This is a genomic window from Kitasatospora sp. NPDC097691 (genome assembly GCF_040302665.1).
Classification (GTDB): Bacteria; Actinomycetota; Actinomycetes; order Streptomycetales; family Streptomycetaceae; genus Kitasatospora.
Genome location: NZ_JBEORY010000055.1, coordinates 1 through 57,671, shown reverse-complemented (window position 1 = coordinate 57,671; position 57,671 = coordinate 1). Strand labels below are relative to the sequence as shown.

Below are 57,671 nucleotides of genomic sequence, written 5' to 3'. Positions count from 1 at the left end.
CCGGTCGCGACGCTCCTCACGGAAGGCGCCCCCCGGCCCACCCACCAGGTGTCCGTCTTCCTGGAGGTCGAGGGCGCCGCACACTACCTGCCGGCCTACGCCGGCAACCTCGACATCATGACCTCCGCCGCCATCCAGGTCGCGGAGCGCATCGCAGCCGGGAAGGCGAACCAGTAATGGGAACCCCGATCTTCGTCCAGGACGTCACCCTGCGCGACGGCATGCACGCCGTCCGCCACCGGATCACGCCGCAGGACGTCAAGCGCATCGTCACCGCACTCGACCGGGCCGGCGTCGACGCGATCGAGGTGGCGCACGGCGACGGCCTCGCCGGAGGGTCGCTCAACTACGGCCCAGGGTCGCACACCGACTGGGAGTGGATCGAGGCGGCGGCCTCGGTACTGGAGAACGCCCGCCTCACCACGCTGCTACTGCCAGGCGTCGGCACCCTCCACGAACTGAAGCGCGCCCACCAACTCGGAGTCCGCTCCGTGCGCGTCGCCACGCACTGCACCGAGGCCGACATCTCCGCGCAACACATCTCCGCGGCGCGGGAACTCGGCATGGACGTGTCCGGGTTCCTGATGCTCTCCCACATGGCCGCGCCCGAGGAACTCGCCCGGCAGGCAAAGCTGATGGAGTCCTACGGCGCGCACTGCGTCTACGTCACCGACTCCGGTGGCCGGCTCACGATGCGGGACGTGGCCGCGCGGGTGCGGGCCTACCGCGAAGTCCTCGACGCCGGGACGGAGATCGGCATCCACGCCCACGAGAACCTCTCGCTCTCGGTCGCGAACTCCGTCGTCGCGGTCGAGAACGGTGTCCGCCGCGTCGACGCCTCGCTGGCCGGCCACGGCGCGGGCGCGGGCAACTGCCCGCTGGAGGCGTTCATCGCGGTCGCGGACCTCTCGGACTTCGAGCACGGCTGCGACCTGTTCCACCTCCAGGACGCCGCCGACGACCTCGTCCGCCCGCTCCAGGACCGCCCGGTGCGCGTCGACCGGGAAACCCTCACCTTGGGCTACGCGGGCGTCTACTCCTCCTTCCTCCGCCACGCGGAGGCCGCCGCCGCGCGCTACGGCGTCGATGTCCGCGACATCCTCATGGAGTGCGGACGCCGCCGCCTGGTGGGCGGGCAGGAGGACATGATCGTCGACATCGCGCTCACGCTGGCCGCCGAGCAGGACACGCGGGCAGCCTGAACGTTCCACACCGGTGCTCCCCTCTCAACGGCGGGCGGTCGACGCCTCGCGAGCGCCTCCTGGCGCAGCCGTACCCAGATGGGCGAGGGCGTCCGCGACCGTGTTCGCGATGCCCTCGCCCCCGGCGATGTCCCTGCCCGACGCGCCGGGCTAGAAGAACTCGTCGAGCAACCGGTAGAAGGCCAACGTGTCCTCGTCCACACCGGGGCCGCCGTACCGCGCGAGGAAGCGCTGGGCGTGCTCGGGACCGAACCAGGGGTCCTCCTCGATCTCCAGCTCGCGGGTGGCCAGGGCGAGGTCGGCGTGGCGGTCGGCGAGGCCGAGGCGGCCCACGTCGATGACTCCGGTGACCTCGCACGTCCGGGGATCCAGCAGGACGTTGTTCGGGCAGAGGTCCCCGTGGCAGACGACGATGTCCTCCGTCTCCGGCCGGGTGCGGTCGAGTTCGGCCAGGAGCTGTGCGCCGGACCAGCCCCGGCGTGCCTCGTCCAGATCCTCGAGGTCCACCAGCCCCACGCGCACGTTGTGGCGGGCCTCGTCCACCGCCACGGACAGGGAACGGTCGAAGGGACATTCCGCGACGGGCAGACTGTGCAGGGCACGGGCGATGTGAGCCATCGCCTCCGCGACGGCGAGCCGCTGGTGCTCCGGCCACTCCTCGGCGGCCGAGACGCCCGGTACGGCCTCGGTCACGATCCAGACGGAGGTGTCGTCGCCCCCGCGCTCGACGACACGGGGAACCGGGATGCCGTGCCGGGCCAGCCATTCGAGCCGATCGGCCTCGCCGACCAGATCGAAGGCCGAGCCGCCCGGAGCGCGCGGGGCGATCTTCGCGTAGAGCTCGGACTGCGGCCCGTTGAGGCGGTAGACGAAGGCGCCCGAGTCCCCTTCGGTGACGGGGCTCCACTCATGGTGCGGGTATGTCCGGCGCAGTGAGCTCTTCATGAGGTGCATGGTCCCCCGACATTCAGTCTGATCCAATGGGATTACGGAGCTGAAGGCCCTCCCGCGATCGCGGCGGGCCACGGGGCCACACGGGGCCCGCGCTGCGGACCGGAACGCACGCACTTCGCCCGCTTCCCCAACACGATTCGGGAGTAACCGTCATAGCCCGGCACCCCACCAGCACGCCGGGGACGCCGAGTTCACCCACCCGCTCGACCGCGTCCACCGACCCGGGCGTCAGGGTTCGAGCACGATCCCGGCTTCCCGTGCAAGGCTGAGGGCGAGCTCCATCGCCCCGGGGCCTTGCACACTCGCGCCTTTAAGGCTCGCCGCACCACCGACATCCAGCAGTGTGCACCCCTCGAACCGGACGTTCCGCATGTCCGCGTGGGCAAACTGGGCGCCTTCGAGATCGCAGTCCTCGAACCGCACGTCCCGCAGCTCGGCTCGCTGGAAGTCGGCCTGTCGCAGATTGCAGCCCCTGAAGACCACCTTCTTGAACTTCGAGTACCGGAACAGCGCCGAGTCGCTGCGGCAGTTGTCGAAGGTGACGTCCCGGAAGAAGCCGTTGCTCCATGACATCCCGGTGAACCTGCTGGACCTGGCCGTGCTCCTCAAGAGCGAGACGTCCTGAGTACGAACGCTCGCGAAGTCGGTGGTCTCGAACTCGACGTCCGACAGGACACACCGGCGAAGATCCGAACCGGTAAACCGTGTACCGGTGAACCGGCAATGTTCGATCTCGACCGCCTCTGCAGCTCGCCCGGTGAAGTCCACTGTCGAATACTCGACTCCCTTGATCATCGCGTCGTCCTCAAGATCGTGCTGAGGCATCGCAGCGGATCGCAGGGAGGTAAGCAGTCGCGGGGGCTGAGGAACCCAACGGGCCGAGGTCCGGGCCTTTGTCACACTAGCCATCCGATCAGGCGTGATCTGCACCAAGTGGTAATGCAACCTACTGGGAAGAGGGAGGCCGGAGATACCACAAGGCGGTCCCGCCGCCCTGGACATCCACCTGAACTCCCCGGGATCCGCGCGCGGCTGGAGCGGCATCCGCGCTTCCACCTCCGGCGCTGTCCCTCGCACGCAGCACGCGAGTCCGCCCGTCCCGGCCCCTCCGTGACAGCCGGACGAAGAGATTCCCTTCGCCGCTTGCAGGGCCCCGGTCAGCACGGCGAGCGCGCTGCGCGCGAGCGGGGCGTCGACCTCAGACTGCTGCGCGATGCGATCGCCGCAGCGCCGCCGCCAGCGCGCTGCGGTGGCGGCGGCGTCGACGAACCGGACGCGGCCGGGGCCGGGGCCGGGCGACTTCAGTCGAGGCCGACCATCACGTGCTTGACACGGGTGTAGGCGTCGAGCGCGTACGTCGACAGGTCCTTGCCGTAGCCGGACTGCTTGAAGCCGCCGTGCGGCATCTCCGTGGCGTACACCCCGTGGCAGTTGAGCCAGACCGTGCCCGCGTCGATGCGGCCGGCCAGGCGAGCGCCGGCCGCTCCGTTGCGCGTCCACACCGAGGCCGCCAGGCCGTAGGGGACGTCGTTGGCGAGCCGGACGGCGTCGTCCTCGTCCGTGAAGGGCTGGACGGTGAGCACCGGGCCGAACACCTCCTCCTGCACGATCGCGTCGTCCTGCCTCACCCCGGCCACCACGGTGGGCTGGAAGAAGAAGCCCGGCCCGTCCGCCGGGCCGCCGCCCGCGACGACCGTGGCGTGCGAGGGCAGACCGGTCAGGTACGCGTTCACGCGGTCGAGGTGGGCGCGGCTGTTGAGCGGGCCGATCTCGGCCTTGGCCGCCCGGTCGGCGAGCAGCAGGACCATCCGGTCGTACGCCTCCTCGGCGACGAGCACCCGGCAGGCCGCGGTGCAGTCCTGGCCGGCGTTGTAGAACGCGGCCTCGGCGATGACGTCGGCCGCCCGTGCCAGGTCGGCGTCGGCGAGCACGACGGCGGGCGCGTCGCCGCCCAGCTCCAGATGGAGCCGCTTGACGCCGGCGGCGGCCGTGACCTCCAGGCCGGCCCTGGTGCTTCCGGTGAGCGAGACCAGGGCGGGTACGGGGTGGGCGACCAGTGCCCGGCCCGTGTCGCGGTCTCCGCAGACCACGGTGACGACGCCCGGCGGCAGTACCTCGGCGCAGATCTCGCCGAGGATGCGGGCCGTCATCGGGGTCGTCTCGGCGGGCTTGAGGACGACGGTGTTGCCCGTCGCCAGCGCCGGGGCGAGCTTGTCCACCGCCGAGGCCAGCGGGTGGTTCCACGGAGCGATCAGCACGCAGACGCCCACCGGCTCCCGGAGCAGCGACGAGCTGTGCCCCTCGACGTACTCCCCCGCCACGGGCCCGTGGGCCCCGCGCGCGGCACCGGCCATGAACCGGAAGGTGTCGATCGCGGTCGAGATCTCGTCCTCGAACACCTCGGTGAAGTCCTTGCCCGTGTTGCGGCACTCGGCCTCGGCGAGTTCCATCGCCCGCTCGCCGATCGCGTCAGCGAGGGCGAGCAGGGCGTCCTGCCGTCGGGCCGGGGTGAGGCGCCGCCAACCGTCGAAGGCCTCCGCGGCGGTGCGGACCGCGATGTCCACCTCCTCGGCCGTGGCGACAGGTACGCGGTCGTAGACCTCGCCGGTGCGCGGGTCGGTGATGTCGGTGCAGAACCGGGTGGTGCCGATGTGGGTCACAGCTTCTCCAGGAGGAAGGCGGCGATCCGCTCGCCGACGACGGTGGTCGGCAGGGCGGGGGTCGCGCGGGGGACATCGGGGAAGATCGAGGCGTCCGCGAGGTACAGGCCGTCGAGACCGTGCACCTTGCCGGTGTGGTCGACGACCGCGCCCGGGTCGCCGTCCGGGCCCATCCGGCAGCTGCCGGCGGGGTGCCAGTAGTGCTGGTGGTGGGCCTCGATCCAGGCGGGCAGCTCCTCGTCGGGGGTGAGCAACGGGGTGCCCAGGTAGTGGGAGAGGTCCAGCTGCTGCACCCATCGCATGCCGTGGGCGAGCGCCGCGAGGTCGTCCGGGTGGCTCAGGTACGCGTGGTCGACGGCGGCCAGGGCGTCCGGGTCGGCCGAGCGCAGCCGCACGGTGCCCCGGGAGCGGGGGTTCAGCAGGCCCACTGGGAGGAAGCAGCGCCAGCCCGTGGGAAGCGTGTCATCGCGTTCGACCCACGGGTAGACGTGCAGGTCGTAGGGTGCGGGTCCGGCGTACGGCGAGCGGAGCTTGGCGATCGCCTGCTCGTCCGGCAGCATCCTGGCGCGGGCGAACTCGGTCAGGTCTGCGGCAAGTTGCCCGGTGGCGGCGAACTCCAGGTGGACCGAGGGGTGGTCGTGCAGGTTCTCGCCGACACCGGGCAGGTGGTGCCGCAGGGTCACGCCGACCTCGGCCAGGTGCTCGGCCGGACCGATCCCGGAGCGCAGCAGCACCTCGGGGCTGCCGTAGGCGCCGGCGCTCAGCACCACCAGTCCGGCGTCGATCCGGTGCCGTGCGCCGTCCTCGGTGCGGACCTCCACCCCGACCGCCCGGCCGCGGTCGAGGATCACGCGGTCGGCTTTGACGCCGCCGACGATGGTCAGGTTGCCGTTGTCCCGGACCGGATCCAGGTAGCCGAAGGCGGTGTTGAAGCGGACGCCGCCGGGGGTGATGTTCACCGGGGCACAGCCGATGCCGAGTCCTCCGTCGAGCCGGTCGAAGTCGTGCCGCACGGGGAGGCCGAGCGCGGCGCCCGCGGCGATGAACGCCCGCTGGAACGGCTGGACCTCGTCCTCACGGTAGGTACGGAAGCGCAGCGTCTTGGCCGCCTGGTCGAACAGCGGGGAGAGGGTGACGGAGTCCCACCCGGTCAGGCCGGCGGCCGCCCAGGCGTCGTAGTCGCCCGCCCAGCCGGCGCTCTGCGTACAGCCGTTGTGGGTGGAGCAGCCGCCGATCACCCGGCAGCGTTCGAAGGTGAGGCCCGCGCCCTGGTAGCCCCAGTCGTGGGAGGCGGGGAGGGTGCTGGCGTCCAGCAGGTCGGCGGGCCAGGTGCTGAAGTCGGGCCCGTAGTCGGGCCCTGCCTCCAGCAGCAGGACCTGGTGGTGCTCGGCGAGGCGGCCGGCGACGACGCAGCCGGCCGTGCCGCCTCCCAGGACGACGATCTCGGCGTGCTCCGGCAGCCTGGGGGCGCGGGCGGCCGTGGTCCGGGCGGGGTCAGGACGGGACATCGGCGGTGACTCCTCGGTCGGGGTGTTCGGGGGCAGGGGTGGTGACGGAAGGGGCCAGCAGTCCGCGGCGGTGGCGGGTGCCGAGGGCGTAGAAGACGCAGCCGAGCGTGAAGATCAGGGCGATCGGGACGAGTTGGCTGGCCGTGTAGGCGGCGCGCCGCCCCTCGAAGCCGGCGGGCAGGTAGGCGGCCGGGTCGCCCGCCGTCCCGAACCAGCCGACGCCCAGGCCGGGCCAGATCAGGGCGAGCACGGTGAAGGCCATGGTCCCGACGGTCAGCACGGTCGCCGTCCACGCGCCGGGGCTGCCGAACGGCACCCGGTAGGGCCGCTCGACGTGCGGGAACTTGCGGCGCAGAGCGATGAAAGAGGAAAAGGTGAGCAGATAGGAGATGGCGGTGGCGGAGATCGCCAGACTGATCCCGGCGGTGAAGTACGCCTGGACGTCACCGCCGCTGAGGCTGAGCGCGACGACCATCACCAGGGCGGCGATCGCGGTGGAGACCAGGTTGACCCGCGCCGGAGTGCCACGCCGGGCGTCGATGACGCCCAGCCAGCGCGGCCCGGCGCCGTCGGCGCAGGCCACCGCCTGTGCCCGGCTGAGCCCCATCGCCCAGGCCGTCCCGCTGGTGAGCAGGCCGATGATCAGGCCGGCCGCCGCGACCTTGGCGAGCAGGGCGCCGGCCCCGGTCAGCACGACCGTGCCGTCCGCGGCGACGTATCCGCCGTAGACGGTGAAGACCGCGCGGCAGGCGTCGATGAACCCGGTCAGCGAACCGAGTTGGTCGCGCGGCAGGACGAGCAGGGTGCCGAGGATCGGTACGCCGTACAGCACGGCGGAGCCCAGGCCGCCACGGAGCAGCGCGGCGGGCACGTCCCGCCGGGGGTCGGCCATCTCCCCCGCCGCCGTGCTCGGGACCTCGAAGCCCATGTAGTTGAAGACGATGACCGGCGTGAGGGCGACCAGTCCGAGATACGTGGGGGTGTAGTCGCCGAACGAGAGTGGCTGGAGGCCGTTGCGCACGGCGTAGACGACCAGTGAGACGACGAAGAAGCCGAGCAGGGCCACCCGGGCGAGGGCGCCTGCGATCGGCACCCAGCGGCCGATCACCACCGAGGAGTGGACGGCGAGTCCGGCCGCTCCGACGAAGACCGCGCCGGCGAGGTACTTCCAGGCGCCGGGCAGGGGGTGGAAGAAGGTCTCGAACGTCGTGATGGCCACCACGCAGAGGGAGCCGCCGAGCCAGATCGGGTTGTTGATCCAGTAGAAGACCTGGTTGATGCCGGCGGCGAAGCGGCCGAAGGCCAGTTTGGTCCATACGTAGGGCCCGCCCTCGGCGGGGAAGGCGGACCCGAGTTCGGCGGCCATCAGGCCGTACGGCACGAAGAAGAGGAGGCCGAGCACGGCCATCCAGGTCAGGCCCTCGGGGCCGTTCGCGGCGACCGAGCCGAGCGTGTCGAGGCCCACGATCGCGCACAGCAGCATGGCCAGCACATCGAGGCGCCGCAGCCCGTGAGCGGGCGCGGTGGAGTCGACCGATGTCATATCGGTTCCTTGGGGTGGGGGTGTCGGTGGGGGCGGGACCCGGCTGGGTGGGGGGCCGGCCGGGGTGGTGAGCCCGGTGCGGGCGTGGACCGATGGGGCCGGGGATGGCGCCCAGAGCCGGTGTGTTCGCCATGATGGCCATCGACGTTCATAATCGTCAACAGTTGATGCGCAAATTGATCGCGTTAAGCTGTACGTCATGACCTCGACCTTCGACAGGGGCCTGGATCTGCTCGACGCGGTCCTGGCGGCAGAGGTGGGCGCGACCGGCTACCCCGGCAACGCCCAGCTCGCCGAACAGCTCGGCCTCGACCAGGCACAGATCTCCCGCATGCTCAAGGACCTCGGTGCGCTCGGCCTGGTCGAGCGGGACGGCCAGGGGCGCGGCTGGCGCGTCGGCCCGGGCTACTTCACACTCGCCGCGGCCGCGGGTGACGCCGGGCTGCTGGAGGCGGCGCGCCCGTTGCTGCGCGGGCTGGTGTCGCGCTGGCACGAGCCGGCCTGGCTCTCGGTGCGTTCAGGGGAGGTGGCGCTCACCGTCGAGGCGCAGCCCAGCCACTGGTCGTCCTCGGTGGCTGCGGCACCCGGCGCGGTGACGCCGGTCTGGTGCACCGGGCCCGGGCGGGCGCTCCTGCTCGACCACTCCGAACAGGAACTCGCCGAGCTGCTCGGCGAGGTGGAGTTCATCGGCGGCGGCCCGCTGGCCGTCCGCGACGTGTCGGCGCTCGCGGCCCGCAACGCCGCCGACCGGGCCGCCGGAATGGTCATCGCCGACCGGGAGTTCGAGCACGACGTGGTCGACTTCTCGGCCCCCGTCCGGGGCGGATCCGGCGCCGTCGTCGCGGCGCTCAGCATCGCTGTACCCCGGTTCCGGCTGAGCGGGCGCTCGGCGGACATCGCGGCTTCGGTCCGAGGTGCTGCTCAGGCCCTGGAGGTCAGGGCTTCCAGCCGAGCAGAGCGGACAGCCGGTCGGCCGACTCCCTGATGATCTCGCCGTGTTGCCCGGCCAGCGGCGCGAGGCGGTCGGACGGCCCCTGGGTGTGCAGGGCGCAGAGGATCTGGCCGGAGAAGTCCATCACCGGGGCGGCCACCGCGAACACCCCGGGCTGCGACTCGCTGTCCACGACCGCGTAGCCGCGCAGCCGCGCCTCACGCAGCCGCGCCTCGAACTCGGCCACCCCTCTGGGTGCCTGCGGGCCGTGAGCGATGAACTCGGTGCCCGCGAACACCGTCTCCAGCTCCTCGCGGGTGCAGTCCCAGAGCAGCGCCTGACCCGCGTCGTCGCAGTACAGCGGATACGAACGCCCCACCCAGGACAGCCCCGAGGGTACGTCCTCCAGAATGGCCACCGCTCCGTCCCCGCGCACCTCGGCGAGGAAGGCGCTGACACCCGTCGCCTCCACCACCTCGCGCAGGATCCGCGGCCCCTCCACCATCAGCCGCGAGCGCGCCGCGAGCGTCGCCCTGGTGCGCAGCCGCCAGCTGAGCCCGTACGTGCGGCTCCGGGAGTGGCGGGCGAGCAGGCCGGCAGCCTCCAGGCTGTGCAGGCTCCGGGCCACCTGCACCCGGTTCCGTCCGAGCCGCTCGGCGATCTCCGTCGAGGTCGCCGCCTCATCAAGGACGGCGACTTCGAGCAGCACGTCCAACCCTCGGCTCAGACTCTTCACGGTTCCAGCGCTCACCGGGAGAGCATAGTGGCACCCGGTTCGTCCGGTCCGCCAGGCGCTCGCCCGAGACCTAGACCCTCACGAAAGTGCCGCGCAAAGGGCGTCCGCACACGCGAGGCCGAGCTCGCCCTTATGAAGACCCCTAGGGGCTCGCGTCTGATCAACCAGGCCATCGCCTGCCGCACTTACGAGGTATAGCTCCTCAACAGACCGTCACCGGGCCAGCGTCGGCCCCGCACATGCCGGGATGGTTCCTCGTACTCGCGCCTCAAGTTCCGCAGGCAGGTACCAGCCTTCGGTGGTGGGTGTCATGTAGAGGCGGGCCTTGAGGCCGAGGAGGAGTTGGCGGCGGTGTTCCTGGCTAGCCTGGGCCCAGACATCCGCGAGGGTTTCGCCAGTTTCGACGTCGACCCAGGTGGAGGGGCGTTGCGGGAGGGCGGCGAGGCGGCGGCGTTCGTCGACGAGAACATGGAGCGCTTCGGAGTACTCGTCGTCGCCGCCGGGGTAGTCGAACAGGTTGCGGCGCTTCTCCTCGCGCAGGTCGCGCATGGCCTGGGTGACGTGGTTGAGCTGTTCGGTGTGGTCCTCACCTGGGATGAACCTGCGCACCGTCATCGCCAGCCCAGCCAGGCGCTCCACCAGGGCGGTGATCGCGGCGGTGACGCGCTCGCCCTTGACGGACTGGCCCTTGCAGGCGGGTTTGCCGGCCGTCTTCGCGCACCGGTAGTACTCGTAGATCTTGCCGTTCTTGGCGAGGTTCACCTGCCGGTAGAACCGGTCCCCGCAGCGGTCGCAGTGCGGCACGCCCAGCCAGGGCGAGGCACCGTTCGAGCGCTCCTTCGTGACCGAGCGCTCGTCCATCGCAGCCTGGACCGCGGCCCACTCCTCCTCCGTGAACAGCGGCTTGGCCATCCGGATCGGCAGACCCTTCGCGTCGCGGGCGATCTTGCGCGCCTTCACGGAGCGGCCGGTCAGCTTCAGGCCCATCGTCGCCGGCGAACGCAGGATCTTGCCCACGCTGGTCGGGTTCCAATGGTTCGACGGCGGTGTCTTGCGCTTGCTCGTGTAGGTGTCGCCCTGGTTCTTGTACGCGTGCATCGACGGGGTGTCGAAGCCGGCGGCCTCCAGGGCCGTCGCGATCATCCACTGGCTCTGCCCCTCCAGCAGGAGCTGGCCCATGTACCGGACCGCCTCGGAGGTGACCGGGTCCGGCTCCAGCGTTCGCCCGCCGCCCGGCCGGTCCACGATCCGGTACCCGTACGGCGGCTGACCGCCGGCCCAGCGGTCCGTGTTGCGCAGGTGCTTGTGGGCGGCGGTGACGCGGGCCTTGATCCGCTTGAGTTCCATCTCCGCGAAGATCGACGCCAGCATCAGGAAGGTCTTGGCCAGCTCGTTCCCGAACGACGACTCACGGCCCTCCCGATAGTCGAGGGTGATGCCGTCGTCGGTGAAGACCAGGACCTTGTGGTTCTCCTCCGCCCAGTGCGCCACGTCCGCGCAGTCCTTGGCCGAGCGGAACGCCCGGTCGACCTTGGCCCACACCAGCGCGTCCCAGTCGCCCTGGCGCTCGGTGAGCCACGGCCCCAGGTCGGGACGCTCCCACGGCGTGATCTGGGCCGAGACATCCAGGTCCTCGAACGACCCGACGATCTCCCACTCCTTCGAGAGCGCGTGCCGAGACGCGGACTCCGCCTGTACCAGATGCGAGACCTTGCCCTCGTCCCCGTGCGTGTCCGACACACGCGAACCCACCACTGCCCGAACCGGCGCCAAAGCCGTCATGATGCTCACAGGAGGTCCCCTACCACCCAGGCCAGCAGGCACCCTCGAACAGGCCATGCTCGAACAGGTGGACTCTTTTAGAAAAGGCGTCCATCCGCTGGAGGATCGACTATCTGATGGCTAGTCAGGGACTCGCAGACACCTGCATCGCAGCCTACGTCGAACGCGCAGCCTCCCATGCTGAGCGGTGGAGCGACCACGCACCCGTCACCGCCGAGTTCGATTTCGACGTTAACTGCCCTGCACATTCACATAGTTGACGAACGAGCAAATTCGATCCCTGGGCTGACCGCATCACATCAGTCCAGGGCCCGCGAGCTTCGACTCACGTGGCCTGTGCTCGCGCCTGATCGACTCCACGGGTGCGAATCGACCTGCTTTGTAGAACTTTCGGCACCGCCACCAGGCTGGCAGGCCTACGCCGGGCGGCCGTACATGCCCCTGCTACTGCGCGGCCTCGGTGTCGCGCAGATGCTCAAGGGCAAGCGTCCGCTCGCCAGGAACCAGCCCCAGTGACGACGGCCGTCGTCTGGCCTGCGCGGCGATGCCGGACCAATCAGGCAGTCGGCCAGCACCGGCAAGCCCTCTCCGGATACCCGCACTGCGTCGAGGTGCCCAGCATTGATGAGGGCGTCCCGGAGATCCGAGACGTGCTGGTCGTAGCGGGTGGCGGTGGGGTTCATCTGGACTGCCCGGGCCAGCATGAACAAGCTGTTGGGGGAGTACGGAGAATGACTCTGCTCCACGGCGCTCTGCCAGCGATCCCGAATCACCTTTCGCCAAGGTCACGATACGTACGAGACCAGACGGATCGTCAGACGGTCCGGGTAGCCTGTCGGCTGTGCACGAGATGACGGACCCGGTCGCCACCCGGCTAGCGGCGAAGGCCGTGGAACGAGAGCGCCTGACACGGGCGAATGAACGCCGGGAGGGGCAGAGTCCCTCGGGTGTGAGCGGTTTCGTCCTGCGCAAGTGGCGTTGGCTCGGTGTCGGGGGCAGCGACGCCGTCGAAGCCGTGCTGGCCATGCTTTCGGAGATGGTGGCGCTCGCCGGCATACCCGAAACGGAGAGGGCAGTACTCAAGCGAGCGCTCGGAGGGGATCCGGACCGCGAGGTCTTGTTGCCCACGGTCCAGACCGGGCTGAGCCACCTGTCGGCAGCGTCGGTCCTCGGCCACATGCGCAACCTTTGGGGCACCGGAGTGCGCTGGATCAACGAGGCGGGCATGGAACGGTGCCGCTTGCTGTGTTCGACGGCGCCCGGCCTGGAACTCGTCGGCAAGCGCGCCCTCTCAGTGACAGGCGGTCCCGCATACTCCCTCTTTGCGACCGCAGCCACCCGCGGCGCGATCCCCATCCCCAACCGCTTCCTGGACGGGCTTCTCGCCTGGGCTCCGCTGACCGTCATCGACGATCTGATAGACCGTGGTGGTCTCCTGGCCGAGGACGTGCCCTGGCAAGCACGCGATGACCAGGAGAGTCTCTATCTGCGTGCGCGCCTCGTACCGGAGAAGACTACCGATGAGGAGGCGCGACGGCTCGGCTGGCAGGCCTATCTACGCCGCCAGGCCTTCATGAGCGGCGAGACGCTCATCCGGCAGGAACCGGAAGATCTGTGGGACGTCCTGTACGACGTCGTACTGGACGGAGACACAACCGCTCTCGATGCGCTTGACGCGGCGCTGCCCCGAGCCCAGCAGATCGAATTGCGCGATCTCAAGTCGGGCGCTGTGTCCGGTCAATGGCCGCTGAGCATGGTTGAGGACCGCGGGATCTGGCGCCTGATGGCAACTCTGTGGAAGCCACAGGAGCTCATCGACGCCGGACGCAGTCCCTTCTACGCACTCGTCGCCGCGAACCGGGCTTACAACCTGGTCATGGCTGGCGAGACGGAGGCGGCGGCACTTCAGGCGCATTCCCTCACCCGCGGCGGTAGCGGACGGAAGGTCCCCGCAGAGCTGGTTCAGGAGGGGCATGCCATCGCCGCGTACGCGGCCATGCAACAGAGCGAGACGCTCGAATCGGCTGTAGCACGGAAGAAACTGCTCGACTCCGCCGAAGAACACGCCGAGAAGGCTGCGGCGCAGCGCGGTGCCGCAGCCGAACGGAACCTCCGACTCCTGCGCGCGTGGAGGGGGACGAAGCGGAACGACCGCAGCCCGTTCAGCAATCCGTTCCTTGAAATCGGTCTGGATCACGGTGCCGACGGTTGGGAGGAACGTTGCCGGGAGATATTCCGTCACCACGAGGGAGATGCCAAGGCCCAGTCCGCTCTGAACTTGGCCGAGGACCGTATTCGTGGCGCGCTGCGCGCAGAGGCGGGCTGGGATGTCTTCTACCAGTTGCCACTTGACCCGCCGCGGTACGTCATGCCCTCTCTGGTGCCGCGACATCTTGTGCCTCCGGTGGAAGCCCTGTCCCGCCGGACCCCGATGACAAGTGCCGACGAGTTGGAGGCCATACGTGCCCGCGCCGCCGTCGAACTCCTCGACGATTTCCGGACTACTGCCCCCCATCTCGACCGTCACAGTTCCCCGCGATGACCGCTGCGACGCCCGCTTCCTGGTTCACCGCCCCTACCCGAACGAAGCAGAGCCGAGTCTGATGTCTGCAAAGAATGAGAAGTCTCCCAGGAGCGAGCGCCCCCGCCTTCGCTGCCCAGCCTGCGGCCGGGTACCGACCGGTGCAAGGAGTTCGGAGCCACCCCATAAACCTGGGGGCCTGAGGCGTCACAGGAAACGGAGCTCCCAGCCCTCGGCCGAGTCGGTGCGGACGAGCGCTGGTGATTCTCCTGTCCGTCCCGACCCGATCGACGCGATCACGGTGATCAAGGGAGTTGTGGAACGCGTCCCGGAGGCGCTGGAGGCTGCCGGGTCCGACGAGGTTCCGCCGTCTGGGGTGCTTGCCGCGGCCCTGCGCAAGGCGGTGCTGGACGAATTCCATACGCGCGCCCAGTTTGCCGGACGCCTCGCCGAAATCGACGCGCTGCTTCGGTCCCGCGCCGGAGACAGCCCCGAGGTGGTCGAGAGTGCGATGAGCGCACATCTGCGAGAACTGCGGCTGCTGCGAGTCACGGAACCAGAAGCAAGCGACCGGTTCGTAGTGACAGAGGGCGCGGGAGACGCCCTCGAGTTGCTGAGTCCGGCATACGTCGACGAGTTGACAGGGAAAGTCATTCTTGCGGGACAACTCCGGCGCGTCGGCGGCCCCGCTGCTACGGGGTCGGGGGAGGAAGCATGACAGCAGCCGGAATTGACTTCGGGACCACCAACTCTGTCGCCGCACAGTGGAACGGCGAGTACGTCGAATTGCTGGAGATCGGCGGGCAAGGCCTGGACGCCAACTGGAGGCGCAGGGGCTTCGAGCTGCTCTACCCGTCGGTTGTCGGCACGAGTTCCCTGCGGCCGGGCACGCTATTCGGTTGGGAAGCGAAACTCCGTTCTGAGCAGGCCGTCGAGGCGTGCAAGCGGATGCTGCGGGAAGAACCGTTCGTCAAGCTGAGCGGTGAACGGTTCGCTGCGACCACCGCCGCGGCCGGCGTCTTCCACGCCATCGCCAGGGCCGCCGAGGAGGAAGCCGCCACCGAGATCCGCGAGGCCGTCGTCACAGTGCCCGCCAACGCGACCGGCGCGGCCCGGTTCCGTACGCGCGAGGCAGCCCGTGCCGCCGGAATCACGGTCCGCACGCTGCTGAACGAACCGACGGCAGCTGCGATCGCTTACGCCCACGAGATGGAGGTCGACGGCGAATTCCTGGTCTTCGACTGGGGCGGCGGCACGATGGACGCCACCCTGCTCCTGCACGACGACGGTTTCTTCGACGAAAAGGCGAGCCGAGGAGTGAGCCGCCTCGGCGGCCTGGAGATCGACGCTCGGCTGCGCAGCATGGTCCTCGACCGGGCGCCCGCTCGCGGGCGCTGGAGCGATTCAGAGAAGCGGATGTTCGCCCTTGAAATTGAGCGGGCCAAGATCCTACTTTCCCATCAAGAGTCGGTCGGCGTCCAGACGCCTGACGGGGCCCTCGTCGAGATCGGACAGGACGAGTTCTCCGAGGCCATCCAGGACCTCATCAGCCGTGCGCTCGATCCCGTGGAAGAATGCCTGGAGCAGGCCCGGATCGACCCCCGGGATCTCACTGCCGTACTGATGATCGGTGGCAGCAGCCAGATCCCAGCGGTACGCTCCGCGGTCTCCGAAGCACTCGACTGCGAACTCGTCGACACCGCGCTGTGCGACCCCATGACCGCAGTGGCCGAAGGAGCCGCGATCAGCGCGGCGGCCATGGACGGCGAGCTGAACAGCATCATCCGTGTGGTCAACACACACGCCCTCGGCACGATCACCAAGGACCGCGAGGGCCGGCGAGGATTCAGCGCCCTCATCGACCGGAACATGCGTCTGCCCCAGCAGCGCATGAAGTCATACGAACCGCACAAGGACAACGTCTCCCGCCTGACCGTGGAGGTCTGGGAGGGAGACCCGGACCGCGATGTAGACCACCCGGATAACGTCAAACTGGCTGACCTCGTCCTCACGTACCCCCGGCCGTGCACAGGCGAGGATAGGGTCTTCGATCTGGAGTACACCTACAGCAAGGAAGGACTGCTGACCGTCAAAGCGACTCTTCAGAAGACCGGAGAGGTTGTCCTCGACGGAGAAGTGAAGGTGTTCGGCGACGGGAACGTCCTGCCGGAGGTAAAGAAGGAACTAGACCGCCTACTCACCCTCGCCCCGGCCGCCCGGCCCGCCGCCACGCCGGCCTACCCGAAGCAAGCCCGGCCCAACGATCAGGGGGGCGGGGCACCCAAGCCCGCCCCGCCGCGTTCCTCACCTCGTACAACCCACGCGAGCACCGAAGCTCCGCCGCTCATCGTGGACGGCTCCAACCTTGCTTGGAACGGCCGGCCCCCGCGCACAGTGGGCGGCAAACCGAGCTTCGCGGCGCTGGAGGCGGCGATCCGGTCACTGCGGTTCAAGCATCCCGACCGCGACATTCACATTGTGGTCGATGCCACACTGCGCCACGACGTGTCCGCCGACGAGCGCCTCCAGGTTGAGGCTGCCATCGCCAACGGGGAGGTTGTGCAGCCCCCGGCCGGGACCGAGGGTCGGGGCGACGCACTGGTGATCAGCATCGCTGACGAGGTCAATGGGGTCATCATCTCCAACGACAACTTCGCCCCGTTCCAGAAGGCCAACCCTTGGCTCCGAAATGCGGGGCGGGTCCTTGGAGCCACTCACTCCAAGGGGGTGTGGGTCTTCAATTGGCGCGTACCGAATCCGGCAGCACCCACCCGGCCGAGGTGACGCGCTGAGAGTGTCGCCGATGCAGTGGTGGGGGCCGTGGCCGAAGCTGTAGGAAGGCTCGGTCTCGCTGCGCCCGGCCTTCAGTGAGCAGCCAGTGACGGGCGCACGCTTCGTCCAGGACCGCATCGCGGCGGAGTGCGAGGAGGTCTGGTTCCTGCTCGAAGCCGGGGCCCAGGTCTACGTCTGCGGCGGCGGGCGCCCGCATGGCTCCGGTGTACGTGCCGCATTCTGCGCCCTCCACCTGGGCCACACCTCCGGCGTACGGGAGGACGACGCCGAGACGTGGCTCCAGTCACTGATCGACGCCGGCCGATACGTCCAGGACGCGTACGCCGCTCGCTGAGGCACGAGGCGCCTGCGCACGGTGACTTCGGCGGGGAAGTGAGGGCGGGGGCGGTCGGCCGGGGACTTGTCGGCGGGGCTCGCTAACGTTCCTCTCCTGATCATCAGTTCGAGGAGAGGGGCGGAGCTGTGCGGCGCTGGGAGTTCGTCGAGGGCGGCTCGGACAAGTTCTGGGAGGCCGCGGTCGACGGTGCCGCGGTGATCGTACGGTACGGGCGGTCCGGTACGAACGGGCGGGAGCAGGCCAAGGCGTTCCCGACCGTGGAGGAGGCGCAGGCACACTTCGCCAAGGTGGTCGCCGAGAAGGAGCGCAAGGGCTACCGCGAGATCGGTGCGGGGGCGGGTACGGAGCCGGGTGCAGCGGCGGATCCGGTGCCCGTGGCGCAGCCCGGCGTGTCCGCGCCCACGGCCGAGGCCGCCGGTCCCGAGGACGAGGACGTCTTCGTCATGCCGGACGCCTGGCGTCGGGCGCTGATCCCGCGCCGGGGCGGCATTCCCCGGAAGCCGTCCGCACCGGGGAAGGACTCGGTGACCTCGTACGGCGACGGGCTGCGGCAGATGGGGGACTGGCTGGAGCAGACGCTCACCTCGGAGCGCAGTGACCCGGAGCTGGTCGCGGCTGCCCGCGCCCACCAGTCCGGCAGCCGGGACCCGCTCGGTGCGGCGGTGTTCGCCGCCGTGTACGCATACCCGGCCAAGAACAAGATCAGCCTGGCCGTGGACGCCTGGGTGGCGGAGTTCGGCCTGCCGTTCGCGGCCAGGGCGACCGTCGAGCTGTTCACGACGGCCGTCGAGACCGACTGGATCCACCAGAGGTCCGTCCACCCCCGTGTCCGGCGCGGAGCCACCCAGCGGCACGGCGCGTACCGCCCCGCCGCGGACCGGGTCCGGTCGCTACTGGCAGCCTGCGACGAGGAGACCCACCGCGCGGCGGTCGAGGCCCTGGCGGGCTGCCGCAACAGCCTGACCCGCCTGGTGGTGGCGGCCTACCTGGTGCCGTCCGAGACCGCCTGGGTCGAGACGTGCGTCGCGTCGGGGGGTTCCCGACTGGCCGCCGTCGAGTGGTCGATGCTGCTGTGTTCCCTCCCCTCGGCGGAACCGCTGGAGAAGCTCCCCAAGCTGCCTTGCCTGGGCTATGACGGATGGTCCACCGAGATCATCGCGACCGTGGCGGAGGGCCTCGGCGGCGACGCGGCACCGGTGATGCTGCACGACCTGACCACCAGCTACCACCACAAGGACGGCAAGAAGCGGATCCTGGACGCGCTCGCCGAGCTCCCCTCCGACGAGGGCTTCCGGGGGCTACTGGCCCAGCAGGACGGCATCAAGTCCACCCGCGCCGCCCTCCTGGCCGGTCTCCGCCGCTTCCCCCGGCGCGCGCTGCGCCTGCTCGCCGAGGCCGCGGTGGCCTCCACCGACCCGGCCACGCAGCAGCTCGCCCGGCAGCTCCTCACCGGCCACATCGCGGTCCACCGCGCGACCGCGCTCGAACTGCTGCCGGAGCTGACGCCGGAGCAGGCGGCCCTGATCGAGCCGCTCACCGACCTCGGCGAGCGGGTGCCGGAGGTCGGCCCCGACTCGCTGCCGGAGCTGTTCACCACCCCGCCGTGGACGCGGCCGCGCTCCGCCGGCAAGCCCCGCGTGCTGACCGGCCTCAGCGCGCCGCAGGAACCACAGATGCGGTGGCTGCCGGGTGAGCGCGAGGCGTGGGCGGCGACCTCCGAGTCCTGGTACACGCACTGGTCGGACGACGACTGGCAGCGGGTCGCGGCCACGATCCGGGCCAGGAACGGGCAGCCCCTGGACACGCGGCTCCACGGCGGGCAGCACGCCGAACTGACGCTGTTCGCGTACGGCAACGAGGAGTTGGCCCGGCCCCTGCTCGCGCAGTGGCGCGTCGGCGAGCGCATCTGGCACTCCGGGGACTCCCTGCGCCGGGTCGCCGCCCGCTTCGGGACCAACGCCGTCGAACCGATCCGGGCCGCCGCGCTGGGGAACCCGGCCACGCACGCGCCCCTGCTGCTTCCGTACCTGGACGCCCGGGTGGCCGAGACCATGGCGGACTGGCTGGTGCGCCTCAAATCGGCCGGGAGCACAGCACGTTCCTGGTTCACCCGGCACGGCGTGGACGCGGCCCGGCTGCTGGTGCCCACCGCACTCGGGAAAGCCGGGGTAGCCCGGCTCGGCGCCGAACAGGCCCTGCGGGTGATCGCCGAGGCACACGGCGCGGCGGCGGTGCGCACGGTGGCCGCCGAGTACGGGCCCAAGGCGGAGGAGGCCGTGGGCGCACTGCTGTCGGCCGACCCGCTGGTGACCGCGCTCCCGGCAAAGCTGCCCCCGCCCTGCGACTGGGCGGAGCCGGTGATGCTGCCGCAGCTGCTGCTGCGCGGCGGCGAGGGCGCCCTCCCCGCCGAGGCGGTGCGTCACGTGCTCACCATGCTCGCGCTGTCCGCGCCGGGAGCGTTCTACCCCGGCCTCGACCAGGTCGAGGAGCTGTGCGAGCCGCAGTCGCTGACGGAGTTCTGCTGGGCGGTGTTCGAGCAGTGGCGGCTGGCCGGCATGCCCGCCCAGGACGGCTGGGCGGTGCACGTGCTCGGCCGCTTCGGTGACGACGAAACGGTCCGCCGGCTGACGCCGGTGCTCCGCGCCTGGCCGGGAGAGGGGGCCCACCACCGTGCGGTGGACGGCCTGGAGGTGCTGGCCGCCATCGGCACCGACGTGGCCCTGCTGCAGCTGCACGGCATCGCACAGCGGGTGAAGTTCAAGGCGCTCAAGACCCGGGCCCAGGAGAAGATCTCCGAGGTGGCGGCCGGTCTCGGCCTGACCGGGGAGCAGCTGTCCGACCGCCTCGTCCCGGACTTCGGACTGGACGCCGACGGGACCACCGTCATCGACTACGGCACCCGGACGTTCACGGTCGGCTTCGACGAACAGCTCAAGCCGTACGTGCTGGACGCAACCGGCGCCCGCCGCAAGGACCTGCCCGCCCCGGGCGCGCGGGACGACGCCGAGCTGGCGCCCGCCGAGCGCAAGCGCTTCGCCGCACTCAAGAAGGACGTCCGCACAGCGGCGGGCGACCAGATCCGCCGCCTGGAGGAGGCGATGGTCACCCAACGCTCGTGGACGGCACATGAGTTCGACCAGATCCTCGTCGGGCATCCGCTGCTGTGGCACCTGGTGCGCCGTCTGGTGTGGCTGTCCGAGACGAACGGCACGACGACGGCGTTCCGCGTCGCCGAGGACCGCACCCTGGCGGACATCCGGGACGAGGCGTTCGCACTGCCGGCCACGGCCTCCGTCCGGCTGGCGCACCCGCTCCTGCTCGGCGACGACCTCGCCGACTGGTCGGAGCTCTTCGCCGACTACGAGATCCTGCAGCCGTTCCATCAACTCGGGCGCCCGGTATACGCGCTGACCGAGGAGGAGCGGGCCGGCCACCGCCTGACCCGCTTCGAGAACGGTCCGGTGCTGCCCACCACCCGGCTGGTCGGCATGGAACGGCGCGGCTGGCGGCGCGGCGAGCCCCAGGACAACGGCGTCGAGCAGTGGCTGTCCCGCCGGGTCGGGCCCAACCTCTACGTGGTGATCGCCCCGGAGGAAGGCATCGCCGTCGGCATGTTCGACTCCTACCCCGAGCAGCGGGTGGAAACGGTGTGGCTCGACAGGCGCCCGGGTGACTACTGGACCCACAACCGCACCTTCCCGACCTTCGCCGAGCTCGACCCGGTGATCGCCTCCGAGGTGATCGCCGACCTCACCGAGCTGACCACGCTGTGACACCCCGCCACCTCACCGACGACCACCGGGAAGGGCCGCCGTGACCACGACCACCGCCGAGGAGGAGCTCCAGCGACCGCCCCCAGAGGTCCGGTACGCCGAGGAACCGGCGGCACTGCACGCCGAAGACCGCGACCCGCGCCCGCGCTAAGAGCTGAGCCTGCGCGCGATCCGCCGGTTCATCGTCGGCGACGAGGGCTCCGGCATCGCCCGCAAGTTCGTCGGGGGCCCCGACGGTTCCGCGCATCACGCGCCCGACGCCGAGCTTGCAGCACACTTCGCCTGTCGTACTCGTGCTTCGAGTTCGGCGGGCAGGTACCAGCCTTCGGTGGTGGGTGTCATGTAGAGGCGGGCTTTGAGGTCGAGGAGGAGCTGGCGGCGCCTTTCCTGGTCGGCCTGATCCCAGGCGGCGGCGAAGGTCTGGCCGGTCTCGACCTCCAGCCAGGCGGAGGGGCGTTGTGGGAGGGCGGCGAGGCGGCGGCGTTCGTCGACGAGGACTTCGAGGGCTTCGGCGTACTCGTCGTCGCCGCCGGGGTAGTCGAACAGGTTGCGGCGCTTCTCTTCGCGGAGATCCTTCATCGCCACGGTGACGTGGTTGAGCTGCTCGGTGTGGTCCTCACCGAGGATGAACCGGCGCACCGTCATCGCCAGCCCCGCCAGGCGCTCCACCAGGGCGGTGATCGCCGCGGTGACGCGCTCGCCCTTGACGGACTGGCCCTTGCAGGCCGGCTTCCCTGCCGTCTTCGCGCACCGGTAGTACTCGTACACCTTGCCGTTCTTGGCGACGTTCACCTGCCGGTAGACCCGGTCGCCGCAGCGGTCGCAGTGCGCAACGCCCAGCCAGGGCGAGGCGCCGTTCGAGCGTTCCTTGGTGATCGTGCGCTCGTCCATCGCCGCCTGGATCGCCGCCCACTCCTCCTCCGTGAACAGAGGCTTGGCCATCCGGATCGGCAGACCCTTGGCGTCGCGGGCGATCTTGCGCGCCTTCACGGAGCGGCCGGTCAGCTTCAGACCCATCGTCGCCGGCGAGCGCAGGATCTTGCCCACGCTGGTCGGGTTCCAGTGGTTCGACGGCGGCGTCTTGCGCTTGCTCGTATAGGTGTCGCCCTGGTTCTTGTACGCGTGGGTCGCCGGTGTGTCGAAGCCGGCGGCTTCCAGGGCCGTGGCGATCATCCACTGGCTCTGACCTTCCAGGAGGAGCTTGCCCATGTAGCGGACGGCCTCGGAAGTGACCGGGTCCGGTTCCAGCGTTCGGCCACCACCTGGACGGTCGACGATCCGGTACCCGTACGGCGGCTGCCCGCCGGCCCACCGGTCCGTCTTGCGCAGGTGCTTGTGGGCGGCGGTGACGCGGGCCTTGATCCGCTTGAGCTCCATCTCTGCGAAGATCGACGCGAGCATCAGGAAGGTCTTCGCCAGCTCGTTCCCGAACGACGACTCGCGGCCCTCGCGGTAGTCGAGGGTGATGCCGTCGTCGGTGAAGACGAGGACCTTGTGGTTCTCCTCCGCCCAGTGCGCCACGTCCGCGCAGTCCTTGGCCGAGCGGAACGCCCGGTCGACCTTGGCCCATACCATCGCGTCCCACTCGCCCTGGCGCTCGGTGAGCCACGGCCCGAGGTCGGGACGCTCCCACGGGGTGATCTGGGCAGAGACGTCCAGGTCCTCGAACGACCCGACGATCTCCCACTCCTTCGAGACCGCGTGCCTTGTCGCCGACTCCGCCTGCACCAGGTGCGAGACCTTGCCCTCGTCCCCGTGCGTGTCCGAGACACGCGAACCCACCACCGCCCGAACCGGCGCCAAAGCCGTCACAATGCCCATGGGCCTCCCCCTACCGCCCAGGCCAGCAGGCACCCTCGAACAGGGCACTATCGAACGGGTGGACCTTTTTCGAAAAGGCGTCGTTCCGCTGGAGGATCGATCTCCTGACGGCCAGTCAGAAACTCGCAGACACCTGCGTCAAGGCCTACGTCGAACGTCCGGCCTCCCACGCCGAGCGGTGGAGCGACCACGCACCCGTCACCGCCGAGTTCGAGTTCGACATCAACTAGCCGACATACACGGGCAGTTGACGAACGAGCAGAAGTGGACTCTGGGCCAGCCGCTTGCCCCCAGCCCGGGGCCCGCTCGGCATCGACCCACGTGGCCCGCGCCCGCGCCTGATCGGCTCCACGGGTCAACCAGTCAACGACGAATCGACCTGCTCTGTAGAATTTTCGGCACCGCCACCAGGCTGGCAGGCACACGCCGGGCGGCCGTCCTTCCACCCCAAGCGGTGGGTTGCACGCGTCGGACGGTGACCCCGGCTTGGGAGAAGAACTCGTTCGCCCGGGTCCAGAACGCGGCGGCGGTCTCATTGCGCTCGTCGGGCAGGATCTCGCTGTAGGCCAGGCGGGAGTGGTCGTCCACGGCGTTGTGCAGGTAGCTGTAACCGGCTCCTGACCGGGTTGCGCGGCCGACCTGGCGGCCCAGGGTCTTGTGTCCGCCGCCGTGACCCCTGTCACCAACCTCCGTGGTCAGTACACCTGCTTGCGGACCGTCGCGCGACGCCGCCGGGTGAGCCAGAGCGCTCCGCCGCCCGCCAGCAGCAGCGCGGCGCCGCCCGCCGCCACCGTGTCCGCGCCGCTGCTGCCGGTGGAGGCCAGCATTCGGCCCGCTGGCGGCCGGGCGGCGGTGGTGGTGGTGGGCGTGGCGGAGGTGGAGGCGCCGTGCCCGTCGATGTGCGTGACCGACGTGCCCACGTCCGCTTTGACGAGTGTGACCGGTCCGGGCTGCGCGACACCGAGTGAGTTCCACCCCTCCGAGGGCAACCATCCACGGCAACCGCCGGTGCGTTCACTGACGACCTGTCAAAGCCATTGTTATAGAAGGCAGTTCGTGCATTAATCTTGGCTGACGCACTGCTCAGTGTCAGCAGGGGGTGGAGAGATGGTGCAGTCGAAGTCGACCGAGCCGATGCCGGGCGGTCTCAAAGGCGCGCTGGTGGTGGTCTGGCTCCAAGCGGCCGTCAACCTCGTCTACGCACTGGTCGGGTTCCACGAGAACCAGAACGACATCGACCACGGCTACACGGACCACAGCGGCCTGCTCGTCATGGCCTCGTGGGTGACGCTGGGGATCGCGGTGCTTCTGGCGGCCTGCGCGCTGGCTACGGCGGCTCACCAGGACTGGGCGCGGCGCACCGTCATCGTGCTCGAGGTGCTGAACCTTCTGAGCGACGCGGTCCTCGTGATGGCCGGCGGGGCGGTGGCGGGCCTGCTCGGCATGGTCGTCGCGGTAGCGGTCATCGGGGGGTTCGGCTCGAGGAGGACGATCGCCTGGGTCCGGTGGGGCTGACCGACGGGCAGCCCGGCGCGGGCACACCGGTGTCGCTACATGCCGTGATTCTCGCCGGTGCAGGCGTCGAGGTAGCGAGTGGCGTCGAAGTGCTGGCCGTGCGCGGGGAAGTACCACTCGATCGCCCGGTACGCCGTGCGGCCGTGACAGGTACCGAGGTCGAACGCGACGATGTCGGCCTGAGCCGGGATCCCGGTGGCCACGCTCTGCCCGGGGCCGACGTATTCGGCCGTGCCGGTGCCGGTGGCCGACGGGCCGCCCCAGGACGACCAGGCCAGTTGCTCCACCAGGCCGGTCGGGTCGCCGCCGTTGAAGACGGTGACGGGCTGCGCCTGACCGTATCCCTTCTGGCCCGGCGCCCACGACGCGCCGAGCACGGGCACCTCGGCCGGCCGGGAGGCGCCGGGCGTGGCAGTGGGCGTGGCGCGGGTGGCGGTGGCGGTGTGCGACGGCAGCGGGCGCAACGTGGCGCTCTCGGTGGTGGTCGGGTGGGTGCTGCCCCCGGTGGAGACCGGGGCGCCGGCCGTCGGGGTGCCGGCGGCACCGTTGGTCCCGCCCGGGCCGCAAGCGGTCAGAGCGAGGGCGACGAACCCGGTGGCGACAGCGGCTGCGGCAAGACGGTTGGCCTTCATGGCGATACCCCCAGGAGCGGTGAGCGACACCGACCGGCCGTGACGGCCGGTCACTTGTCTCCACGCAACAAGTAGCGGCGCGGATCGCCCCGTTGCGCTCCTGTGACGAAGGCCGGACCACCTTCCCGCCGACGCGGGGGTGCGATCGCGCGTGGGCCTGGATCCTTGTCGCTATTCTCCTCGCCGACACGGGGGGCTCTGCCGATCACCGACCGAGGCACGTCAATGTTCTTGCTCTTCCTGCGGCGCCGGCACTCAGGACAGCCAGCCCGTCCATGCATGCCAGATCTGCCGCAGCCCCCGTGCTGCCGCTGCCTTTCTCCAGCCTCACGTCCACCTCGTAGCACACGCCGTTTCGAAGAAGACCCCGAACGCCCCGAGCTACGCCGAACCACTGACACGCTCCAGCCTCGGCATCCGTGTCTCGAGCTCCGCAGGCACGTACCAGCCCTGGAGCGAGGGCGTCATGTACAAACATCGCCGCAGGGCTCCGCCGCAACGCGCGACGCCAGTCGCCCCTTCGAACTCCTCGGCCTCACCTGATCACAAAACGGACGCCCACCGACTATGCCGAAGCCCTGCCCGGGAGCCAGGCCGCGGTCGCGATCAGGCGCGCGGGCGGCTGCGATTCTCCGCCTGTGTCAGGAGGCCAAGGACCGCCCGCTCCTCCCAATAGTCGCGCCACCGGTCGGCCTGGTCGCGATCGACGAACAGCCCGAGGCCGTAGTCGGTCGTAGGGGTCAGCGCAATGTTCTCCCACCCGCCCTCGGCGGCGGCGAACCCATCAGCAATCTTGGCAAACGCCGGGCCCCGGAAGTGGCTCACGGCCTCGGAGGTGACCGGGTCCGGCTCCAGCGTCCGACCACCGCCAGGACGGTCCACGATCCGGTACCCGTACGGCGGCTGACCGCCGGCCCAGCGGTCCGTCTTCCGCAGGTGCTTGTGCGCCGCCGTGACGCGGGCCTTGATCCGCTTGAGCTCCATCTCCGCGAAGATCGACGCCAGCATCAGGAAGACCTTCGCCAGCTCGTTCCCGAACGACGACTCCCGCCCCTCGCGATAATCGAGGGTGATGCCGTCGTCGGTGAAGACCAGGACCTTGTGGTTCTCCTCCGCCCAGTGGGCGAGGTCCGCGCAGTCCTTGGCTGAGCGGAAGGCCCGGTCGACCTTGGCTCACACCGGTCACCGCCGAGTTCGACTTCGACCTTAACTAGCCGTCAATGTCCTACAGTTGACGAACCAGCAGATCTTTGGGCCTTGGGCTCACCCCATGACGCGAGCCCAAGGCAGCTCACGTCGACGCACGTGAACCGCAAGCGTCCAACCAGCTCGGCGGAGCAAGGAAGAATCGACCTGTTTTCTAGAGATCCCAGCATCACCGCCAAGCCGACAGGTCCCTCGCCGAGCGGACGAGCGACCAGCTCGGGACGGTCCCCACCCGTGCGGGACCGACAACTCGGGGACTGGTTGAACAACCAGGCGCCGTCGTCCCCTCGGGCGCGGGGGTCAGCCGATGCTGCGCGGCGTCCTCCCCGCACCGGGGGCAGCCGTAGGGCGGACAGTCGTTTGTCGATGACGCGAGGTCTTCCCCGCACCGCTGGGTCGTGGCAGGTGGACCGTGTGCTGGGAACCGTTGGATCGGAGTGGGGGTATGGGGAGGTGGCGGGGCGCCGGAATGCCGTAGGACCGCGGGCGGATTGGGAGCTGATACTGGCCACCGCCCGGCCACGCACCTGCTTGGAGCGACTGGCAGCCCCCGTTCTAGGCAGTTTGCCAGCGGTGGAGCCCTGCTGGCCGCCGCCGCTTCTCCCGCGAGCGCGGGGGTCAGCCGCCCGGCGCCGGCGCGAGGTTGCGGACGATGTGGCGGCGACGGCGTCCCGGACGGTCTGCAGGTCGGCCCCGAGGACGTCGCCGCGTTCGCCGGATCGGCTATGAGCGATCAGGAGTGGTCGGTGCGGAACGGGTCGGGCGTGCACGTCCGGCGAGGGCAGGGAGATTGATGGTGTCATCGGCGACGTTGACGTCGGCTACGACGCCCACGGTGGTGCGGTTCGCCCTGGCACGGGCGACGGAGAGGTCGTCGCCCGTGCCTATGGCGGGGCATTTGATGAAGCCACGAAGTGGTCCGGGTGGGAAGACTGTGTATTCGCTTGTGGGTGCGGATGGGCCGGCGGAAGGTGCCAGTGGCGTCGGCAACGACCAGGCTTCTGTCGGTTTCTCCTGGGAGCGGTAGCCCACCACGAAGTCCATGCTCAGCAGGGCGAACTGGGGGAACAGGACGGCCAGGAGATCAGCAACAGACACCCATCACGATCGACAATCATCACAATCCGCGGGCGGCTTTCACGGAACTCGCGCCGGAGCCAGTCTGCCGCGTCCACTGACAGACACCACATAGCCGAGCTCGGTCAGCGCCCGGTTGACCTTCGCAAGGTCCGCGCCGTCCAGTCCGCCCTCGGTTCTGGGCCTCGTCGGTTCCCAGGAAGGCGCCCGGATTGTCCGCGCAGACCAGAGCAAGTGAGCCGAGTTGCTCACGCAGACGACGGCCTGGGTCCCGCGCACAGTCGCCTCCCCGGGCACGGTGACGTCCGTACTCGCTGGAGTCCCGGGTGTCCGGCTCGGCTCTGCAACGAATCAAGCCGGACTCCTCACCTACGGCTTCACATCGAGACGCACGAGCGCGCCGATCTCGACGAGTTGGTCCGGCAGCGCCAAATCGGATACGCCCATGACCGTGCTGGTGGGCCGGTGCTCCCCGAAGTACTCGGCGTGGAGGCGTGCTGTCGCGTCGAAGTTCTCGCGCAGGTTTCTCACGAGAACCGTGGTCTCTACTATCTGGCTACGCTCGGCCCCGAACTGCCTCAATACCAGGTCCAGATTCTCCAGCGTGGTGCGGACCTGCAGTTCGAAGTCGCCGGCACCCACGAAAGTGCCGTGATGGTCATGAGACAGCTGCCCCGACACATAAACCGTGTCACCGACCTGAGTGGCCTGACTGTATCCGTACAACGATTCCCACGGCATGCCAAACCCGAATGCCTTCACCTGAGTACTCATGACTCACTCCCTTGATACGGCTTGTGGGCCGCCAACCGCAGACAGGCCCCTTACGCGAAGAAGTTACGGGTTCGTGTAAACAATGATTGTCTGGCAGCGCCGTCGAAGTGTCCTTTGTGCGCTCAGAATTGGCTGCACCGGCCCTTTCGGTCGCTGGTGTGATGAGCACACCGACCGGTGACCGCCATGCAGGCCACGCCCGTACCCGGCGCTGCACCGCCCGCCCTCACCAGGAGCGGCGGTGCAGCGCCATGTGCACGGTGTCGACGACCTGCAGCAGCGCTGCCCGGGCTGTGCCGGTGGGGCAGCGTGCGCCGAGCAACAGAAAGCCGTGCGGCACCCCCTGGTAGCGGGTCGCCACCACCGGGACGCCCGCCGACCTGAGCCGGGCGGCGTAGGCCTCGCCCTCGTCCCGCAGCACATCGGCCTCGGCGGTGACCACCAGCGCCGGGGGGAGCCCGGCGAGCTGTTCGAGGGTCGCCCGCAGCGGCGCGGCGACGGCCTCCCGCCGCCGGTGCGGCTCCGGCAGGTAGTCGTCCCAGAACCGGCGCATGTGGTCGCGGTGCAGGAAGTACCCGGTCGCGAACCGGTGGTAGGAGGCGGTGTCGAAGTCCGCGTCGGTCACCGGGCACAGCAGCACCTGGTGCACCAGCCGTACGTCTCCGTGCTCCCGGGCGAGCAACGTCAGGGCCGCCACCAGATTGGCTCCCGCGGAGTCGCCGACGGCGGCGATCCTGTCCCCTTCCAGCCCGACCTCCTGGCCGTGCGCATGGATCCAGCGAGCCACGGCGTAGCACTGCTCGACGGCCATCGGGTAGCGCGCGGCGGGCGCCCGGTCGTACTCCACGTACACGACGGCGGCGTCGGTGCCCAGGGCGACGTCCCGGATCAACGGGCCGTAGCAGGCGGCGTCCCCGATCGACCAGCCCAGACCGGGCAGGAACAGCACCACCGGGCTCGGCTCGGCGCCGCCGACGGGCCTGGTCACCTGGACCCGCACCCGCCCGGTCGGTCCGCACGGCAGGGCGAGCCACTCCGACGTGGTGCCGTACGGATCGTCCTCGTACTCCTCCGGCCCGCTGTCGGAGCGGCCGTCGGAGGTGAGGACGGCGAGGTCCGGCAGTTCCGTCGCGGACCGGCCGGCTCCGCCGTCCAGGAACTCCGCGAGCTCCCGCTCCAGCACCGGGCGCCGACCGCACGCGCCGCTTCCGACCTGCCCGGACGGGCAGCGCCCGGGGGGCGTGTCCCCGGCCGCCCCCGCGACGACCGTTTCGTCGTTCATCGGGTGCGCTCTCTTCGCCCGGGAGATACCCCGGCCCGGCCTCGCCCGACCCCGGCGGCGGCGTGGATGAGTTCCGCGACCGTGGTGGGCCGGGAGACGGCCACGGCGTGGAAGGTGTCGGGCAGTTCGAGGGTGGGAACGCCGGCGCGCCGTGCCGTTAAGCGTTGGATCGGCGGGAGCAGCACCCGGTCGGCGCCCGTCACCGGGCCCCAGGAGGGCTTGGTGCCCCCGTCCGCCACAGTCGGTGAGCCGGTGAACGGCTCTTCCGCGACGAACCGTTGGAGCACGGCGAGCACCTGCGCCACCCGGTTCGCGAGGGCCGGGGAGTCAGGCCGCGTCGGTGGCGTTCGGCGATGACACCGAACCAGCCGGTCGCGTGGGTACAGCCGCCGTGGACGAGCACGACGGTGAGCCTGGTGTGGGGGCATGGCAGCCTTTCGGATGGCACCGGGTGGAGGGATCAGGAGGCAGGCTTGTGGCCCTCGGTCCGGGTGGCGTAGGCCTGCCACTCGCGGGGCGAGACGCCGAAGGCGGCGCGGAACGCCCGGCTGAAGTGGGAGTGGCTGACGAAGCCCCAGCGGTGCGCGACGGCGGACACACTGGTCTGCTGACGGGACGGGCGCTCCAGCTCCCGGCGACAGGCGTCCAGCCGGCGCTGCCGCACCCACTGGCCCACGGTCATCCCGTCCTGCTGGAAGAGCTTGTGGAGGTAGCGCACCGAAATGTGCTGCGAGCGGGCGATCGATTCGGGCGAGAGGTCCGGATCGACGAGGTTCTGCTCGATGTGGGCGCGGATCCGGGACAGCAACTCGGCCGCACCGGTGAGGTGTTCCGGGTTCTCCCGGTCGAGCAGCTCGGTCACCAGGATGGCGACGACGTCGGAGACGCTGCGCGCGAGGTGGTTGCCCGGCCGGGCCCGGTGGGCCCGCGCCTGGTCGGCGAGGGTACGGAGGAACTGGGAGGCGAGCGAGCCGATCCCCTCGCTCCCCCGCGCCATCAGCCCGCCCGCGCGCCGGACGTCGCTCTGCCGGACCCCCAGGTAGAAGCAGGGGACGCGGAAGTGGACCATCCGGCACTCGGAGTCCTGCAACAGGCCCGCCGGGTGCGGGGTGGTGTCGATCAGCAGGTCTCCCGGGGCCAGCACGGTGCTGGCTCCGCCGCGCCGGACGGAAGCCGCGCCGTGGACGTGCAGGGCGACGTAGAGGCAGTCCCCGGGAGCGGTTCCGGGCGGCGGGGAGAGGATGTCGATACAGCCGTTGCCGCCCTCGCGGGCGGCCTGGTCAAGCTGGTGGACCGCGCCTTCGGGCGTGGGGGTTTCGGACATGGGTGAGGGACCCGACTGGCTCACGGGAGGCTCCGACCGGTTGGAAGTGGTGCTGTGCGGATGCTGGCGACGGTGGCTCGCCGCACGGCTGAGCGGCGGCGCCACCGGCAACGGGGCGTTCAGGAGGGGAAGTCCTTCCGGCGCCATTCATACAAGGAGCGGAACGGCTGGACAAACATTCGACAAGCCGAGGATCCGGCGGCTCCGCCCGACCCGGACGGTGCTCACCCCGAGTGGCATCCACTCCTCGGACAAGACCCCGCCGGCACGTTTCCCGGGAGTTCAAAAAGCTTGCAGGACAATGAAGTTCGGGATACCGGCTCCGTTGCGACGCTGATCGGCGAAGCCACCTGACCACACCGCTTCCCGACCACGGGCACGGCCGGGAGGGCACGCTTCCCGGCCGAACCGACGGCCGGGAAGGTGCACGGACCGTCGCGTCGCCGTGCACCACCGGAACATCCCCGCCGCCCCCTGCACCTGCCACGGCCGGGCGGCCCTGCGCGTCATGCTCCGCAACCGCGACGTCGTCGTCCTGATCGACCTCCCGTCCCGCCAGGTACGCCGCCGGCTCCGCCGGAGACCTTCGCCCTCGCCCCCGGGCACCGAAGCCGAAGCGATCGACCGGGACGCCGGACTTCCTCGCCCCGCCGGCTGACAGCCGGACCGCCGCCACCTGCGGTGCAGCAGCCGACCACCCACCGCGTACCCTCTGGAACCGGGAACAGCGGCACGGACGGAGCTTGGCTTCGGCAGGCATGGGCGGACGGGAAGAAGCTCGAATGGCAGGGTCAGGCGGTCCACTGTCCCATCGTGGCCTGCGCGGCCGGGAGGCCGAGCTCGTAGAGCTCCAGGCGCTGATCGCCTCGGTGGCCCGCACCGGGAGCGGGGGGCTGGCCCTGATCCAGGGGGAACCGGGCATCGGCAAGACCACCCTGCTCGCCGAGGCCGTCTCCCGGGCCGGCACGGCGGGGTTCTCCGTGGGCCTCGGCAAGGCCGATGAGCTGCACCACCTCGTGCCGTTCTCGTCGCTGGCGGCCAGCATCCTGCGCGGCGACCGGCCGCTGCTGTCCGACGACGACCTCGCCGATCTCGCTCGCGACCGCGACCAGCGGATCTGGTTGGTGGAGCGACTGGCGGAGGCGATCGAGGCCAGGGCTGCCGAGGCGCCGGTGCTGATCGGTCTGGACGACGTGCAGTGGGCCGACGCGCTGAGCCGGTTCGCCCTGCAGCAGCTGCCGACCCGATTGCGGACCTCGCCGGTCCTGTGGATGCTGACCGGGCGCCGGGAGCCCGCGGGCCCGGCGGAGGAGATCGTGGCCGCCGCCACCGGCAACCTTCCGACGGTCACGGTGTCCCTGGGCCCGCTGTCCGGCGCGGCCATCGGACAACTGGCCGACGACACACTCGGATCGGCGGTCGACGCGTGGGTGCGGGACCTGCTCGACGGCGCCGGCGGGAACCCGTTCCTGGCGGTCGAGATGCTGGCCGGACTGCGGACCGCCGACGCCTCGCAGGACATCGTGCCCCTCCGGCTCGTGGTCGGCGTGCGCGGCAGGCTCCGATCGCTGCAGCCCGGCACGCTGCGCTTCCTCCAGATGGGAGCGGTGCTGGGGCGCCGGTTCGGCTTCGAGGACGCCGCCGCGCTCTGCGACCGCCCGGCCGCCGCTCTGTTCCCCGCGCTTGAGGAAGCGGTTCGTGCGGGGCTCCTGGACGACGACGGCGACCACCTCGTCTTCCGGCACGACCTACTGCGCCAGGCGGTCTACGCCGACATCCCGCCGTCTGCCCGCAAGGTCGTGCACCGGGAGGCCGCCCGCCGCCTGGTCGCCGCGGGCCGGCATCCGATCGACGCGGTGCCGCACATCCTCCGGGGCGCCGTGCCCGGGGACGAGGAGGCCGTGGCACTGCTGCGGCGAGCCGCCGACGAGGTGCTGGCCGTCACCCCGGGTCCGGCGGCCGACCTGATGCTACGCGCCCTCGAACTTTCCCCGCCGGCAGGCACGTTGAAGTTCGAGGTGGGCGAGCAGACGATCCTCTGCCTGACCCGGGCCGGCCGCAACCGCGAGGCGCTGGCGACCGGTGACCGGCTGTTGGCCGACCGGCCGCCGCTGGAGACCTTCGGCCGGTTGCAGTCCGCCCTGGGCGGCGCGCTGTGGACCCTGGACCTCGCCGACGAACTGCGCCGCCGGGCCGAGGCCGCGCTCGCCGCGGGCGGCTCCGACCCGGAGATCCGCGCACGGCTGGCCGCCCTGCGCGCCCTTGCCCTGTCCCGTGGCCGTGACCTGGCCACGGCGCGGGGGGTCGGCGAGACCGCGCTCCGGACCGCCACCGCGATCGGCGACCGGGAGGCCCATGTACTGGCCCTGTCCGGGTTGGGCGAGATCGCACAGAACGCGGGGGAGAACGCGGTCGCGCTGGAGCGCTTCGCCGCGCTCAGCGCCATCGACTCCGCCTTCCTCCCCGAGGAGGTCGTCGCGCACCTGCACATGGACGACTTCGCCTCCGGTGAGCGCCTGCTCCTCCGGGCCGCGGACCGGGGCGGTGCGGTGCGTCTGGCCATGCTGCTGTGGGCCCAGGGCCAGCACGACCTGGGGCTCGGCCGGCTCGACGACGCCGAGGCCGGCTTCGTGACCATGGAACGCCTGGAGGACGAGGTACGGGTGCCCGTCCAGCAGGTGAACGGGCGGGTGATCCGCTCCCGGATCGCCCTGCTGCGCGGCGACCGGGAGGCGGCCCGGGAGCACCTGCTCGCCGCCCGGGAGGGACTGGCCGTCAAACCCAACCCGGGCACCACGGCCGCGGTGCGCTTCCTGGAGGCCGTCCACGCCGAGGCGGACGGGGACTCCGGACTCGCCGTCGACCGGATCCGCCAGGTGCAGCAGCAAGGACCCTTCATGCGGTGGCGGCTGCTGCGCGACTGGGTCGACGCCGCGGTCCGGATGTCCCTGCGCGGCGGGGAGCAGCAACTCGCCGAGGACCTGGCCGCGCAGGCCGAGGCCCACGCCGAACGCAACCCGTCCGTGCCGACCGCCGCCGGCATCGCGGCGCAGGCCCGCGGGCTCGTACGCAACGACCCCGCCGCGCTCGAACACGCCGTGGAACTGCTGGGGGCGAGCCCCCGCCCGCTGACCCGGGCCGCCGCCCACGCCGATCTCGGCCTGGCACTGCTGGCCGCGGGGCGGCGCGGCGCGGCGGTGACCGCACTGACGCACGCTCGGGGCGCGTTCGCCGCGGCGGGCGCCCACGCTGCGGCGGCACGCGTCCAGCGCGCCCTGGAGGGCGCCGGAGCCCACAGCCGCCGGGTGGCGACCGTGCAGCGCCCCGTCCAGGGCTGGGGCGCCCTCACGGCCTCGGAGGAGAAGGTCGCGCGCCTCATCGCCCAGGGCCACACCAACCGGTCGGCCGCCGATGTGCTCGTGGTGTCCCCGCACACCGTCAACACCCACCTGACATCCGTCTTCCGCAAGCTGTCGATCGGCTCCCGGGTCCAGCTCGCCAACCTGGTCGCCTCCCTGCCCGAGGGTTGAGCGGGGCGCGTTGGTACGTTCACGCGATGCGCCGCGGCGGCCGGACACGCTTGGCTGGGTCATCGCTGTCCCCGTCCCCCCGCCCAGTCGAAGGTCACCGGCATGCACAGCCCCACCCCCGTTCCGCCGACCGTCGTCCTGGTGCACGGGGCGTTCACCGACGCCTCGTCCTGGGCGGGGGTCATCGGCCTGCTGCACGCTGCCGAAGTGACGGTGCACGCCCCGGCGAACCCGCTGCGCGGCCTGGAGCATGACGCCGCGTGCGTCAGGAGCCTGGTGCGGGACCTCGGCACCCCAGTCGTCCTGGTCGGGCACGGGTACGGCGGCGCGGTGATCACCCACGCGGCCGGCGACGCCGACCAGGTGGTGGCCCTGTGCTACGTCGCCGCGTTCGGCCTCGACGCCGGCGAGTGCGTGCTGGACATCACCAACCGCTTCGCCCCTTCCCGGCTGGCCGACGCCACCATCACCACGGCCCTCTCCGGCCCCGACAGCGAGGTGTACATCCGTGCGGAACGGTTCCGCGAGGTGTACGCCGACGACCTGCCACCGGCGGTCGAGCAGGCGCTGTCCGCGGCGCAACGCCCGATCGCCAGCGGCGCGCTGACCGACAGGTCGGGCTCGCCGGCCTGGGCGTCCAAGCCGTCCTGGTACGCCATCGCGACCGCCGACCGGATGCTCAACCCCGCCGCCCAGCGCTTCATGGCCCAACGCATGGCGGCCACCGAGTACGTGCTGGACGCTTCGCACGCCGTTCCGCTGTCGCGGCCCGACGCCGTGGTGGCGATGATCCGGGAGGCCACCGGGCACGCCATGGGTACTCCCGGGGGTGTTTAATATGCGTTCGAACGGAAGAGTCCGGTTGGTCCGGTGAACGGCACCCCTGGAGTCCACCCCCTTCGCACGACCCGCCCCAGTCACCCAGTCACCCCACAAAGGCACCAGCATGACCTCACCGGCCAGATCGTCGGCTCGGCGGATCGCCGCCCTCCTGACCGGGATCCTCCTCCTGGTGCCGGCCGCCACCGGGTGCGGTCACAGCACCGGTTCCGGGCCGGCCGAGGGCGAGGTCACCACCATCACCGCGCTCGACTACTACACCGACGAATCCGAACACACCCAGTGGGGCGACCTGCTCACCGCGTGCGGCCGGACGGTCGGGGTTCGGGTCGAGCAGACGAGCGTCCCGGGGGCGTCCCTCATCCCCAAGGTCCTGCAGCAGGCGTCCTCCCGGACCCTCCCCGACCTGCTGATGCTCGACAACCCCGACCTGCAGCAGATCGCCCGGACCGGCGCGCTGACCCCGCTGGACGGCTACGGCGTCGACGCCGACGGCTTCGCCCAGGGCATCCTGTCGGCGGGCACCTACCAGGGCAAGGTGTACGGGCTGGCCCCCAACGTCAGCACCGTCGCCCTGATCTACAACAAGGACATGCTCGCCGAGGCCGGCGTCGCCGTCCCGAGGACCTGGGACGAACTGAAGGCGGCCGCGGCCGCGTTGACCCGTCCCGGGCGCTACGGCATGGCGGTCGACGCGAACGCCACCTTCGAAGGCACCTGGCAGTTCCTGCCCTTCCTGTGGTCCAACGGCGGCGACGAGCGGCAGTTGGACACCCCCCAGGCCGCCCAGGCGCTCCAGCTCTGGGTCGACCTGGTCAAGAGCGGATCCATGTCGAAGTCGGTGCTGAACTGGACGCAGGCCGACGTCCACGACCAGTTCGTCGCCGGACGGACAGCCATGATGATCAACGGCCCGTGGCGCATCCCAGCCCTGAACCAGGAAGCGAACCTGCACTGGGGAGTGGCCCCCGTGCCCGTCCCCCGGCTGGGACAGAGCCCGGTCACCCCGCTCGGCGGCGAGGTGTGGACGGTCCCGCAGAGCCCTTCCAAGGCCCGGCAGGAGAAGGCCGCCCGGGTCCTCGCCTGTCTGAACTCCCCCGCGAACATGCTCACCCTGGCACAGGAGCACCACACCGTGCCCTCCCGAACCTCGGTGGCCGCCCAGCACGCCGAGGAGGACCCTTCGATGGCCGCCTTCGCCCAGAGCGTGGCGGCGGCGCGCGCCCGCACCAGCGAGCTCGGCGTCGAGTGGCCCAAGGCGGCGACGGGGATCTACACCGCGATCCAGTCCGCGCTGACGGGTGAGCAGACACCGGAGGAAGCCCTCAGCCATGCGCAGCAAACCGCGACCGGCCGATGACCCGTTGCCGGTTCGGCGCGGGGAGCGATGGGCACGGTGGCTGTTCATCGCGCCCGCCGCCGCGTACCTGCTGCTGTTCTTCGGCTACCCCATCGTCGAGAACGTCGTGATGAGTTTCCAGCGGTACACCGTCACCACCTTCTACACCGGTGACGCCCCGTTCGTGGGGCTGCGGAACTACGCGGCGATCCTCTCGTCGAGCCGCTTCCCCCGGACCCTGCTGACCACGGCCCTGTTCACGGCCGGCTCGGTCCTGGGGCAGTTCGCCGTCGGCCTGGCCTTCGCCCTGTTCTTCCGGCGCCGCTTCCCGCTCAACGGCGTGCTGCGCTCGCTCCTGCTGCTGCCGTGGCTACTGCCGCTGGTCGCCTCCGGAACCACCTGGAAGTGGATGCTCGACCCCGACACCGGGGTCGTCAACGCGGTGCTGCGCGGCCTCCACCTCGGGTGGTCCGGTGTCCCCTGGCTCACCGGCACCTCCCAGGCGCTGCTGTCGGTGGTCCTGGTCAACATCTGGGTCGGCGTCCCCTTCAACACCGCGATCCTGTACGGCGGTCTGCAGGACATCCCCCCGAACCTGTACGAGGCGGCGAAGCTGGACGGCGCCGGCCCGCTGGCCTCGTTCCGCCACATCACCTGGCCACTGCTGCGGCCGGTGGTGAGCGTCGTGCTCGTGCTGGGCGTGGTCTACACCCTCAAGGTGCTGGACGTCATCCTGGTGGTCACAGGCGGAGGACCGGCCGACGCCACCGAGACCGTCGCCACCCAGTCCTACGAACTGTCCTTCCGGCAGTTCGACTTCGGGCGCGGCGCCGCGATGAGCAACCTGCTCATCGTCTTGTCACTGGTGTTCGCCGTCCTCCATCTGCGCGCCGACCGACGCGCCCGGACCGTCTGAAAGGCGATCCCGTGAAGCGCCCACCCGGCCGCGGCGGCCTGCTGTCCACCCTCGTCGGGACCGTCCTGCTCGCACTGATGCTGTTCCCCGTCTACTGGATGGTGAACGCCTCCCTCCAGCCGGCCGGCAACACCCTGCGCGGAGGGTGGTTCCCGCTCCATCCGGACCTCGGCGGGTACGCCACCGCGCTACGCGACCAGGGGCGCAACCTCGTCACCAGCCTCGTGGTGGCCCTCGGCAGCGCGGTGCTCAGCCTGGCACTCGCCGCGCCGGCGGCACACGCGCTGGCCCGGTTCCGCCTGCGCGGCACCAACGTCGTGCTCCTCGGCATCCTGACCACCCAGATGGTGCCGAGCATCGTGGTGGCCAACGCGCTCTACGGTGCCTACAACGACCTGGGACTCCTGAACTCCCACCTCGGGCTGATCCTTGCCGACTCCACCGCCGGCATCCCCTTCGCGATCGTCGTCCTGCACTCGTTCATGCGGAGCATCCCCGAGGAGATCATCGAGGCCGCGCGGGTGGACGGCGCGGGCCGGCTGCGCGTCTTCCGCTCCGTGGTGCTCCCGTTGAGCCGGAACGCATTGGTCACGGCCGGTGTCTTCACCTTTCTCTTCGCCTGGAGCGACTTCCTCTTCGCCCTCACCCTGACCACCACGGACACCGTCCGGCCGATCACCCTGGGCGTCTACCAGTACCTCGGCGCCCACACCAACCAGTGGAACGCCGTGATGGCCACCACCGTCCTGGCGTCGCTGCCCGCCGCCGTCCTGCTCGTCGTCGCCCAGCGCCACGTCACCGGCGCCGCCGCCGGTGCGGCCGTCAGTTGAGGGTCACGTCCCCGATCTAGTAGGTTCACGCGATGCCCCGCCCCGGGGCCGCTGGCATGGTGGTCCGGACGGCACAGCGGTGGACGGGACCACCGTCGGCCGACCGACCCGAGAGGAACCCGGTGCCCGCATCTCTCTCCACCGCGCGACTGTCCGCCTCCGACCGGGCCGAGAGCTGGCACGACGCGGTGGCCAACGCCTACGTGCCGATGGCAGTGGACTTCCTGGAGAAGGTGCCGTCGCCCGGGGCGATCGCCTGCCAGGAACTCGGCCCGGTGCGGATATCGAGGGTCCAGGCGGGGCCCCAGGTGGCGACGCGCAGCCGGCGCATGATCGCCGCAGGCGGCCCCCCGTCGCTGATCCTCACCCTGCAGGAGCGTGGCACCTCGCTCAAGGAGCAGGACGGCAGGGAGTCGGCCGTCCGGCCGGGCGAGTTCTCCATCACCGACACCTCCCGGGTCTTCCGGAAGAGGATGGGCGAGGGGGGCGAGGGGTTCGTCTTCACCTCCTTCCTTTTCCCCCGCGAGGAGTTGGACGTCCCGGAGCGGGACCTGCGGGCGCTGACCGCGACCTCGTTCAGCGGGGCCGAGGGCAGCGCCGCACTGGTGGCGACCTACCTCTCGCAGATGGCGCGCGAGGCGGAGGGGCTGGACGAGGCCGTCGGTCGTCGGGCCGCGGCCACCGCGCTCGACCTGCTGGCGCTGCTGGTCGACGACCGGTCCGGGCGCTCCCGGCCGCAGGCCTCCCGGAGCGCGGCCTCGCTGGAGCGGGTCAAGGAGCACATCCTGCGCAACCTCCGCGATCCGGACCTGTCGCCGTCCACGATCGCGGAGGCGAACTTCATGTCGGTGCGCTTCCTCCACAAGCTCTTCCAGCTCGACGGCACCACGGTCGGCGGGTGGATCCGGACCCAGCGGCTGGAACGGTGCAGCCGAGACCTCCTCCGCCCGATGGCCGCGGAACTCGGGGTGGCGGGGGTCGCCCGCCGCTGGGGCTTCGCCAACTCCAGCCACTTCAGCCGGGCCTTCCGTGCGGCCTACGGCATGACGCCGAGGGACTGGCAGGTCGGCGGCAAACCGGCGCGATGACCCTCCGCCGCCTGCGACACCTCCGCCCCTGGCGACCCCAAGCGACGTACACAGTGACCCCCAGTCGCCGGGCCATAACCATCGCTGCACGCCAGATGGTAGACAGCCCGCGTCGTTCGTTCACCGAAGGACACCTCAGCGGAGATGGCGAACGACGCGTGGTCCCCAACGAGTCCCCACCGATCCCCTTCCCTTCCGCCGCGACCCTCAGCCACGCTCGGTGGGCAACTGCGCACAGAGGCCCCACGCTCTACCGTGCCGCGAAGGCTCCGACCTTGAAGTCGGTGCCGCAGACGCTGAAGACGCCGCCCGGCGAGCCGTTCGCCTTCATCACGTTCACCGTGGTGCCCGCGTCCTTGGGCAGCGCGACCTTGACGTGGGAGGCCTGCACCGGGCAGGTGTAACGGGCCGACGTGGTGCCCTCGCCGTTCACGTCGTTGTACAGCACGTCCGCCACCACCGTGGCTCCCGCCGGGACGTCGACCGCGGCCGAGCCGTCGTTGGAGTTGTCCCCCGAGACCGGGCTCGCCTTGCCCTGGTCGTCGTTGGCGACCACGGTCGTCGGGCCGACGATGGTGCAGGGGGCACCCGAGCTGTTGGTGATCTTGAGGGTGGCGGCGGCGGCCTGCGCGTCACTGGCGTGACCCGAGGACTGGAGGAACGTCACCGAGGTGTTCTTGGTCGTGCACGCCGCGATGACGCCGCCCCCGCCAGTGCCGGAGGGCTTGCTGCCACCACCGCTCGTGCTCGTCTTGCCCCCGGACGGCGCCGAGGCCGAGCCCGCGGCCGGCGCCGAGGCCGAGTGCGCGGCCGGGGCCGAGGTGGCACCCGACGGGGTGGCTGATGATGCGCTGGTGCCGACGGCGCTGTCCTGCGTGCCGCTGCCGTCGTTGCAGGCGGTCAGGGACAGGGCGAGCGTGGCGACGGCGCCGACGGCGAGCAGGGCGGGACGGGTGGTGGTGCGCATGGCTGGTTCCCCCGGTTCTCGTTCGTGGGTCGCGATCCTGCACGAGGTCGTTTCCCCTTACACGAAAGAGGGTGTTGCGGCGCGCTGGCAGATCACTAACGAGCGCGGCGGCGGTGCTAACGCCCGGCTAACGCTCCCGGATCCTGGAGTGTGCCGCCGCGTGCCGGCGCCGCAGTTCGGGCAGTTCGTCCTGGTCGGCGATGTGCAGCAGGGCGTCGAGCGCGGTGACGGCGCCCACGTCGTAGCCGGTCTGCTCGGCCTCAAGCGCAGCCTGTGCGAGGCAGCGCCGCCCGGCCATGGTGTCACCGAGCCCGGCCAGTGCCTCACCCTGCCAGGTTCGCAGGAGCACGCGCCGGGCGACCGCCTCGTGCTCGGGGCCGAGGCCGAGCGCCACGTCGGCCGCCTCGAACGCCTGCCGGTGGCGGCCCGCGCCGAGGTGGATGCGGGCCAGGTGCTGGAGCGCGAGCATCCGGGTGTGCGCGTCGTCGGCCTCGGTGGCGAGGGCAAGGGCTCGGGTGCAGGCCGTTTCGGCGGCGCCGGCTTCGTCGTCGGGGAGCGCCGCGGCGAGGTTGACCAGGGCGGTGGCCTCGCCGAGTAGGTCGCCTGCGCGGGCCGCGAGTTCGGGCGCGACGCGCAGGTGCCGGACGGCCTCGGCGGTGCGGCCCTCCTCGGCGAGCACCCAGCCGAGCAGAGTCAGGACGCGGGCCTCTGCATAAGGGTCGGCGCAGGCGCGGGCGTCGGCGAGGGCGGCCTCCAGGGTGGGTGCCCAGTCGGCGAGGACCCGCCAGACCACGAGCGGCCACTGGGTCACGGCGATCCGCCAGGCCCGCTCGGGCCGGTCCTCGGCGCGGGCCGCAGCGGCGATCAGGGCGAGGTCGTCGCGCTCGGCGGCGAACCAGCCGAGCGCCTCCTCACGGCTGGTGAAGTCCCGTACTGCGGGCGGCTGTTGAAAGTCATGAGGCTGCACGAAGGCGGGCTCCCCGCCCGGTTCCGCGGCCTCGGACGCAGACAGCGCGGTCGCCACGCAGTGGTCGTACAGACGCAACCGGGCCGCGGTGCGCGCGGCCGGGTCGTGGCTCTGGCCACGCGCGTAGAGCCGGACCAGATCGTGCAGGACGTAGCAGCCGGGGGCGGTCTCGGTGAGCAGGTGCGCGGCGACCAGGCGCTCGAGGGCGCGGGCCGCATCCGGCGGGGTCGTGCCGGCGAGCGCGGCGGCGCTGAACCGGTCGACGTGTGTGCCCGGGTGATGGCCGAGCGCGGTGAACAGCTGCGCTGCGTCGGCGGGGAGGTGGGCGGTGGTGAGCCGCAGCGCGGAGGCGACGCCGATGTCCTCGGCGGCGAGCAGCGCGAGCCGCTGGCGCTCGTCGGCGAGCCTGTCGGCGAGGGCGGCGAGGCCCAGGGCGGGGAGTTCCACGAGCCGAGCGGCGGCCACCCGCAGCGCGAGCGGCAGCCCGCCGCACAACTCGGCCGTACGGCGGGCCGCTTGGGGCTCGGCGGCAGTGCGGTGCTCGCCGAGGACACGGGTGAGCAGGGCCACGCTGTCGTCGGTGGCGAGGACATCGAGGGCGAGGATGCGGGCGGCGTCGGAGGCGACGAGACCGGTGAGGCGGGCACGGCTGGTGACGACGGTGACACAGCCGGGTCCCGTGGGCAGCAGCGGGCGCACCTGGGCGGAGGTACGGGCATTGTCGAGGACGACGAGCAGGCGCAGTTCGGCGGTGAGCGAGCGGAACAGGGCACCGGCGGCGTCCGCCGACTCGGGCATCCGGCGCGGTGGAACACCGAGAGCGAGGAGGAACTCCCGCAGCAGCTCGCCCGGTTCGGGGTCCGAGGTGTCGCTGAACCCGCGCAGATCGGCGTGGAGCGTCCCGTCGGGGAAGTCGGCGCGCCGGCCGGCCGCCCAGTGCACGGCCAGTGCGGTCTTGCCGACCCCGGCGGGCCCGGTGACCACGACGACCGGCCCGTCAGGTCCGGCCGCGGCCGCAGTCAGCTCGGCGCTCTCGGCGGTGCGGCCGTGGAATCCGCGCGGGGTACGGGGCAGCAGGTTGGGCCGGAACTGCAGCGGCTCCAGGGCGGGTCGGGGCGTATCGGCCTGGACTGCGGGGGCACTGTCGGGGCCGAGGGCGAGGGTGAAGGCGGCGGTCAGCTCGGCGCCCGGACCGACACCGAGCTCGTCGGCGAGGATCTCGCGGGCGCGGTGGTAGGCGTCCAGGGCCTCCGAGGAACGCCCCGCGTGGTGCAGCGCCTCGACCAGCCGGGCGGCCAGCGGCTCGCGCAGCGGATGGGCCCCGGTCTCCGGCCGCAACAGCTGGACGGCGCGCTCGTGTTCACCGCCCACGACGTACGTGTCGGCGAGCAGCTCGACCGCTGCGAGCCGTGCCTCGTCCAAGGTGTGCGCGGCGGAGCGCAGCAGCGGCGACGGGTAGGCGCCGGCCAGCGCGGGGCCCTGCCACAGGGCGAGCGCCTCGGTGAGCAGCGCGGTCCTGTCACCGGGGTCGGTGGCGCGGCGGGCGAGTGCCACAAGACCCTCGAAGCGGTGGGCGTCGAGCAGCGTCTCCGGAAGTTCCAGGTGGTACGCGGCGCCGCGCGTGCTCAGCTCGACGCCGTACGCCGATGCGTCGACGTCCGCCAACAACGCCCGCAGGCGCGAGACATGGCCGTGGATCACGGTGCGGGCGTGCACGGGGGGTTCGTCGTCCCACAGCGCCTCGGTGAGTGTGTCGACGGAGACCGCGACATTGGCCCGCAGCAACAGCATCGCGAGCAGGCTACGCCGCTTGGCGGGCCCGAGCGGCAACGGCCCGTCGTTCCCGCTGACCGACACGGGGCCGAGGACCTGGAACTCCATGGACGGAACCCTATCTTCCGAGGGCTACTGGGAGATCGGGGCGTCGAACCGTACGGATACCGCGCTGCTCCGTCATCAACCCGCGCTGTTCGTTCACCGAAAGGCACCTCAGAGACGGCGGTGAACGACGCGTGGTCCCCGGCAAGTCCCCAAATCTCCCGCTCCGATCTCATCGCAGCGATTGATCCGAGCCCACCTCTACGGCTCTCTCAGCTTGCCGAACAGGTGCTCGTACAACGGAACAGCCCCGGCTGCGCGGGGAGGACTCGGCCAGGTGGGCGGTGAAGAGGACGCGTGGCGACAATCGCCAGCTGGACCTCGGGACCGTAGCGGCGCGGTCGGCCCGGCCGTGTGCGGTCGTCCAGCCCGGCCATGCCTTCGCAGTGGAACCGCTTGCGCCAGCGCCGGATGGTGGCGATGTGTACTCCCGTCGCGCGGGCGATCGCCGCGTTGGAGACACCATCGGCTGCAGCCAGCGCGACCCTGGCCCGCTGGATCCGCCGAAGCGGGGCGGTGCGAGACGGGTCAGATGCTCCAGTGCCGATCGCTGGCCCGTGCCCCACGTAACCGTGAACGGGCTGTGCACCGGCATGATCCCCCAAGACTCGACGAGCGCCGGTCATTGTCGCGCGAACGAGTGGGGTCGACGGCAGACGGCCTCGCGCGGCCGGGACCGCTGACAGGATGGCCACTATGGCGAATACCAGGCGCGCGAAGCCGAACTCCCAGCTGCGGACGGTATCGGAGACTGCCGTCCACACGATCAAGGTCACTCTCGACGGCTGCCGGCCCCCGATCTGGCGCCGGCTCCAGGTGCCCTCAGACACCACGGTGCAGCAGTTGCATCGCCTCATCCAGACGGCTTTCGGCTGGGAGGACTACCACATGTGGGCGTTCGAGACCGGGAGGGAGCGATACGGCCTCGCGGACCGGGAACTGGGGATCCGCAGCGCGGCGTCAAAGCGTCTTGGCGAGCTCGTCCCGACTGTCGGCGGCAGGCTCGGCTACACCTATGACTTCGGTGATAACTGGGAACATGACATCCTCGTGGAGAGCGTCGGCGAAGCCGAACCTGGTGTCACCTACCCGCGCTGCATCACCGGGCGTCGCGCCTGCCCGCCCGAGGACTGCGGTGGACCATGGGGGTACGACGACCTCATCGAGATCCTCTCCGACCCGAGCCACGAAGAGCATGAGGAACGCCTGGAATGGCTCGGCCTCGACTCCGCTGACCAGTTCGACCCCGCTGCCTTCGACCTGGGCGAGGTCAACCGGGCCCTCTCTGACTACCAATCCGTCCTCATCCAGGGCTGACCGATCGCCCCGGCCAGATCAACCGGGGCGATCAAGACCCTCGCAGGATCAACGCGTCGCTGCACTAGCACGACCACGGCGTGGTGACGTGGCCTGTCACGGTGTCCACCGCCACCGTCCTGCCCTCGCTGGGAATGCAGAAGAAGTAGGTGGGATGCGGGTTCTGCACGACGGGCTCATTGAGGTACAGGGGCTTGAACGCGCCGGTGTGCCCGGCCTTGACGGCCAGATCGTGGGCCTGGACCTCCGTCATGGTGAACGGGGAGATGGCCTGGATCCCGATCGGGACGCTCCACGGCTGCGTGCTCTGGTACTGACCGGTGGTCGAGTACTTGTACTCGAAGGACGGCTCCGAGTCCTTGGCCCGGAAGCGGATCCACCAGGCCTGGACGTCATTGGGGTTGGTCGTGGGTGTCAGCAGGACGGCGTCCGCGTCGTAGAACTGCGAGCCGGGGCGCTCCTGCTGCGCCTTCACCTTGGCCTCCCGCACGATCTGTGTGAGCGGGAGGTGGGGTGCCGCGCTGGCGGTGGACGGGGCGATCGGCAGCAGCGACATGGCCGTGGCGGTCGCGGCGAGCCCGATCCGTGCCCGAAGGCGGCGGCGTGATGTCCGGCACCCGTTCAGTGCGGGTGTCGCGGGCGTGCGGGCGGTGCGCGTGGTGTTCATGTCCTTCATCTCCTTCGACCCGGACCCTGCCCTGCGTGGTCACAGTGGAAGTCGACTGCCGGGTTCGGCGTGAGCGGAGGCCGACGGGCGAGAGGTCCTCGGCCGGGCTCCGCGGGGATGCAGCCTCCCGGGGTTCAACGGTAGGAAGGTCTCCGGGCGCCGTCTCCTGGCCGTCATCCTCGCTGAGCCGAACAGGCGAACCTCTCACCCGGAGCGATGCCCGTCCGGGGTTTCGCCGCGCGGTCCCGGCCGGTGGGCACGATCCTGTACCGCTCCTTGATCATCGCTGACTGTTACAAGGTGGTGACACGATCTTCTCGTCGTCGCGCCGCTTGAGTAACTTGATCGCCGCGAACTGCCTGTCACTGTCGCTATTTGCCGTGTCGACGGCCTTGCGCATCTTCGACAGACCGCCGCTGCGCGCTGTCTCCCACCAGCAGGAAGCGATCGTTGATCACATGTCGTCCCACATACGCTCCTCGTCCAGCACCGGCGTCAACTACCGGTCCGGCCATCCTGCCGGCCCAGGACTCCTCGGTCGGATGATTCGGCAGATCCGGGCTTGATCGTGGCCGACTCCTCGATGACTACAGTGCCCGACGCTCGACCAACTCCTGGCGCATCGACCTCATCGTGACGACCCCGGGCCTCGCCGAAACCTGTATCGCCGCCCGCGTCGAACGCGCCGACACCCACGCCGAACGCTGGAGCGACCACGCGCCAGTGACGGCTGCCTTCGATCTTGGCCAACTGGCCGACAGCCCGCGATAACTCTCCGTCGCCGAGAGGAAGTCAGCGGAAACCGAGGTCATCGTCCCGATCCACCCAGGCACCCGGCCTGCTCCACCCGGCGGGCGTCGTCAGGACCCACTGGTCCCGGACTGCGCCCGCCCACACCGGCCGGACGGTCGATCAGGTCGACCCGGCGTCAGATGGCCTGCTTGGTGGTGGGGCCGCCCGAGGGCGGACCCACCACCTGTCTCGGGCAGTGACGCCGTCTCAGATGACAACGCTCGCGACGGTGCTTGTGTTTGGATCCCCCTGGCCCAGTACGACCACGGCAGTCGCGCCGACGGTCAGGCCGGCGAGGATCGCCACCCGCAGCCTGGCCTGGCGGGCCGCGTGGTCAGCCGCCGTGCGACGCTCGTCGGTCTCCGGCAGCTCGCTGTCCACTCTGTCGAGCAGTTCGCCGTCCATCATGGTGGTGCCCTCCCTCTTGTTCGACGGGCCCCGGTCCTGCTGCTGGTTGCAACAGCAGGACCGAGGGGATCCTGGGGCCGAAGCCGAGCCGCAGCAGGCCGTAGCCGATGCCGGCCAGTCCGGTCAGCAGGCCGGGTGTGGACACCTCACCGGGGGTGCCGCAACGGGCGCCTTGCTGTTCGACGGACCGCATCAGTCGAGCGGCCGTATCGCGCTGGCCGGCATCGGTCGGCGCCAGTTCCACCAGTGGTTCCAGCAGACCGAGTTCGCCGTGGCGGAGCGAGTGGCCCGGCATCGGCACGCGGTCGGCGAGCAGAGCGCGGTGCTGGTCCGCCTTGCGGGCGCGCAGCGCCCGGCCGTCCCAGTCCGGGCACCGGCCGGGGCCGTCGGCGTCCGCCAGGTCCACCGCCGCTCGCTCCCGCAGGGCCCACGCGACGCCTTCGTGGCCGTGGAGGAATCCGGGCCGCTCGGGACGAGACCGATGGTCCGCCAAGGTCCTGACCGTGTGGGCGAGTTCACCAGCTGCCGGCAGCCGCGTCTGAGCGTGCACGGCCTCGGCCGCGAGCAGGGCACCGGCCAGGCCGTCGGCGATGTCCATGGGAGCTGCCGGATCGACAGCGGCCGTGTGAAGTGCGGCGAGGCCGGTGGGCAGGGCCGCGCTCAGCTCCGGGGAGTCCAGCAGGGTGGCGAGCCGGGCGGTGGCGTAGCTGATGCCGCCGAGCCCGGAGAAGCCGCCCGGCCCCACGGCACGCGCGAGTTCGGGGTGCTCCGCCAAGAGCCTCAGGAGCCGGGGGAGGACGCGGACGGCCTGGTCGGCGGCCTCCTGATAGCGGACCGCCCCGGTGAGCCGGCCCAGCTCGGCGAGGAACAGCGCCGGGCCGGTGTAGCCGTCGCCGAGCGCCATGCCCAGCGGCAACACCGCCCACTGTCCTGGCCCGGCCTCCTGCAGCCCGAGCCAGTTCACCCGGCCCTCGCCCCGACAAACCCGGGCGAGCAAGTCCTCCCCGATCCCTCGTGCGAGCTCCAGCGCCTGGGCACCGAGGTCACCGTCGTAGTCGTCCTTGGATTCGGCAGCGGGGCGCACCGGAGCATGGCGGCCCGGAGCATGGCGGCCCGGAGACCGTCGTCCGGCGGCCAGGGAGGCGCGGATCAGCCATGCCTGCCGGTCGAGGTCGCCCTCCGACATCTCCCGGATCGTCCTGCCGGCGGCCGTCAGCCCGGATTCGTCGAGCAGTAACGGGAGTTCACGACCGTCCCAGGTCCGCGGGGTGCGGTCGGCAGGGGTCATGGTGAAGAACGGGATATCGCCGGCGAGCAGGTCGTTGAGTTCGTGGGGCGCCAGCACGTGCAGGTGCGGGTGGCCGGTCTCGTCGTGCAGTGCGGCGAAGGCTCGCTCCCGACCGGAGCGGTCGCGCAGCAGCTCCGGCTCGGTCGCCTCGGCGAGCAGCGTCGCATAGCTCTGACTGGGCCGCGCGACCAGGCGCATCGCCTCACCCGCAAAGCGGGACAACAGCCCCCGCTCACCGAGTAGTTCATGGGAATGTGCGGCGATCACCCGGTAGCCGGCACGGAATCCGCACAGCAGCCGGTCGAGATGGTCGGCCGGATCGGCGGGTCTCCCGGCCAGCATCGGGCGGTTGTCGGCGCCCGGCCAGCGGGCCGGGCGGCGGACCAGCCGCATCAGGTCGGTGCCCGCGTCCGCCCACCCGGGCATCGGGTCCGGCGTCCACTGGTCGGCCTGGCCACCGAGTGCCGAGAGGTCGAGTGAACCGCCGTCGCCGAAGCGCGGGTTCGGCAGCACCATGGTCCGCTGCACGGACGCGGCGAGCGCCCGGGCAGCCGGATCGGCGCCGCCATCGGTGACGGGCACCCAGCACGGGTGGAACAGCGTCTCCACGTCCACCACGACCGGCTGGTCGCGCGCGGCGATGAGGTTTTCGGCATGGATGTCGACCGCGTTCACCACGTGCAGCAGCGCGAGCTGGGCGCCGAGCCGCTCGTAGAACCGCCCGACTTCGGCTTGGGACCGGCATGGGCTCGGCGCGACGTACTCGGCCCAGCCGTACTCCGCCTGCGGGAGCAACCGAACGGCTCGCGCCGCCAGTTGGGGCCGGCGTCGGCCGAACCAGGCGAGCAGTTCGTTCCACCGGGCGTGCAGACCGAGCGGGCGCGGCTTGTACACCAGGCGCCGACCGCCGTCGAACTCCAGCACGGCGACGGACCGGCCCGCCGCATGCGGGTCCCCCAGTCCGAAGCGGACCCGGGTCAACCGACCGGGCTCGCCGTCGAGCAGGGCGGCGGTGAGCTGCTCTCGGTCCGCGTGGAGCCGCTCCAGCAGTTCGGTGGCTGTGGCCACGGTGCGTATGCACCGTTCGGCCAGCAGCCGGGCCAGCACGGGATGACGGTGCAGCACCGCGCCCAGGGCCGGCCCGGCGGCGACCTCGCTCAGGAACGCGTCGAACCGCTCCCGCCCGTCCTGCCCGGGCAGGGTTCCTGCCGCACGCGCGTGTCCCAACTCCTGTACCAGCGTGCGTCCAGCCAGCCGCACCAAGCCGCCGGCCAGGTGGCGCCGTGCACCGGCCCACACCGCTCGCCGCTCTACCGCGGCAGGGTTCGCCGCCGCGAAGTGGTGGGAGGTGGTCCGCAGGAACGGCCGCAGCGGATGCAGCAGTCGGCCCTCGGGGCCCGCCCCAGGGAGCGGGCGGATCCGCCCGCCGGGCGCCGAGTCGGCGCAACGCAGCGCCTGTTCCACCAACGTGGCCCAGCGCGGCGTCCGTCCGGGCGGCAGGGCATCGCGCTCGGCCGACGACAGTGCGGGCAGCCACCAGGCGGCGGACGCCGCAGGCAGCGGAACCGACCGAGTCGCCTGCACTGTCACTCCACTACTCTGACACACCATCACCATCTCTGACAGGGTGGCGGGTCAGATTCCCCGCAGGCCTACCGCGTGGCGAGGAAGTCCGCCACGAAGTCGCACAGCTGGGCGCGGGTGGCGGAGTTGGTCTTGCCGATCAGACTGGCGATGTGTTTCTCGACCGTCCTGGGAGAGATCTGCAGGCGGGCGGCCACGGCCTTGTTGCCGACGCGTTCGACCAGCAGGCAGAAGACGTCGTACTCGCGCATGGTGACGCCGAGCGCGACGAGTTCGGCCGGAATCCGATCCGTGCCGGTGCGGCGTTGCCCGACCGGAGCGCCCAGCGAACGCAGCCGGGAGCGGCACGCGGCGGCGATGGCGTCGGCACCCGAGTGGTGGAAGTACGTCTCGGCTTCGGCCAACCAGTCGCGGACTTCCCCCCATCCGTCGGTGACCGCGGCGTCAGCGACCAGACGCAGGCCGAGGTGACGAGCCGTCGGGAAGACCGCCGCGTCGGCCTGCGCAGCGCGGCACGCCGCCACCGCCTCGGCCGGGCGACCTTCCCGACCGTACAGGACCGCCCGGGCCAAGCCGACGAACTGCCGGTTCCACCGCATCCGGCCCGCCTGACTCGCGGTGATCCGTTCGACCTCCGCGCGGTCGGCTCTCCCGGCCAGCACGGACAGCAGCAGGACCAGCCCGTGGCTGCCGGCGAGGTGGAAGTAGTTCTCCTCGTCCGGCGGGACGGCGGCGGCCAGCCGCGCGGCCAGCTCCGCCGCCTGCTCGTGGTCCTCCTCCAGCAGCGCGCAGAACAGCTCGGCCAGGCCGAGCACGAGCGGTGCCTCCCGCGACTCGTTCCCACCGCTGGTCCGGAACCGGGCGAGTGCCGCCCGCAGTTGGGGCCTGCGGGCCCGGTGGGCGGCGGCCACCGCGCCCACCATCTCTGCCTGGCGCTCGTCCCCGAGCAGGTGCGCTCGCTGGGCGTCCCCGGGGTGGTCCACCGCCCGCTGCTCGGCGGCTCGCCCTACCTGGAGAGCACGATCGCGGCCGTCCACCGCCCGGACGGCCCGGACGCTGCCGTGCACCGGCTGCTGGAGATCCTCGCCACCCTGGAGCGGACGGCGGACTGAGGCGGGCGGCGGACTGAGGCGGGCGGGCCCTCCCGGCGGGGATCGGTCCTCGCCGACCCGGGTGAACACCCGGTCCCGCTCGGCCGGCACCGCATCGATGGTGCGCGGGGCGCCCTTGAAGACGGTGCGCCCGAGTCGGCCGCCGCTCGCGAACCGGTCGGCGGTGCGGCGGGAGTCTCGGACGGCGGCGAAGGCGTAGGCGCGCATCCGCTGCTCGATAACCGGGGTATCCACTGCGCGGTCTGTCTCCGGAAGCCTCAGGGCGCCTCCCGGGTTCGGGTCCTGGTGGTTCCGTGCGGGTGCGGGCTCGGGGCGTCGACCTTCTGCGGCCGCCGCGCGGTGCCGAGGACAAGTGGGCGGGCGAACGGCGGCGCCTTGGGCAGTTCGCCGTGCTCGACGGACCCGACTTCGAAGCCGGCAGCCTCGATCGAATCGAGGGTCGGGCGGTTGCATTCACAGCAGACGACCAGGCGGTTGAGCCAGTTGAAGCGGTCCTGGGTACGGGCGAGCCGCGGGTCTCGGGAGCGTACGTGTTCGAGGAAGAGCAGTTGTCCGCCAGGACGCAGTACTCGGCCGATCTGGCGCAGGGCGCGCGGCTGGTCGGAGACGCCGCACAGGACCAGGGTGGAGACGACCGTGTCGAAGCTGTCGTCCTCGAAGGGGAGGTCCTCGGCCGGGGCGCGGAGCACGGTGGTGTGCGGTGCCGCTTCCCGGACGTGTCGGTCGAGTCGGCGGAGCATCGCGGCCCCGGGTTCGGTGACGGTCAGGGAGCGCACGCCCGGGCCGTACAGCTCTAGGTTGGCGCCGGTCCCGGCACCGATCTCCAGGACTTCGCCGGTTGCTCGGGCGATCAGCCGGCGCCGCCGCTCGCGCAGCCCCGCCTCCTCGGCCCCGGCCATGGCACGGTCGTAGACCAGTGCGAAGAACGCCGTGTGGATGCTCATGGCTGCCTCGATTCCTCACCACCGGGCTCATGCGCCCGGTACACCTTCGACGCTACGGACCGGGGGCGGGTATCGCGTGGGGCGGTTGCCCCATCTTTCGCGGCGTCCTCACGCGGTGGCCGCCTCGGCCTGCGGCAGCAGGCCGTGCTCCAGGGCGAAGAGGCAGGCGCCGGCGCGGCTGGAGGTGTCGATCTTGGCGTAGATGTGCTCGACGTGGTTGCGGGCGGTCTTCGGGGAGATGACCAGGCGGCTCGCGATCTCCTTGTTGGACAGGCCGCGGGCCAGCAGCCTCAGCACGTCGACCTCTCGGCCGGTCAGACCGGCGGGTCCAGCGGTTCGACGGGGAACGCGATGCCCCGCCGCGGCGAGCACCGCCGCGACGACCTCCGCGTCCAGTCGAGCGGCTGCGGCCTCGGCGCGCAGCTCGGCGGCGGCCTGCGGTGCGGTCAGCGCGTCGCGGTGCGGCCGTGGCTCGATCATGGAGCGGTAGGCGTCCGCCGTGCCGAGGATCCGAGCCTGCCGGGAGATGGCGGGCGCCGTGAGTCGGCGCGGGTAGCCGGAGCCGTCCAGCCGCTCCCGGTGTTGCACGGCGATCGCCCCGAGCGGTGCCAGCGTCGGCGACTGGCAGAGCATGCGCTCCGTCAGGTAGGGCTGAAGGCGCACCCGTTCCCATTCGCCCGTTCCGAGCGGCCCGGGCTTGTCCCAGATCGCGTTCGACACGCCCAGGCGTCCCAGGCCGTGGAGCAGGGCGGCCCGGTGGAGTTGGGCCCGCTGCTCCTCGGCCAGGCCCAGACCGGCGGCGGCCGCGTCGACCAGCTCGGCCACGGCCCGCGCATGTCCCAGGGTGTAGGGCGACTTCAGGTCGACGAAGTCCGCGACGGCCAGCAGCGCCTGCTCGAACTGCTCTCCGCCCAGCCACACCCCCAGCGCCGGTTCGGCGGCGATCACCGCCTCCCAGGTGTGCACCGCGTCCAGCTCGCCGAGCACCGTCTCGGCGTCCCGGCACAGCACGGCAGCGAGACGGGGGTCGAACTGGGATCCGGCGCGCCGTTCGGCCAGCGCCGTGGCGGCCGCGGTGCCGCCCACGCGGTGCGCGACCTCGGTGAACTCGGCCAACTGCGCCAGGCGCGACGCGATCGGTACGGCTTCGCCCTTGACCTCCCCGGGCCATCCGCGTCCGTCCCACTGCTCGTAGGAGGCGGCCACCGCGCGCCGGACGGAGTCCGGCAGTCCGAGTCGCCCGGCCAGCGAGGTGGCCAGGGCGGCATGGCCGCTGATCATCCGGTCCACCTCGTGGAAACCGCCCAGGGCGAACGCCAGCCCGACCCGCAACCGGTGCAACGGCGGGTTGCCCGACCCGATCAGCCGCACCGCCGCGGCGGCACCGGCCAGGCTGCGCTGCTCGTAGCGGTACTTGCCGGCCTTCAACGCGATGTCGTCACCGAACCACTTCGCCTGCTCGTGGGCATCCGAGTGGCAACCCACGTTCACCAAAAGTGCCGTGTAGTAGACGGCGACCCGCTCCTCGTCGTCCAGGCCGATCCGCTCGGCCAGGCGCAGGGCGATCAGGCACTGGCGCAGCACGTGCTCCATCGGCTGGCCGAAGCCGAGGTCGACGCCCAACGACAGCGCGGCGACCAGCTCGGCCAGCCGCAACCGCGGACCGGCGTCGCTACCACTCACACCACGACCCTACGCCGCCGTCGAGCGGGCCGCGGCGTGGCGTCCGGGCCCAGCCCCGGCTTCCACGTCCACCACGACGGCACCGCCGCCCAGCGGGCCCTCGCCGCCACCGGCCAGAGCTCGAACTGCTGGGTCACCCGGATCGGCGACCTGCATGGCGAGCCGAACCGGTGACGGTGGACTCGGCTGCAGCCCAGCACCGTTCACCGGCCGTCGAGACGACACGAGCACACGATCGCAGCCGACTTGACGGACTACCAGGCCAGGACGCCGGCCTGACCGCTTTGGCCTTCTGCAGCAGGCTTCGGCCTTCGGCCGATGGGAAGAGGCTGTTTCCGTAGGGGTCGTCCTCCGGAGCGGGAGGTGGTGGAGGTCCGCTGCAGAGACGGAGGACCTCCACCACCTCCCGCTACGTCCATGCGGGCTGAGTGCTACCAGTGGTCGGGGTCATCGCAGTGGTCATGATGCCCGTCGTGGCCGCCATGCCCGTCGTCGCCATGCCCGTCGTCGCCATGCCCGTCGTCGCCATGCCCGTGGCGCTTGATCGTGGTGGGGTCGGTGGCGGTGTGGGTGGCGCTGTCACCTCCTCCGGTGACGGTAGCGGTGTTGGTGACCCGCTCACGGGCGTGGCAGGAGACATCGACCTTCAGGGTGATGGGTGGGTAGCTGTGACCGGCAGGCAGGATGTCGCTGCGCGTACAGGTGAGGGTGGCCGGAATGCAGGTCCATCCCGCGCCGCTGATCCTCTCGGCCCGAAGACCTTCGGGGAGGCGGTCGTGGACGGTGACCGTGGTGCCATTGGTCGGGCTGGCCGTCGCGAGGTTACCCACAGTGATGATGTAGACGCCGTCCTCGCCCTTGATGAAGGGGTCCGTGTGACTCTTGGCGATGGTCAGACTGACTGGGATGACCGTGAACGTGAGGCTGGTATTGCCGATACTGCCGGCTCTGGCAGTGCCGCCGGGGCCAGTGGTGGTGCCACCGGGTTTGGTGAGGCCAATGGCGGTGAAAGGCTCGACCGCCGGCGTCGTCGAGTCGCCGGCCTGGGCGACGTAGGCGGGTTGAACCGTCGCGGTCCAGGCCGTGGCCAGGACGATCGCCAGGACGGCCAGCCCGGTCAGCGTGACCACCCCCGCCCTCCGGGCCCGCGCCCTCAGCCAGGATCGGAACACGCCGCCCGTACCTCCCGTGCCGCGGCTTGCTCCGGCCCGCCCTCTCCCGTGTCCGAACACCGACATCTCCGCTTCCAACCGTCGAGAACAAGCTGTGGATACCCATAGTGACCTGCGCATTACTTAAAGCATCCGCACGGCTGGGGGCGGACGAGAGGTGTGCCGACATCGGCGCGCCGCCGAGGATGGCGCCGGCGCAGAAGGAGCGGTGACGCGCTCGACGAGGACCGTCATACATCGCTCACGGAGCAGATCAGCCGACTGCGAGGGCGGGTCGTGGTCGGAGTCGTCATCGACGGCGCCGGAGGAACCTGGAGAGCAGAAGGCAGAGAGCGGCGAGGGCGAGGGCCGAAAGCCAGGCGACCACCGAGGTGGGGAAGTCCCCTTGCAGAGCGACCGACGCGGCGTCCGCTCCGACGCTGCCGGGAGTCGACGGGAAGGTGATGGTGGCGCGGGCGCTGCGCTGGACCAGGCCGCTTCCGAGCGTGAGCTCCCCGACCCACGGGCCGTTCGGCAGCGTTGCGTCCAGTGGGACGACCGCCTCCCCGCTGTCGCCCGGAGCCAGTGTGGCGCCCGTCTTGGCGGTCGAGAACGGTCCGGCGTGCTGTCCGGCCGGTCCGGAGAGGAGGGACAGTGTCCCGCTGATGTCCAGCGCGCGACCCCCCGTGTTGCGGATCCGGGCGTGAACCTCTCCACGCCCGTCGCGGGCTCGGGCCGGATAGAGCCGTTCGATCGTGAAGTCCGAGGGTGGCTCGTCACCGCGACCGACGTCGACGTACATGCGGACGCCTACCCGGCCCAGCACCGTCAGAGTGTGCGAGCGATCCGTGGGGGCGCTCGTCTGCGCCCAGATGACGCCGTACCGCTCCCCGGCGGCGGCGTCCCCGGGCACGCGGATGGTGGTGCGCACCCGCGCCGTTTCGGAGGCTCCCAGCTCAAGGTCCGCCGCATCGAATGACGTCCAGCCGGTCAGCTCGTTGGGGGTGCGCTCCGGCGCGAAGGTGAACTCACCCTTCGCGATGGTGGCTGCCGCGGCGTAGACGTTGACGTGCATTGGTGTGGACGACTCGTTGGTGATCTCCACCCGCCGTTCGATGGTCGAGCCGGGCGCGAGATGGTCGACGATGTAGGCATGCGCTCTGGGATCGGCACGGCGGTTCTCCGGAGCATCGAGGAGCTTGATGGCGATGCTCCTGCCCGCAGCCGGATCCCGGGGGGAGGGCGCCCCGGCTGCCTGCCCCGCCGCCGGCATCACCCCGGCGGCCTGCACGAAGGCCAGCATCAGCAGGAGAGTCCAGAACCGGCGCACACCCTTCGTTCCGTCAGGCAACGGACTGGGTCAGCGTTCCGGTGTAGGTTCCGCCGACGGCGCTGGCGGGCACGTTCACGGCGACTGTCGGGTTCCAGCTCGCGGTGTTGTCCCCGACACCGGCGGTCCCGGTGAGCACCGTCTGCGCGGAGTTGCTCAGCGTCACGTTCGTCGCGGTGGCGGTGATGGTGCCGGTCGTCGTCACCGTCCCGACCGTGTAGGTGGCATCGGTGGCGGGAATGGTCGACGATCCGCTCGCGAAGTCCGTCTCCGCCGCGGTCACCGTCCAGGAGGCCGAGAGGAGGGCGCGGTCGTCCGTGACGGTACAGGGGCCGATCGGTGCGCTGATCGTGGTGCCGGGCGCTCCCGAGCCGAGGGTGGCGCTGGCCGGCACCGACAGCGACAACGCGCCGGACGTGACGGTGAACGTGACCGTGGTGCTGGGGTCGCTGTCCGCGGTGGCGATGCCCGGCTGGACCAGGGCGAGAATGGCGGCTGCGGCCGCGACAGAGAGGCTTCGTGTACGCATGATGGCTCCTGGAATCCCGCCAGAGGACATTCTGGCTGACGGCGGACATGCTGATTGACGCGACCCAGACAATCCGGCGCGACCCGTTCGCACAAGCCGACGCGCGCCGCGTTGCGCCACACGAATGGCGATATCTCAGCCGGAGCGAAGCCCAGCCTCCCTCGTCGACACCCTCAGACCGCCTGACGGCGCGTCCGACGCTGAACCCGCACGCGGGTCACGATACGATCCACCGATCGTGTGCGTTCGAGTCGTTTGGCATTCCGGGGCCGGCCCCTTACCCGCACGATCTACGGCGTTTCCCTCACTCGAGGCCGACCGGCTCACCGTCCTGCTCGACGCGGCCCTGCGGTGCGCCCAGGCCCCGGCGGACCGAGTCCAGGATCGTCAGGCCCTGGCCGACCAAGCCGGCGGCGATCTCACCCAAGCCGTCGGCGCCGTTGAGCACGTTGACATTGGCGCCCGCGAGCCCACCGGCCGCCTCCTTGACGATCTGCGGCAGCTGGTCGATCAGCATCCGGTCCAGCGCCACCCGGTCGTGCGAGGCCGCCGCCTCGGCCTGGATCTTCATCCGCTCCGCCTCGGCCAGCGCCAGGACCCTGATCCGCTCGGCCTCCGCCTCGGCCGGCTTCACGACCTCGGCGACCAGCTGCTGCTGGCGCAGCTCGGCCGCGCGCTGGGCCAGCTCGGTCTGCGCCGCCAGCACCTCCTGCTGCGCGTTCGCCTGCGCCAACGGACCGGCCTGGGCGGCCTGGGCCTGGGCCCGGTCCACCTCGGCGGCGTACTGCGCCTTCACGACCGCCGTCTCCCGGGCGTACTCGGCCTGCTTCCGGGCGGACTGCTGTTCCGCCTCCACTGCGGCCTGGGTGGCCTGCGCCTGGGCGATCTGGGCCTGGCGCTGGATGGCCGCCCGGTGCGGGGCCGACATCGCGGCGATGTAGCCGGTGTCACCGTCGTCGATCGACTGAATCTGGAGCGAGTCGACGATGAGGCCGATCTTGGCCATCTCGGCCTTCGAGGTGTCGAGCACCTCGGTTGCGAGTTTCTGCCGCTCGGTGACGATCTCCTCGACCGTCATCGAGCCGATGATGGCGCGCAGGTGTCCGGCGAAGATCCGGCCGGTCAGCACGGACATCTGGTCCTGGTCGGAGAGGAAGCGCTGGCCTGCGTTGACGATGCTCTCGGTGTCGTTGCCCACCTTGAAGGCGATCACCGCCCGCGCCGTCAGCGCGATGCCCTGCTTGGTGACGCAGGTTTCGGCGACCTCTGCTTCGCACATCGCCAAGGTCAGGAATCGGACCTTGCGGAAGATCTGCAGGACGAACGTGCCGTGCCCGGTCACCACTCGGAACGGTGCGCCCGCAAGGCCTCGTCTTCCGCCAGAGATCAGCATCGCCTGGTCGGGGGCGGGAACGCGATAGCCGAACATCCTGATTGTCTCCTCAGCGAAGTCCGTCGGCACGGTCGGAACCCGGGTTGCCGATGGGGTCGATCCACGCGATGACGTCGACCTGGCGAGTACCGCGCGATTCGATCACCAGGACGGGTGTTCCCTTTGGCAGGGGCTCCTCCGACCAGGCGAGGAAGCTCTCCGAACCGCCCCTGATCTTCACCAGGACCTCGCCCGGGCCGGCGGCACCCCGGGTGCCGATCACCAGCACGCCGGGGCAGCCGATCACGGCCTCGTCCGACACCATCGGCGGCCGCCCCTTTCACCTGTCGAACGTCACGCGGCCATCCTGGCAGCAGCAACCGTCCGCAGCAGACAGGCGCGCGGCCGGGTCACCGCACCGACGCCCGGGTCGCGCTGCTGCAGGGCGAGCGCGTCACCGTCGAGGCTCATCAACCACCGCACCGCGCCGAGCGATGGAGCGACCACGCACCCGTCACCGCCCACTTCGACTTCGGCGATAACTGACCTGCACGCAGCTGCAGTTGATCTGTAGACCTCAGAGGCAGCCCCGACCTGTGGCGATCCCCAGCCCAGGCCCACTCGGGCAGGTGCACGAGGCCGCGATCTCGCCCAGCCGGTTTGGCAGGTCGATTCGTCGCGGCGCCCCCTTGCCAGGGGCGGCGCGCCCGGTGGGCCCGGGGCACCACCCCCCCGCGCGCGGGCGGGGATGGGGCCCGTGGGGCGCCG

The 57,671-nt window shown here is 71.0% G+C and carries 43 protein-coding genes and 3 pseudogenes (1 of these 46 running past the window's edge); 18 read left to right on the top strand and 28 right to left on the bottom strand.

Features of this window, described 5'->3' with window-relative positions:
• Window positions 1–177, top strand: partial view of an acetaldehyde dehydrogenase (acetylating) gene (locus ABTY56_RS29830; RefSeq protein WP_350632467.1) — the end only. It extends 768 nt beyond the left edge of the window; the window shows 177 of its 945 coding nt (coding positions 769–945); the start codon falls outside the window, past its left edge; the stop codon is at window positions 175–177.
• Window positions 177–1,202, top strand: a complete 1,026-nt coding sequence (gene dmpG / locus ABTY56_RS29825) for a 4-hydroxy-2-oxovalerate aldolase (protein ID WP_350632466.1) — start codon at window positions 177–179, stop codon at window positions 1,200–1,202. Before ABTY56_RS29830 ends, dmpG begins: the two co-directional genes overlap by 1 nt.
• Window positions 1,203–1,352: 150 nt before the next feature.
• On the opposite strand, the gene ABTY56_RS29820 is transcribed toward dmpG, so the two are convergent.
• The 5 genes from ABTY56_RS29820 to ABTY56_RS29800 form a co-directional block, all read right to left on the bottom strand.
• Window positions 1,353–2,147 carry an APH(3')-V family aminoglycoside O-phosphotransferase gene (locus tag ABTY56_RS29820; protein WP_502893212.1) on the bottom strand — a complete coding sequence of 265 codons (795 nt, stop codon included), beginning with the start codon at window positions 2,145–2,147 and terminating at the stop codon, window positions 1,353–1,355.
• A 237-nt stretch (window positions 2,148–2,384) separates the two neighbouring features.
• Window positions 2,385–2,981 (bottom strand): pentapeptide repeat-containing protein, encoded by a 597-nt coding sequence (locus ABTY56_RS29815; RefSeq protein ID WP_350632464.1) that lies wholly within the window; start codon window positions 2,979–2,981, stop codon window positions 2,385–2,387.
• A 476-nt stretch (window positions 2,982–3,457) separates the two neighbouring features.
• Window positions 3,458–4,816, bottom strand: coding sequence for an aldehyde dehydrogenase family protein (locus ABTY56_RS29810; protein WP_350632463.1), 1,359 nt, complete (start codon window positions 4,814–4,816; stop codon window positions 3,458–3,460).
• Window positions 4,813–6,324: a GMC family oxidoreductase gene (locus ABTY56_RS29805; RefSeq protein WP_350632462.1), complete on the bottom strand. Its 1,512-nt coding sequence runs from the start codon at window positions 6,322–6,324 to the stop codon at window positions 4,813–4,815. Before ABTY56_RS29805 ends, ABTY56_RS29810 begins: the two co-directional genes overlap by 4 nt.
• A complete protein-coding gene (locus ABTY56_RS29800) occupies window positions 6,311–7,867 on the bottom strand; it encodes an APC family permease (RefSeq protein WP_350632461.1) in 1,557 nt (518 codons plus the stop codon). Before ABTY56_RS29800 ends, ABTY56_RS29805 begins: the two co-directional genes overlap by 14 nt.
• 199 nt (window positions 7,868–8,066) lie before the next feature.
• Between ABTY56_RS29800 and ABTY56_RS29795 the strand changes: the two genes are divergently transcribed.
• A complete protein-coding gene (locus tag ABTY56_RS29795) occupies window positions 8,067–8,852 on the top strand; it encodes an IclR family transcriptional regulator (RefSeq protein ID WP_350632460.1) in 786 nt (261 codons plus the stop codon).
• Here ABTY56_RS29795 and ABTY56_RS29790 read toward each other — a convergent pair.
• Both ABTY56_RS29790 and ABTY56_RS29785 read right to left on the bottom strand, forming a co-directional pair.
• Window positions 8,803–9,549, bottom strand: a complete 747-nt coding sequence (locus ABTY56_RS29790; protein WP_350632459.1) for an IclR family transcriptional regulator — start codon at window positions 9,547–9,549, stop codon at window positions 8,803–8,805. The genes ABTY56_RS29795 and ABTY56_RS29790 overlap by 50 nt on opposite strands.
• A gap of 198 nt (window positions 9,550–9,747) precedes the next feature.
• Entirely contained in the window at window positions 9,748–11,274 is a 1,527-nt protein-coding gene (locus ABTY56_RS29785; RefSeq protein WP_350632458.1) for a recombinase family protein, read from the bottom strand.
• Window positions 11,275–12,166: 892 nt separating this feature from the next.
• On the opposite strand from ABTY56_RS29785, the gene ABTY56_RS29780 reads away from it, so the two are divergent.
• From ABTY56_RS29780 to ABTY56_RS29760, 5 genes are all read left to right on the top strand, one after another.
• A complete protein-coding gene (locus ABTY56_RS29780; RefSeq protein ID WP_350632475.1) occupies window positions 12,167–13,858 on the top strand; it encodes a hypothetical protein in 1,692 nt (563 codons plus the stop codon).
• 295 nt (window positions 13,859–14,153) lie between these two features.
• Window positions 14,154–14,555 carry a hypothetical protein gene (locus tag ABTY56_RS29775; protein WP_350632457.1) on the top strand — a complete coding sequence of 134 codons (402 nt, stop codon included), beginning with the start codon at window positions 14,154–14,156 and terminating at the stop codon, window positions 14,553–14,555.
• Entirely contained in the window at window positions 14,552–16,621 is a 2,070-nt protein-coding gene (locus tag ABTY56_RS29770; protein WP_350632456.1) for an Hsp70 family protein, read from the top strand. The genes ABTY56_RS29775 and ABTY56_RS29770 overlap by 4 nt, the downstream gene beginning before the upstream one ends.
• Before the next feature lie 94 nt (window positions 16,622–16,715).
• Entirely contained in the window at window positions 16,716–16,964 is a 249-nt protein-coding gene (locus ABTY56_RS29765; protein ID WP_350632455.1) for a hypothetical protein, read from the top strand.
• A gap of 128 nt (window positions 16,965–17,092) precedes the next feature.
• A complete protein-coding gene (locus ABTY56_RS29760) occupies window positions 17,093–20,740 on the top strand; it encodes a DUF4132 domain-containing protein (RefSeq protein ID WP_350632454.1) in 3,648 nt (1,215 codons plus the stop codon).
• A 246-nt stretch (window positions 20,741–20,986) separates the two neighbouring features.
• Here ABTY56_RS29760 and ABTY56_RS29755 read toward each other — a convergent pair whose 3' ends face one another.
• The 3 genes and pseudogenes from ABTY56_RS29755 to ABTY56_RS29740 form a co-directional block, all read right to left on the bottom strand.
• On the bottom strand, window positions 20,987–22,561 hold the full coding sequence (locus ABTY56_RS29755; protein ID WP_350632453.1) for a recombinase family protein: 1,575 nt from the start codon (window positions 22,559–22,561) through the stop codon (window positions 20,987–20,989).
• Between the two features lie 462 nt (window positions 22,562–23,023).
• A pseudogene (locus tag ABTY56_RS29745) lies at window positions 23,024–23,230 on the bottom strand (IS481 family transposase); the annotation flags it as partial.
• Between the two features lie 26 nt (window positions 23,231–23,256).
• Window positions 23,257–23,481, bottom strand: a complete 225-nt coding sequence (locus ABTY56_RS29740; protein ID WP_350632452.1) for an LAETG motif-containing sortase-dependent surface protein — start codon at window positions 23,479–23,481, stop codon at window positions 23,257–23,259.
• Between the two features lie 187 nt (window positions 23,482–23,668).
• Between ABTY56_RS29740 and ABTY56_RS29735 the strand changes: the two genes are divergently transcribed.
• Window positions 23,669–24,076, top strand: coding sequence for a hypothetical protein (locus ABTY56_RS29735; protein WP_350632451.1), 408 nt, complete (start codon window positions 23,669–23,671; stop codon window positions 24,074–24,076).
• Between the two features lie 35 nt (window positions 24,077–24,111).
• Here ABTY56_RS29735 and ABTY56_RS29730 read toward each other — a convergent pair whose 3' ends face one another.
• The 5 genes and pseudogenes from ABTY56_RS29730 to ABTY56_RS29710 all read right to left on the bottom strand — a co-directional run bounded on the left by ABTY56_RS29730 (window position 24,112) and on the right by ABTY56_RS29710 (window position 30,371).
• Complete coding sequence (locus tag ABTY56_RS29730; protein WP_350632450.1) at window positions 24,112–24,708, bottom strand: hypothetical protein; 597 nt, start codon at window positions 24,706–24,708, stop codon at window positions 24,112–24,114.
• Between the two features lie 606 nt (window positions 24,709–25,314).
• Window positions 25,315–25,866 (bottom strand): annotated as a pseudogene (locus tag ABTY56_RS29725) (hypothetical protein); the annotation flags it as partial.
• A gap of 1,494 nt (window positions 25,867–27,360) precedes the next feature.
• Window positions 27,361–27,765, bottom strand: a complete 405-nt coding sequence (locus ABTY56_RS29720; RefSeq protein ID WP_350632449.1) for a RidA family protein — start codon at window positions 27,763–27,765, stop codon at window positions 27,361–27,363.
• Between the two features lie 226 nt (window positions 27,766–27,991).
• Window positions 27,992–29,047 carry an alpha/beta hydrolase gene (locus tag ABTY56_RS29715; RefSeq protein WP_350632448.1) on the bottom strand — a complete coding sequence of 352 codons (1,056 nt, stop codon included), beginning with the start codon at window positions 29,045–29,047 and terminating at the stop codon, window positions 27,992–27,994.
• A 460-nt stretch (window positions 29,048–29,507) separates the two neighbouring features.
• On the bottom strand, window positions 29,508–30,371 hold the full coding sequence (locus ABTY56_RS29710; protein WP_350632447.1) for a helix-turn-helix domain-containing protein: 864 nt from the start codon (window positions 30,369–30,371) through the stop codon (window positions 29,508–29,510).
• Window positions 30,372–31,153: 782 nt separating this feature from the next.
• Between ABTY56_RS29710 and ABTY56_RS29705 the strand changes: the two genes are divergently transcribed.
• The 6 genes from ABTY56_RS29705 (at window position 31,154) to ABTY56_RS29680 (ending at window position 38,914) form a co-directional block, all read left to right on the top strand.
• Window positions 31,154–33,901, top strand: coding sequence for a helix-turn-helix transcriptional regulator (locus ABTY56_RS29705; RefSeq protein WP_350632446.1), 2,748 nt, complete (start codon window positions 31,154–31,156; stop codon window positions 33,899–33,901).
• A gap of 102 nt (window positions 33,902–34,003) precedes the next feature.
• Window positions 34,004–34,738: an alpha/beta fold hydrolase gene (locus tag ABTY56_RS29700; protein WP_350632445.1), complete on the top strand. Its 735-nt coding sequence runs from the start codon at window positions 34,004–34,006 to the stop codon at window positions 34,736–34,738.
• Between the two features lie 109 nt (window positions 34,739–34,847).
• Window positions 34,848–36,101, top strand: a complete 1,254-nt coding sequence (locus ABTY56_RS29695; protein ID WP_350632443.1) for an ABC transporter substrate-binding protein — start codon at window positions 34,848–34,850, stop codon at window positions 36,099–36,101.
• The gene (locus ABTY56_RS29690; RefSeq protein ID WP_502893211.1) at window positions 36,073–36,996 is read left to right on the top strand and encodes a carbohydrate ABC transporter permease; all 924 of its coding nucleotides are present in this window, start codon (window positions 36,073–36,075) and stop codon (window positions 36,994–36,996) included. The genes ABTY56_RS29695 and ABTY56_RS29690 overlap by 29 nt, the downstream gene beginning before the upstream one ends.
• A gap of 11 nt (window positions 36,997–37,007) precedes the next feature.
• On the top strand, window positions 37,008–37,826 hold the full coding sequence (locus ABTY56_RS29685) for a carbohydrate ABC transporter permease (protein ID WP_350632441.1): 819 nt from the start codon (window positions 37,008–37,010) through the stop codon (window positions 37,824–37,826).
• Between the two features lie 122 nt (window positions 37,827–37,948).
• Window positions 37,949–38,914 (top strand): AraC-like ligand-binding domain-containing protein, encoded by a 966-nt coding sequence (locus ABTY56_RS29680; RefSeq protein WP_350632439.1) that lies wholly within the window; start codon window positions 37,949–37,951, stop codon window positions 38,912–38,914.
• Between the two features lie 250 nt (window positions 38,915–39,164).
• On the opposite strand, the gene ABTY56_RS29675 is transcribed toward ABTY56_RS29680, so the two are convergent.
• The 3 genes from ABTY56_RS29675 to ABTY56_RS29665 all read right to left on the bottom strand — a co-directional run bounded on the left by ABTY56_RS29675 (window position 39,165) and on the right by ABTY56_RS29665 (window position 43,352).
• Window positions 39,165–39,881 carry a DUF4232 domain-containing protein gene (locus ABTY56_RS29675; RefSeq protein WP_350632437.1) on the bottom strand — a complete coding sequence of 239 codons (717 nt, stop codon included), beginning with the start codon at window positions 39,879–39,881 and terminating at the stop codon, window positions 39,165–39,167.
• Window positions 39,882–40,008: 127 nt separating this feature from the next.
• The gene (locus tag ABTY56_RS29670) at window positions 40,009–42,729 is read right to left on the bottom strand and encodes an AfsR/SARP family transcriptional regulator (RefSeq protein ID WP_350632435.1); all 2,721 of its coding nucleotides are present in this window, start codon (window positions 42,727–42,729) and stop codon (window positions 40,009–40,011) included.
• Between the two features lie 209 nt (window positions 42,730–42,938).
• Window positions 42,939–43,352, bottom strand: a complete 414-nt coding sequence (locus ABTY56_RS29665; RefSeq protein ID WP_350632433.1) for a helix-turn-helix domain-containing protein — start codon at window positions 43,350–43,352, stop codon at window positions 42,939–42,941.
• 70 nt (window positions 43,353–43,422) lie between these two features.
• On the opposite strand from ABTY56_RS29665, the gene ABTY56_RS29660 reads away from it, so the two are divergent.
• Window positions 43,423–44,043, top strand: coding sequence for a plasmid pRiA4b ORF-3 family protein (locus ABTY56_RS29660; protein ID WP_350632431.1), 621 nt, complete (start codon window positions 43,423–43,425; stop codon window positions 44,041–44,043).
• Window positions 44,044–44,107: 64 nt separating this feature from the next.
• Here the strand turns inward: ABTY56_RS29660 and ABTY56_RS29655 are convergent, their stop codons facing one another.
• A complete protein-coding gene (locus ABTY56_RS29655) occupies window positions 44,108–44,710 on the bottom strand; it encodes a hypothetical protein (protein ID WP_350632429.1) in 603 nt (200 codons plus the stop codon).
• Window positions 44,711–45,277: 567 nt separating this feature from the next.
• On the opposite strand from ABTY56_RS29655, the pseudogene ABTY56_RS38880 reads away from it, so the two are divergent.
• A pseudogene (locus ABTY56_RS38880) lies at window positions 45,278–45,481 on the top strand (hypothetical protein); the annotation flags it as partial.
• A 355-nt stretch (window positions 45,482–45,836) separates the two neighbouring features.
• Here the strand turns inward: ABTY56_RS38880 and lanM are convergent.
• The 4 genes from lanM to ABTY56_RS29635 all read right to left on the bottom strand — a co-directional run bounded on the left by lanM (window position 45,837) and on the right by ABTY56_RS29635 (window position 52,521).
• Window positions 45,837–48,782, bottom strand: a complete 2,946-nt coding sequence (lanM, locus tag ABTY56_RS29650; RefSeq protein WP_350632427.1) for a type 2 lanthipeptide synthetase LanM — start codon at window positions 48,780–48,782, stop codon at window positions 45,837–45,839.
• A 68-nt stretch (window positions 48,783–48,850) separates the two neighbouring features.
• Complete coding sequence (locus tag ABTY56_RS29645) at window positions 48,851–50,128, bottom strand: helix-turn-helix transcriptional regulator (protein ID WP_350632425.1); 1,278 nt, start codon at window positions 50,126–50,128, stop codon at window positions 48,851–48,853.
• A 23-nt stretch (window positions 50,129–50,151) separates the two neighbouring features.
• On the bottom strand, window positions 50,152–50,838 hold the full coding sequence (locus ABTY56_RS29640) for a class I SAM-dependent methyltransferase (protein ID WP_350632423.1): 687 nt from the start codon (window positions 50,836–50,838) through the stop codon (window positions 50,152–50,154).
• Window positions 50,839–50,946: 108 nt separating this feature from the next.
• Entirely contained in the window at window positions 50,947–52,521 is a 1,575-nt protein-coding gene (locus ABTY56_RS29635) for an HD domain-containing phosphohydrolase (RefSeq protein ID WP_350632421.1), read from the bottom strand.
• Between the two features lie 36 nt (window positions 52,522–52,557).
• Here ABTY56_RS29635 and ABTY56_RS29630 point away from each other — a divergent pair, with 36 nt between their 5' ends.
• Window positions 52,558–52,695, top strand: a complete 138-nt coding sequence (locus ABTY56_RS29630) for a hypothetical protein (protein WP_350632419.1) — start codon at window positions 52,558–52,560, stop codon at window positions 52,693–52,695.
• Between the two features lie 257 nt (window positions 52,696–52,952).
• Here ABTY56_RS29630 and ABTY56_RS29625 read toward each other — a convergent pair whose 3' ends face one another.
• The 5 genes from ABTY56_RS29625 to ABTY56_RS29605 all read right to left on the bottom strand — a co-directional run bounded on the left by ABTY56_RS29625 (window position 52,953) and on the right by ABTY56_RS29605 (window position 57,228).
• A complete protein-coding gene (locus ABTY56_RS29625) occupies window positions 52,953–53,651 on the bottom strand; it encodes a hypothetical protein (RefSeq protein ID WP_350632417.1) in 699 nt (232 codons plus the stop codon).
• A gap of 331 nt (window positions 53,652–53,982) precedes the next feature.
• Window positions 53,983–54,975, bottom strand: a complete 993-nt coding sequence (locus ABTY56_RS29620; RefSeq protein WP_350632415.1) for a COG1361 family protein — start codon at window positions 54,973–54,975, stop codon at window positions 53,983–53,985.
• A gap of 40 nt (window positions 54,976–55,015) precedes the next feature.
• Window positions 55,016–55,531, bottom strand: a complete 516-nt coding sequence (locus tag ABTY56_RS29615; RefSeq protein ID WP_350632413.1) for a hypothetical protein — start codon at window positions 55,529–55,531, stop codon at window positions 55,016–55,018.
• Between the two features lie 304 nt (window positions 55,532–55,835).
• Complete coding sequence (locus ABTY56_RS29610; RefSeq protein WP_350632411.1) at window positions 55,836–56,960, bottom strand: SPFH domain-containing protein; 1,125 nt, start codon at window positions 56,958–56,960, stop codon at window positions 55,836–55,838.
• Window positions 56,961–56,973: 13 nt separating this feature from the next.
• Window positions 56,974–57,228: an NfeD C-terminal domain-containing protein gene (locus ABTY56_RS29605; protein ID WP_350632409.1), complete on the bottom strand. Its 255-nt coding sequence runs from the start codon at window positions 57,226–57,228 to the stop codon at window positions 56,974–56,976.
• Window positions 57,229–57,671: the final 443 nt, after the last annotated feature.

What these genes read in the sequence shown, in the direction of transcription:
- dmpG (WP_350632466.1), top strand. Translation starts at nt 177, where the DNA reads ATGGGAACCCCGATCTTCGTCCAGGACGTCACCCTGCGCGACGGCATG.
- ABTY56_RS29820 (WP_502893212.1), bottom strand. Translation starts at nt 2,147, where the DNA reads ATGAAGAGCTCACTGCGCCGGACATACCCGCACCATGAGTGGAGCCCC.
- ABTY56_RS29815 (WP_350632464.1), bottom strand. Translation starts at nt 2,981, where the DNA reads ATGCCTCAGCACGATCTTGAGGACGACGCGATGATCAAGGGAGTCGAG.
- ABTY56_RS29805 (WP_350632462.1), bottom strand. Translation starts at nt 6,324, where the DNA reads ATGTCCCGTCCTGACCCCGCCCGGACCACGGCCGCCCGCGCCCCCAGG.
- ABTY56_RS29800 (WP_350632461.1), bottom strand. Translation starts at nt 7,867, where the DNA reads ATGACATCGGTCGACTCCACCGCGCCCGCTCACGGGCTGCGGCGCCTC.
- ABTY56_RS29795 (WP_350632460.1), top strand. Translation starts at nt 8,067, where the DNA reads ATGACCTCGACCTTCGACAGGGGCCTGGATCTGCTCGACGCGGTCCTG.
- ABTY56_RS29780 (WP_350632475.1), top strand. Translation starts at nt 12,167, where the DNA reads ATGACGGACCCGGTCGCCACCCGGCTAGCGGCGAAGGCCGTGGAACGA.
- ABTY56_RS29770 (WP_350632456.1), top strand. Translation starts at nt 14,552, where the DNA reads ATGACAGCAGCCGGAATTGACTTCGGGACCACCAACTCTGTCGCCGCA.
- ABTY56_RS29755 (WP_350632453.1), bottom strand. Translation starts at nt 22,561, where the DNA reads ATGGGCATTGTGACGGCTTTGGCGCCGGTTCGGGCGGTGGTGGGTTCG.
- ABTY56_RS29735 (WP_350632451.1), top strand. Translation starts at nt 23,669, where the DNA reads ATGGTGCAGTCGAAGTCGACCGAGCCGATGCCGGGCGGTCTCAAAGGC.
- ABTY56_RS29730 (WP_350632450.1), bottom strand. Translation starts at nt 24,708, where the DNA reads ATGAAGGCCAACCGTCTTGCCGCAGCCGCTGTCGCCACCGGGTTCGTC.
- ABTY56_RS29720 (WP_350632449.1), bottom strand. Translation starts at nt 27,765, where the DNA reads ATGAGTACTCAGGTGAAGGCATTCGGGTTTGGCATGCCGTGGGAATCG.
- ABTY56_RS29715 (WP_350632448.1), bottom strand. Translation starts at nt 29,047, where the DNA reads ATGAACGACGAAACGGTCGTCGCGGGGGCGGCCGGGGACACGCCCCCC.
- ABTY56_RS29710 (WP_350632447.1), bottom strand. Translation starts at nt 30,371, where the DNA reads ATGTCCGAAACCCCCACGCCCGAAGGCGCGGTCCACCAGCTTGACCAG.
- ABTY56_RS29705 (WP_350632446.1), top strand. Translation starts at nt 31,154, where the DNA reads ATGGCAGGGTCAGGCGGTCCACTGTCCCATCGTGGCCTGCGCGGCCGG.
- ABTY56_RS29700 (WP_350632445.1), top strand. Translation starts at nt 34,004, where the DNA reads ATGCACAGCCCCACCCCCGTTCCGCCGACCGTCGTCCTGGTGCACGGG.
- ABTY56_RS29695 (WP_350632443.1), top strand. Translation starts at nt 34,848, where the DNA reads ATGACCTCACCGGCCAGATCGTCGGCTCGGCGGATCGCCGCCCTCCTG.
- ABTY56_RS29690 (WP_502893211.1), top strand. Translation starts at nt 36,073, where the DNA reads ATGCGCAGCAAACCGCGACCGGCCGATGACCCGTTGCCGGTTCGGCGC.
- ABTY56_RS29675 (WP_350632437.1), bottom strand. Translation starts at nt 39,881, where the DNA reads ATGCGCACCACCACCCGTCCCGCCCTGCTCGCCGTCGGCGCCGTCGCC.
- ABTY56_RS29670 (WP_350632435.1), bottom strand. Translation starts at nt 42,729, where the DNA reads ATGGAGTTCCAGGTCCTCGGCCCCGTGTCGGTCAGCGGGAACGACGGG.
- ABTY56_RS29665 (WP_350632433.1), bottom strand. Translation starts at nt 43,352, where the DNA reads ATGACCGGCGCTCGTCGAGTCTTGGGGGATCATGCCGGTGCACAGCCC.
- ABTY56_RS29660 (WP_350632431.1), top strand. Translation starts at nt 43,423, where the DNA reads ATGGCGAATACCAGGCGCGCGAAGCCGAACTCCCAGCTGCGGACGGTA.
- ABTY56_RS29655 (WP_350632429.1), bottom strand. Translation starts at nt 44,710, where the DNA reads ATGAACACCACGCGCACCGCCCGCACGCCCGCGACACCCGCACTGAAC.
- ABTY56_RS29640 (WP_350632423.1), bottom strand. Translation starts at nt 50,838, where the DNA reads ATGAGCATCCACACGGCGTTCTTCGCACTGGTCTACGACCGTGCCATG.
- ABTY56_RS29620 (WP_350632415.1), bottom strand. Translation starts at nt 54,975, where the DNA reads ATGCTGGCCTTCGTGCAGGCCGCCGGGGTGATGCCGGCGGCGGGGCAG.
- ABTY56_RS29615 (WP_350632413.1), bottom strand. Translation starts at nt 55,531, where the DNA reads ATGCGTACACGAAGCCTCTCTGTCGCGGCCGCAGCCGCCATTCTCGCC.
- ABTY56_RS29610 (WP_350632411.1), bottom strand. Translation starts at nt 56,960, where the DNA reads ATGTTCGGCTATCGCGTTCCCGCCCCCGACCAGGCGATGCTGATCTCT.
- ABTY56_RS29605 (WP_350632409.1), bottom strand. Translation starts at nt 57,228, where the DNA reads ATGGTGTCGGACGAGGCCGTGATCGGCTGCCCCGGCGTGCTGGTGATC.